Annotated in this window: 55 protein-coding genes, 3 tRNA genes and 1 other RNA gene (1 of these 59 only partly in view); 33 read left to right on the top strand and 26 right to left on the bottom strand. The window is 37.0% G+C overall.

Translation table 11 applies throughout. The features are described from left to right. The first annotated feature begins 206 nt into the window (after window positions 1–206). On the top strand, window positions 207–2039 hold the full coding sequence (locus tag C9E89_RS03465) for a phosphoenolpyruvate carboxykinase (GTP) (protein WP_107007036.1): 1833 nt from the start codon (window positions 207–209) through the stop codon (window positions 2037–2039). A 139-nt stretch (window positions 2040–2178) separates the two neighbouring features. Continuing rightward, on the top strand, window positions 2179–2880 hold the full coding sequence (locus tag C9E89_RS03460; RefSeq protein ID WP_107007035.1) for a hypothetical protein: 702 nt from the start codon (window positions 2179–2181) through the stop codon (window positions 2878–2880). A gap of 52 nt (window positions 2881–2932) precedes the next feature. Here the strand turns inward: C9E89_RS03460 and glpD are convergent, their stop codons facing one another. Further along, on the bottom strand, window positions 2933–4453 hold the full coding sequence (glpD, locus tag C9E89_RS03455) for a glycerol-3-phosphate dehydrogenase (protein ID WP_107007034.1): 1521 nt from the start codon (window positions 4451–4453) through the stop codon (window positions 2933–2935). 332 nt (window positions 4454–4785) lie between these two features. Between glpD and C9E89_RS03450 the strand changes: the two genes are divergently transcribed. Next, window positions 4786–5214, top strand: a complete 429-nt coding sequence (locus C9E89_RS03450; RefSeq protein WP_107007033.1) for a hypothetical protein — start codon at window positions 4786–4788, stop codon at window positions 5212–5214. A 36-nt stretch (window positions 5215–5250) separates the two neighbouring features. Here C9E89_RS03450 and C9E89_RS03445 read toward each other — a convergent pair whose 3' ends face one another. Together C9E89_RS03445 and folD are read right to left on the bottom strand one after the other, a co-directional pair. Beyond that, window positions 5251–5919: a class I SAM-dependent methyltransferase gene (locus C9E89_RS03445; RefSeq protein ID WP_107007032.1), complete on the bottom strand. Its 669-nt coding sequence runs from the start codon at window positions 5917–5919 to the stop codon at window positions 5251–5253. Window positions 5920–6214: 295 nt separating this feature from the next. Continuing rightward, window positions 6215–7063: a bifunctional methylenetetrahydrofolate dehydrogenase/methenyltetrahydrofolate cyclohydrolase FolD gene (gene folD / locus C9E89_RS03440; protein ID WP_107007031.1), complete on the bottom strand. Its 849-nt coding sequence runs from the start codon at window positions 7061–7063 to the stop codon at window positions 6215–6217. A 151-nt stretch (window positions 7064–7214) separates the two neighbouring features. Between folD and C9E89_RS03435 the strand changes: the two genes are divergently transcribed. From C9E89_RS03435 to C9E89_RS03420, 4 genes are all read left to right on the top strand, one after another. Further along, window positions 7215–7288: transfer RNA gene (locus tag C9E89_RS03435), tRNA-Cys, on the top strand. 9 nt (window positions 7289–7297) lie between these two features. Next, window positions 7298–7383, top strand: a tRNA-Leu gene (locus C9E89_RS03430). A gap of 309 nt (window positions 7384–7692) precedes the next feature. Further along, a complete protein-coding gene (locus C9E89_RS03425) occupies window positions 7693–8424 on the top strand; it encodes a hypothetical protein (RefSeq protein WP_107007030.1) in 732 nt (243 codons plus the stop codon). Window positions 8425–8627: 203 nt separating this feature from the next. After that, window positions 8628–8713 (top strand) — tRNA-Leu (locus tag C9E89_RS03420). A gap of 352 nt (window positions 8714–9065) precedes the next feature. On the opposite strand, the gene C9E89_RS03415 is transcribed toward C9E89_RS03420, so the two are convergent. The 5 genes from C9E89_RS03415 to rlmE form a co-directional block, all read right to left on the bottom strand. Beyond that, window positions 9066–9380: a DUF5713 family protein gene (locus C9E89_RS03415; protein WP_107007029.1), complete on the bottom strand. Its 315-nt coding sequence runs from the start codon at window positions 9378–9380 to the stop codon at window positions 9066–9068. 80 nt (window positions 9381–9460) lie between these two features. Further along, the gene (locus tag C9E89_RS03410; RefSeq protein WP_107007028.1) at window positions 9461–11056 is read right to left on the bottom strand and encodes a vWA domain-containing protein; all 1596 of its coding nucleotides are present in this window, start codon (window positions 11054–11056) and stop codon (window positions 9461–9463) included. Window positions 11057–11335: 279 nt separating this feature from the next. Beyond that, window positions 11336–12193 carry a dihydropteroate synthase gene (gene folP, locus C9E89_RS03405; protein ID WP_107007027.1) on the bottom strand — a complete coding sequence of 286 codons (858 nt, stop codon included), beginning with the start codon at window positions 12191–12193 and terminating at the stop codon, window positions 11336–11338. Between the two features lie 140 nt (window positions 12194–12333). Beyond that, complete coding sequence (ftsH, locus tag C9E89_RS03400; protein WP_107007026.1) at window positions 12334–14223, bottom strand: ATP-dependent zinc metalloprotease FtsH; 1890 nt, start codon at window positions 14221–14223, stop codon at window positions 12334–12336. Window positions 14224–14536: 313 nt separating this feature from the next. Then, the gene (rlmE, locus tag C9E89_RS03395) at window positions 14537–15187 is read right to left on the bottom strand and encodes a 23S rRNA (uridine(2552)-2'-O)-methyltransferase RlmE (RefSeq protein ID WP_107007025.1); all 651 of its coding nucleotides are present in this window, start codon (window positions 15185–15187) and stop codon (window positions 14537–14539) included. Window positions 15188–15386: 199 nt separating this feature from the next. Between rlmE and yhbY the strand changes: the two genes are divergently transcribed. The 7 genes from yhbY (at window position 15387) to C9E89_RS03355 (ending at window position 23825) form a co-directional block, all read left to right on the top strand. Continuing rightward, a complete protein-coding gene (gene yhbY, locus C9E89_RS03390) occupies window positions 15387–15710 on the top strand; it encodes a ribosome assembly RNA-binding protein YhbY (RefSeq protein ID WP_107007024.1) in 324 nt (107 codons plus the stop codon). Window positions 15711–15722: 12 nt separating this feature from the next. Continuing rightward, window positions 15723–16262 carry a DOMON-like domain-containing protein gene (locus C9E89_RS03385; RefSeq protein ID WP_107007023.1) on the top strand — a complete coding sequence of 180 codons (540 nt, stop codon included), beginning with the start codon at window positions 15723–15725 and terminating at the stop codon, window positions 16260–16262. Window positions 16263–17062: 800 nt separating this feature from the next. Next, window positions 17063–18205, top strand: a complete 1143-nt coding sequence (carA, locus tag C9E89_RS03375) for a glutamine-hydrolyzing carbamoyl-phosphate synthase small subunit (protein ID WP_107007021.1) — start codon at window positions 17063–17065, stop codon at window positions 18203–18205. Window positions 18206–18218: 13 nt separating this feature from the next. After that, window positions 18219–21452 carry a carbamoyl-phosphate synthase large subunit gene (gene carB, locus C9E89_RS03370; RefSeq protein ID WP_107007020.1) on the top strand — a complete coding sequence of 1078 codons (3234 nt, stop codon included), beginning with the start codon at window positions 18219–18221 and terminating at the stop codon, window positions 21450–21452. A 96-nt stretch (window positions 21453–21548) separates the two neighbouring features. Continuing rightward, window positions 21549–22025 (top strand): transcription elongation factor GreA, encoded by a 477-nt coding sequence (gene greA, locus C9E89_RS03365; RefSeq protein ID WP_107007019.1) that lies wholly within the window; start codon window positions 21549–21551, stop codon window positions 22023–22025. A 169-nt stretch (window positions 22026–22194) separates the two neighbouring features. Next, window positions 22195–23079: a class I SAM-dependent methyltransferase gene (locus C9E89_RS03360; protein WP_107007018.1), complete on the top strand. Its 885-nt coding sequence runs from the start codon at window positions 22195–22197 to the stop codon at window positions 23077–23079. A 122-nt stretch (window positions 23080–23201) separates the two neighbouring features. Continuing rightward, a complete protein-coding gene (locus tag C9E89_RS03355; protein ID WP_107007017.1) occupies window positions 23202–23825 on the top strand; it encodes a CatB-related O-acetyltransferase in 624 nt (207 codons plus the stop codon). A gap of 190 nt (window positions 23826–24015) precedes the next feature. Here the strand turns inward: C9E89_RS03355 and C9E89_RS03350 are convergent, their stop codons facing one another. The 3 genes from C9E89_RS03350 to ubiH form a co-directional block, all read right to left on the bottom strand. Then, the gene (locus tag C9E89_RS03350; RefSeq protein WP_107007016.1) at window positions 24016–24261 is read right to left on the bottom strand and encodes a hypothetical protein; all 246 of its coding nucleotides are present in this window, start codon (window positions 24259–24261) and stop codon (window positions 24016–24018) included. A gap of 171 nt (window positions 24262–24432) precedes the next feature. Then, complete coding sequence (locus C9E89_RS03345; RefSeq protein ID WP_107007015.1) at window positions 24433–25677, bottom strand: FAD-dependent monooxygenase; 1245 nt, start codon at window positions 25675–25677, stop codon at window positions 24433–24435. Next, on the bottom strand, window positions 25674–26885 hold the full coding sequence (gene ubiH / locus C9E89_RS03340; protein ID WP_107007014.1) for a 2-octaprenyl-6-methoxyphenyl hydroxylase: 1212 nt from the start codon (window positions 26883–26885) through the stop codon (window positions 25674–25676). The genes C9E89_RS03345 and ubiH overlap by 4 nt, the downstream gene beginning before the upstream one ends. A gap of 169 nt (window positions 26886–27054) precedes the next feature. Between ubiH and C9E89_RS03335 the strand changes: the two genes are divergently transcribed. Continuing rightward, the gene (locus tag C9E89_RS03335; RefSeq protein WP_107007013.1) at window positions 27055–27561 is read left to right on the top strand and encodes a metal-dependent hydrolase; all 507 of its coding nucleotides are present in this window, start codon (window positions 27055–27057) and stop codon (window positions 27559–27561) included. Further along, entirely contained in the window at window positions 27558–28124 is a 567-nt protein-coding gene (locus tag C9E89_RS03330) for a hypothetical protein (RefSeq protein WP_107007012.1), read from the top strand. Before C9E89_RS03335 ends, C9E89_RS03330 begins: the two co-directional genes overlap by 4 nt. Before the next feature lie 271 nt (window positions 28125–28395). Here the strand turns inward: C9E89_RS03330 and C9E89_RS03325 are convergent, their stop codons facing one another. Continuing rightward, a complete protein-coding gene (locus C9E89_RS03325) occupies window positions 28396–29760 on the bottom strand; it encodes a spinster family MFS transporter (RefSeq protein ID WP_213069625.1) in 1365 nt (454 codons plus the stop codon). Between the two features lie 279 nt (window positions 29761–30039). On the opposite strand from C9E89_RS03325, the gene C9E89_RS03320 reads away from it, so the two are divergent. Beyond that, on the top strand, window positions 30040–30363 hold the full coding sequence (locus C9E89_RS03320) for a GNAT family N-acetyltransferase (protein WP_228198972.1): 324 nt from the start codon (window positions 30040–30042) through the stop codon (window positions 30361–30363). A gap of 235 nt (window positions 30364–30598) precedes the next feature. Here C9E89_RS03320 and pepP read toward each other — a convergent pair whose 3' ends face one another. Both pepP and C9E89_RS03310 read right to left on the bottom strand, forming a co-directional pair. After that, window positions 30599–31921 carry a Xaa-Pro aminopeptidase gene (gene pepP / locus C9E89_RS03315; protein WP_107007011.1) on the bottom strand — a complete coding sequence of 441 codons (1323 nt, stop codon included), beginning with the start codon at window positions 31919–31921 and terminating at the stop codon, window positions 30599–30601. 115 nt (window positions 31922–32036) lie between these two features. Beyond that, complete coding sequence (locus tag C9E89_RS03310; protein ID WP_107007010.1) at window positions 32037–32669, bottom strand: UPF0149 family protein; 633 nt, start codon at window positions 32667–32669, stop codon at window positions 32037–32039. A gap of 64 nt (window positions 32670–32733) precedes the next feature. Here C9E89_RS03310 and C9E89_RS03305 point away from each other — a divergent pair, with 64 nt between their 5' ends. From C9E89_RS03305 to ssrS, 3 genes are all read left to right on the top strand, one after another. Next, window positions 32734–33285 (top strand): hypothetical protein, encoded by a 552-nt coding sequence (locus C9E89_RS03305; RefSeq protein ID WP_107007009.1) that lies wholly within the window; start codon window positions 32734–32736, stop codon window positions 33283–33285. Window positions 33286–33287: 2 nt separating this feature from the next. Next, window positions 33288–33572, top strand: a complete 285-nt coding sequence (locus C9E89_RS03300; RefSeq protein ID WP_107007008.1) for a cell division protein ZapA — start codon at window positions 33288–33290, stop codon at window positions 33570–33572. A 100-nt stretch (window positions 33573–33672) separates the two neighbouring features. Further along, window positions 33673–33854: non-coding RNA, 6S RNA (gene ssrS, locus C9E89_RS03295), on the top strand. Window positions 33855–34009: 155 nt separating this feature from the next. Here the strand turns inward: ssrS and C9E89_RS03290 are convergent. Together C9E89_RS03290 and C9E89_RS03285 are read right to left on the bottom strand one after the other, a co-directional pair. After that, window positions 34010–34987: a hypothetical protein gene (locus C9E89_RS03290; RefSeq protein ID WP_107007007.1), complete on the bottom strand. Its 978-nt coding sequence runs from the start codon at window positions 34985–34987 to the stop codon at window positions 34010–34012. A gap of 138 nt (window positions 34988–35125) precedes the next feature. Further along, complete coding sequence (locus C9E89_RS03285) at window positions 35126–36310, bottom strand: putative solute-binding protein (RefSeq protein ID WP_378227096.1); 1185 nt, start codon at window positions 36308–36310, stop codon at window positions 35126–35128. A gap of 439 nt (window positions 36311–36749) precedes the next feature. On the opposite strand from C9E89_RS03285, the gene C9E89_RS03280 reads away from it, so the two are divergent. Both C9E89_RS03280 and lon read left to right on the top strand, forming a co-directional pair. Further along, entirely contained in the window at window positions 36750–37349 is a 600-nt protein-coding gene (locus tag C9E89_RS03280) for a 5-formyltetrahydrofolate cyclo-ligase (protein WP_107007006.1), read from the top strand. A 136-nt stretch (window positions 37350–37485) separates the two neighbouring features. Continuing rightward, the gene (lon, locus tag C9E89_RS03275) at window positions 37486–39915 is read left to right on the top strand and encodes an endopeptidase La (RefSeq protein ID WP_107007005.1); all 2430 of its coding nucleotides are present in this window, start codon (window positions 37486–37488) and stop codon (window positions 39913–39915) included. Between the two features lie 470 nt (window positions 39916–40385). Here the strand turns inward: lon and C9E89_RS03270 are convergent, their stop codons facing one another. Next, on the bottom strand, window positions 40386–41342 hold the full coding sequence (locus C9E89_RS03270; RefSeq protein ID WP_107007004.1) for a M28 family peptidase: 957 nt from the start codon (window positions 41340–41342) through the stop codon (window positions 40386–40388). Window positions 41343–41500: 158 nt separating this feature from the next. On the opposite strand from C9E89_RS03270, the gene rlmH reads away from it, so the two are divergent. From rlmH to C9E89_RS03245, 5 genes are all read left to right on the top strand, one after another. Then, a complete protein-coding gene (rlmH, locus tag C9E89_RS03265) occupies window positions 41501–41983 on the top strand; it encodes a 23S rRNA (pseudouridine(1915)-N(3))-methyltransferase RlmH (protein WP_107007003.1) in 483 nt (160 codons plus the stop codon). 158 nt (window positions 41984–42141) lie between these two features. Further along, window positions 42142–42918: a DODA-type extradiol aromatic ring-opening family dioxygenase gene (locus C9E89_RS03260; protein WP_107007002.1), complete on the top strand. Its 777-nt coding sequence runs from the start codon at window positions 42142–42144 to the stop codon at window positions 42916–42918. A 235-nt stretch (window positions 42919–43153) separates the two neighbouring features. Then, window positions 43154–43930, top strand: coding sequence for an META and DUF4377 domain-containing protein (locus C9E89_RS03255; protein WP_107007001.1), 777 nt, complete (start codon window positions 43154–43156; stop codon window positions 43928–43930). 114 nt (window positions 43931–44044) lie between these two features. Then, window positions 44045–44464, top strand: coding sequence for an META domain-containing protein (locus tag C9E89_RS03250; protein ID WP_107007000.1), 420 nt, complete (start codon window positions 44045–44047; stop codon window positions 44462–44464). After that, window positions 44464–45297 (top strand): hypothetical protein, encoded by an 834-nt coding sequence (locus C9E89_RS03245; protein WP_107006999.1) that lies wholly within the window; start codon window positions 44464–44466, stop codon window positions 45295–45297. Before C9E89_RS03250 ends, C9E89_RS03245 begins: the two co-directional genes overlap by 1 nt. A gap of 63 nt (window positions 45298–45360) precedes the next feature. On the opposite strand, the gene gdhA is transcribed toward C9E89_RS03245, so the two are convergent. After that, window positions 45361–46704: an NADP-specific glutamate dehydrogenase gene (gene gdhA / locus C9E89_RS03240; RefSeq protein WP_107006998.1), complete on the bottom strand. Its 1344-nt coding sequence runs from the start codon at window positions 46702–46704 to the stop codon at window positions 45361–45363. Between the two features lie 329 nt (window positions 46705–47033). On the opposite strand from gdhA, the gene C9E89_RS03235 reads away from it, so the two are divergent. The 3 genes from C9E89_RS03235 to C9E89_RS03225 all read left to right on the top strand — a co-directional run bounded on the left by C9E89_RS03235 (window position 47034) and on the right by C9E89_RS03225 (window position 49139). Continuing rightward, a complete protein-coding gene (locus C9E89_RS03235; protein WP_107006997.1) occupies window positions 47034–47825 on the top strand; it encodes an RnfABCDGE type electron transport complex subunit B in 792 nt (263 codons plus the stop codon). Window positions 47826–47854: 29 nt separating this feature from the next. Continuing rightward, a complete protein-coding gene (nth, locus tag C9E89_RS03230; RefSeq protein ID WP_171405067.1) occupies window positions 47855–48532 on the top strand; it encodes an endonuclease III in 678 nt (225 codons plus the stop codon). Between the two features lie 142 nt (window positions 48533–48674). Next, complete coding sequence (locus C9E89_RS03225) at window positions 48675–49139, top strand: GNAT family N-acetyltransferase (RefSeq protein WP_228198971.1); 465 nt, start codon at window positions 48675–48677, stop codon at window positions 49137–49139. Window position 49140: 1 nt separating this feature from the next. On the opposite strand, the gene C9E89_RS03220 is transcribed toward C9E89_RS03225, so the two are convergent. From C9E89_RS03220 to C9E89_RS03200, 5 genes are all read right to left on the bottom strand, one after another. Continuing rightward, complete coding sequence (locus C9E89_RS03220; RefSeq protein WP_228198970.1) at window positions 49141–49503, bottom strand: hypothetical protein; 363 nt, start codon at window positions 49501–49503, stop codon at window positions 49141–49143. Window positions 49504–49518: 15 nt separating this feature from the next. Continuing rightward, a complete protein-coding gene (locus tag C9E89_RS03215; RefSeq protein WP_107007114.1) occupies window positions 49519–49737 on the bottom strand; it encodes a hypothetical protein in 219 nt (72 codons plus the stop codon). A 91-nt stretch (window positions 49738–49828) separates the two neighbouring features. Further along, window positions 49829–50482: an adenylate kinase gene (gene adk / locus C9E89_RS03210; RefSeq protein WP_107006995.1), complete on the bottom strand. Its 654-nt coding sequence runs from the start codon at window positions 50480–50482 to the stop codon at window positions 49829–49831. Window positions 50483–50553: 71 nt separating this feature from the next. After that, the gene (locus tag C9E89_RS03205) at window positions 50554–51870 is read right to left on the bottom strand and encodes a hypothetical protein (RefSeq protein ID WP_107006994.1); all 1317 of its coding nucleotides are present in this window, start codon (window positions 51868–51870) and stop codon (window positions 50554–50556) included. A gap of 58 nt (window positions 51871–51928) precedes the next feature. After that, window positions 51929–52447, bottom strand: coding sequence for a hypothetical protein (locus C9E89_RS03200; protein WP_107006993.1), 519 nt, complete (start codon window positions 52445–52447; stop codon window positions 51929–51931). A gap of 292 nt (window positions 52448–52739) precedes the next feature. On the opposite strand from C9E89_RS03200, the gene mrdA reads away from it, so the two are divergent. Both mrdA and rsmD read left to right on the top strand, forming a co-directional pair. Beyond that, complete coding sequence (gene mrdA / locus C9E89_RS03195; protein WP_107006992.1) at window positions 52740–54782, top strand: penicillin-binding protein 2; 2043 nt, start codon at window positions 52740–52742, stop codon at window positions 54780–54782. Beyond that, a complete protein-coding gene (gene rsmD / locus C9E89_RS03190; protein WP_107006991.1) occupies window positions 54775–55329 on the top strand; it encodes a 16S rRNA (guanine(966)-N(2))-methyltransferase RsmD in 555 nt (184 codons plus the stop codon). Before mrdA ends, rsmD begins: the two co-directional genes overlap by 8 nt. Before the next feature lie 47 nt (window positions 55330–55376). Here rsmD and C9E89_RS03185 read toward each other — a convergent pair whose 3' ends face one another. Next, on the bottom strand, window positions 55377–55595 hold the full coding sequence (locus C9E89_RS03185; RefSeq protein WP_107006990.1) for a hypothetical protein: 219 nt from the start codon (window positions 55593–55595) through the stop codon (window positions 55377–55379). 215 nt (window positions 55596–55810) lie between these two features. Between C9E89_RS03185 and C9E89_RS03180 the strand changes: the two genes are divergently transcribed. Then, on the top strand, window positions 55811–56572 hold the full coding sequence (locus C9E89_RS03180; protein WP_107006989.1) for a 3-oxoacyl-ACP reductase: 762 nt from the start codon (window positions 55811–55813) through the stop codon (window positions 56570–56572). Between the two features lie 266 nt (window positions 56573–56838). Here the strand turns inward: C9E89_RS03180 and C9E89_RS03175 are convergent, their stop codons facing one another. Both C9E89_RS03175 and sucD read right to left on the bottom strand, forming a co-directional pair. Further along, on the bottom strand, window positions 56839–57354 hold the full coding sequence (locus C9E89_RS03175; RefSeq protein WP_107006988.1) for a hypothetical protein: 516 nt from the start codon (window positions 57352–57354) through the stop codon (window positions 56839–56841). Window positions 57355–57498: 144 nt separating this feature from the next. Beyond that, window positions 57499–57671, bottom strand: partial view of a succinate--CoA ligase subunit alpha gene (gene sucD, locus C9E89_RS03170; protein WP_107006987.1) — the final stretch only. The gene runs 718 nt beyond the window's last position; 173 of the gene's 891 nt are visible here — the last part of the coding sequence; its start codon lies off the right edge, out of view; its stop codon occupies window positions 57499–57501.

Genomic DNA, 57671 nt, shown 5'->3' with positions numbered 1-57671 from the left:
CCATACTTATGGCTTATACGGCTTATTTATCAACAACTTACAAGATGAAGTAAATAAAGTATCTTTTACGCCTTTAGTCTTATTTTTTTCATGAATATATGCTTTAATACAGCCACTTTTTTTCATACTTAAATCTAGATGGAATATCCGTCCATTTAGATTGTTTTTTGTACACAAAATTGTACACATTTAAGATAGGCCTCACCATGACCCAAGTGAACGCACCAGAATTCGTTCGTCATCCCAAGCTCATCGCATGGGTTGAAGAAATTGCTAAATTAACTAAACCTGCAAAAATTGAATGGTGTGACGGAAGCGAAGAAGAGAATCAACGTTATATCGACTTGATGATCGCTAACGGCACTATGCAAGCTTTGAACCAAGAAAAACATCCTGGTTCTTATTTAGCGAATTCTGATCCGTCCGACGTAGCGCGTGTTGAAGGTCGTACATACATCTGCTCTGAAAAACAAGAAGATGCTGGTGCGACTAACAACTGGGAAGCTCCTGCAGAAATGCGTGTTCGTCTTAACGGTTTGTTTGATGGCGCAATGGAAGGTCGTACTATGTACGTTGTTCCTTTCTCTATGGGTCCTTTAGGTTCTCATATTGCGCATATCGGTATTGAATTAACTGACTCTCCTTATGTAGCAGTAAGTATGCGTAAAATGGCTCGTATGGGCAAAGCTGTTTACGATGTACTTGGTACAGATGGCGAATATATCCCTTGCGTACATACGGTTGGTGCGCCACTTACTGAAGGTCAAAAAGATGTTGCTTGGCCTTGCAACCCAGAAAAATATATCGTGCATTATCCAGAAACTCGTGAAATCTGGTCTTTCGGTTCAGGTTACGGCGGTAACGCATTGCTAGGTAAAAAATGCTTAGCGTTACGTATTGCATCATCTATGGGGCGTCAACAAGGTTGGTTAGCTGAACACATGTTAATCTTGGGTGTTACAAACCCTCAAGGTGAAAAACATTACATCGCAGCTGCATTCCCTTCTGCTTGTGGTAAAACCAACTTTGCAATGTTGATTCCACCAGCAGGCTATGAAGGTTGGAAAATTGAAACTGTAGGTGATGATATTGCTTGGATCAAACCAGGTGAAGACGGTCGCTTATATGCAATCAACCCTGAAGCTGGTTTCTTCGGTGTAGCGCCTGGTACAAATACCAAAACTAACCCGAACTGTATGGCAACACTTCATAAAGATGTGATCTATACCAACGTTGCTGTAAATGACAACGGTGAAGTATGGTGGGAAGGTCTTTCTAAAGAAGCACCTGCTAACCTTACTAACTGGAAAGGTCAACCACATACTGGTGAAGAAAAAGCGGCTCATCCGAATGCGCGTTTCACAGTTTCAGCAGGTCAATGTCCTTCTATTGATGCTGATTGGGAAAATCCAGCAGGTGTACCTATTTCTGCGTTCATCTTCGGTGGTCGCCGTGCCGACACTGTGCCTTTAATCTCAGAAGCTTTTGACTGGGTTGATGGCGTTTATAAAGCTGCAACGATGGGTTCTGAAACAACTGCTGCTGCTGTTGGTCAACAAGGTATTGTTCGTCGTGATCCATTTGCGATGCTTCCATTTGCTGGCTACAACATGGCTGACTATTTCTCTCATTGGTTAGAGCTTGGTGAACAAGTTGCTGCTAAAGCTGAAGCTGCGGGCAACAAACTTCCAGGGATCTACAATGTAAACTGGTTCCGTCGTGATGCTGAAGGCAACTTTGTATGGCCTGGTTTCGGTCAAAACATGCGTGTTCTTGAGTGGATCATTGACCGTTGTGAAGGTCGTGCAACGGCTGTAGATACTCCAATTGGTCGCGTTCCAACTTTTGAACAGTTAAACTGGACTGGTTCTGACTTCACTAAAGAACAATTTGATCTTGTAACTTCACAAGACAAAGATCAGTGGATCAAAGAACTTGAAAGCCACACTGAATTGTTCAACAAACTTGGTGAACGTTTACCAAAAGCGCTTAAAACTCGCCAAGACGAACTTTTAGAAGCGGTTAAGAAATCTGCTTAATATGAAGCAATAAAAATAGGTCACTTCGGTGACCTTTTTTTTACTAAAAATCCTCTATTTACTTACATAATTATGATGGAGAAATGCCTCATTTTTCCGTATAAAAGCCCCTACATCAACAACAACATCCATCATTACAATGTTAGAAGAAATTACCACAATACAACCCTATTTAACTTTACTGCCAGACAATGAAGCTGTTTTTGCACCTAAAAGTGCATTTTTAGCCAAGCACTTACTTCCCCTGATTTCAATTGATTTATCTGTGGTCAACCCAAAATGGCAAGGCAAAATTCATTTGATTAATCCAATAGAACCTTATGAATGCTATATAGGTAGTGAAACCACAGAATTTGCAGATGAATTTGCCAATGAAAATTGGTTTATTTTACAATTAAATGATGAAAATCAGTATGAATGGCTCGGCAATCCCAACTACTTCCAACTTGAAAATCCTGATTGTGATGAAGAGTTAAAGCAACATAGCCAAGAAATGCATCAAGATTATTTAGAGCTTAAAGCACGCTTTAAAGAAACAGGGAAAATTATTACACGATGTCAACTTAAATATCCTGATGATGACCCAGTAATTTTACTTGAACAGCTTGGAGGCGAAGTCTCAAGAAGCAATTGGCATACACCAATCAATGAGTATTTCAATGTCACTCATATTAATGAAAAAACAGATGAAGAAATTGAAATTCATGATTATCAAGGGCGACGTTATTATTTTGTCGCATCAGTACCAGGATGGAGATACTGTATACATGGTGCAGATGACATTTTAATATTCTATCAACCTGAAACCAAACGGGTTTTATTTACCTTTGATTGGACTTAATTCATTCTCATTTATTTAAAAAAGAGGTCAGCAAATTACTGACCTTTTCATATTATGCGACATCTTTTTGCAATCTTCTTTCATGCAAGTCAAGTAAATATTCATCCAAAGCTTGCATCTCACTGTCACCAAATTGCAAATACAGCTTTGTTCTACGTTTTAAAATATCTTCACTTGTGACCGCCCATTCATATTCAACCAAATAGTCAACTTCTTGCGCATACAAGCCATGCCCAAAGTCTTGTCCTAGTTCATGAACTGAAGTCACATGATTCAAAAACCTCCAAACTCGTGTGCCATAAGCATGCGCCCATCGACTTGTTGTTTCAGCATCAATACCGATAATTTTATTTTCAATCTCAGTACTTAACACATCAATTGAGATTAAATTTTCAGCACCCGATAATAATGCTTTTTCTGTCCATGATTTCCCCAAGTCTGGAAAAAACTTTTTTAAATGCTCCATCGCAGATTCAGCCAACTTACGGTACGTCGTTAATTTACCACCAAAGACCGATAGTAATGGTGCTTCATTTTCATGCTCTTGTGATAATGACAAAGTATAGTCACGTGTAATTGCAGTAGGATTATCCGACTCATCATCACATAATGGGCGTACACCTGAAAATGTTTGAATAATATCACTTTGCGTTAACTGCATTTTAAAATGATCATTAGAAACATCTAATAAATAGTCAATTTCTTGTTGAGTAATTTCCACCTGATTTGGATCACCCGTGTATTCACGATCTGTTGTACCCAGCAAGGTATATTTTCCTAAATAAGGAATCGCAAATACAATACGTTGATCATCATTTTGCATAATAAATGCCTTATCACCCTGATAAATTTTAGGCACAATAATATGACTGCCTTGAATCAAGCGAATGCCATATTGTGATTTTAAATTTAAATCCTGTTGAATAAACTTGGCTACCCAAGGTCCTGTTGCATTGACCAATACTTTAGCTTGTATTTGGTAAATACCCTGTATATTTTCTAATTCAACAATCCAAACACCATCTTTACGCTGTGCTGATTTACAACGTGTTTGTGTAACAATTTTTGCTCCCTGTTCTCGTGCTTGAATGGCATTTAAAACCACAAGCCGTGAATCATCTACAGCACAGTCTGAATATTCAAAACCACGTGTTATTTCATTTTTTAGTGGGCTATTTTCAGGCTTAAATTGCACGACCTGAGAACCTTCTAGCTTTTCTCTTTTCCCTAAATGATCATAAAAAAATAAACCTGTTCGAATCAACCATGCAGGACGTAAATGAGGTTGATGCGGCATGATAAATCGCATTGGACGGATAATATGAGGTGCTTTAGCTAATAAAACCTCACGCTCTGCCAATGCTTCACGCACCAACCGAAACTCTTTATATTCAAGATAACGCAAACCACCATGAATAAGCTTACTACTCGCCGAAGAAGTATGACCTGCTAAATCGTCTTTTTCACATAAAAAAACTGATAAGCCACGCCCTGCCGCATCATTTGCAATACCAACACCATTAATCCCACCACCAATGACACACAAATCATAAACCGTTAAATTATCTTGCATATAATTCTCCCAAGATGCACATGATGGTTGAGTTGCTGTTCGTAAAATTTAAATTCACATATTTTTAAAGCTCATTTTTACTTTTAATTTAGTTTAAAAATGCTGCATTTTTATAAAAAATGCAAATTTGTTTTAATCCATATCAAATATTTTTATAACATCATCATTTAAAATCAGTGAAATATGCATGATTTATAATTTATTTTCTAAAATAGAAAAAAGAATGAAAAATTTAAAAAAAAATTAACTCAATTGAACAAGCAAATCAGTCATCGTTTAATTGATAGAGCTATGGCATACTTAAAACAACAACAGTGTGGAATTAACTAAACATGAAAAAAATTGGATTATTGGGTTTAGGATTTGTTATTTTAGGGTTAGCAGCTTGTCAAACCACACCACGCCAATTTAATGGTGTAACAGGTTACCAAATCGAAAACCAAAGTGAAAATTCCGCAACTCTTGCATACACATTAGCAGGGCGAGCAAATCAACAAATTGATGCCGACAAATTACAACGTGCTTGTCAAAAAGTTTTAGGCTTAAATAAAACCTATAAAATTTCAGTTTTAAGCACCAATGAAATCGCCAATCCTGCCACTGAATCTGAAGAAAAATATGGTGTTCAATTAGGACATTCACGTACATCTTTAGGCTTATCTAACACACAAAGTGTGAATAGCAGTGAAAATTATGCGACACGTCAAGCACTTGAAACACGTCCAAGCACTTTACATGTCGTACGTTATACCTGTTCTTAATTGTTTATTGAACGTTTGATATAAAATAAGGCGCGATTACAGCGTCTTATAAAAACTTACATTACGAAATTCTTTAGCTTCGTCTAAGTCTGGCCAAGTCGTTGCGCTACGCTCATCTAACTTTTGATAATGAACATGACTAAAGTTTTTCACTCGACTATCCGCCACCCACACTTCTGGGGCAAATTTTAAAAATTCATCTAAGAAAAAGCGATTACATTGATCATATAAGACATCCGCTGCGAGTAAAACATCAACCTGCTCAGCCTTGTATAAATCATCTAAATACTCAAGTTCAACATCATTCAATAATGCATTTTCACGACATGCATCTAGACTGACTTGGTCGATATCACAACAAATGACCCGTTTTGCACCTGCCATTTTTGCTGCAATCGCCACTACACCAGAGCCTGCACCAAAATCAAGCACCACTTTATCTTTCACATGATGAGGTTCTGCCAGCAGCCATTGTGCCATCGCTAAGCCAGAAGCCCAACAAAAAATCCAATAGGGTGTGTCATTCCAAATACGACGAATCACTTCATCATCCAAACGGTCTGTTGGGAAAACAGGTGGAATGAGCCATAAAGAAATTGGTGTTTCAGGCAACTGCTGTGCAAGCAGTTCACAGTTTGGAATTACTTCATGCAAAGCATCGAGTAAGTGTTGTGGGGCTTTTTGAAATTGAAATGTACAGCTCATAAGATTTCTTTTAATTCATTTTAATCTTGAAAATCCCCTCTTCTACTAGGAGAGGGTTAGGGAGAGGTCTTAATTTAATTAATGCCCTCATCCCAACCTTCTCCCTAAGGGAGAAGGAGCATCTCATTATTGTTCACAATGAAATTCCCTCTCCTCTTAGGAGAGAGCTAGGGTAAGGTCTTAATCTCCCCCTAACCTCTCTTTAAAAAGAGGGGAAACTGTTGCAAATTGAAGATTTGCAACTCCTCCCTTTATCAAAGGTGAGAAGCATTGCTTCGCAAGGGGAGGGATTCTATTAACCCAATGCTTTTTCAGCAGCTTCCACAGTTTGACGAATTAAAGTAGTAATAGTCATTGGACCTACACCACCCGGAACTGGTGTATAAGCAGAAGCTACATCTTCAATCCCAACAAGTTGGATATCACCAACACCACCACCTTCACGTGGATGGAAACCAGCATCAACGACAACTGCATCTTGTTTGATCCAATCTTTTTGAATCAATTCAGCCTTACCCACAGCACCCACAATAATGTCAGCTTGCTTGACAAACTCAGCAAGATTTTGAGTACGTGAATGACAAATGGTGACTGTTGCATTTGCTTCAAGTAACATCGCTGCCATTGGTTTACCCAAAATCGCAGAACGACCTACCACAACTGCGTGTTTACCCGCAATTTCAATGTTATTTTCTTTGAGAATGGTCATGATGCCCGCAGGAGTCGCTGAACCATAAGCAGCTTCACCCATTGCCATACGACCAAAACCAAGACAAGTCACACCATCAACATCTTTTTCTAAAGAAATGGCATCAAAACAAGCACGCTCATCAATTTGCGCAGGGACTGGATGCTGCAAAAGAATACCGTGTACATCAGGATTAGCATTTAATTTTTCAATTTCAGCCAATAATTGCTCAGTTGTGGTTTCTGTACCCAATTCAACTTTAAGAGAGTCCATACCTACACGACGGCAAGCATTACCTTTCATACGAACATAAGTTGCTGAAGCACCATCATCACCAACCAAAATCGTCGCAAGAATTGGGGTACGACCTGTTTTTGCTTTCAACGCTTCAACGCGAGTTAACAAGTCAGTTTCAATTTGTTTTGCCAATGCACGACCATCTAAAACTAATGCCACGGCACATCTCCAAGGTAGATATGAATCAATTTTGCAAATAATACATGATTATTTAGACAATTTTATTCTATATGCTGATTTTATGTGCATACGAATAAATATAGTATTGTTTTTTTTTCAAAGGTTGCTAATATGTGCATCACCAAGACACGGTGGGATGGCAGAATGGTGATGCAGCGGACTGCAACTCCGTAAATGCCGGTTCGATTCCGGCTCCTACCTCCAATCTTGTAAGCCCGAGTGGTGAAATCGGTAGACACAGGGGATTTAAAATCCCCCGCCCACAAAGCGTGCCAGTTCGAGTCTGGCCTCGGGCACCATTTTAATACTTCTTGAAATGGTGCAATAAAGAACCCTGCAATATGCAGGTTTTTTTATGCCTAAAATTCCTCAACTTCTATAACCTTCACCCAAATTATAACAAAACACCTACTAAATCATTGAAATACAATTATTATATAGCCATCTTAAAGCCACTATATTTATTTTCTGTATAATCATTTTTTAAAATCAGTAATTATCGACAATCTCTTGCCCTCATTTCTATTCAACACGTACAATATTCACCGACCAATCTTTCTAATTTGATAAGAAGCTATTTCTACCCGATTTAACTTCTCATGAGCAATATGAGCAAAACCCAACAGACCGCACTCTATTTACAGCAATTAGAAAAAAAGTATCCTCAAGCTTTTAAACGCAACTATTTATTTTATAGTCAGATTAAAACCAGAGGGATTTTGGATGAATTACGCGAACTCATTCCTTGGGTTCTTGCTGCCATGATTTTTATCAGTATTGATTTTGCATTAGGTAATTTCATCGAAACTCATTTTCATCAATTTGATGCAACACAATCTAAAGGTATTGCGATTCTGGTCATCATGCTATTTTTTATGTTGATTGTTCCTTTAATCATTAAACAAATGAAACATAGCTCAACCCATTTATACCAACAGTTTAAAAATGTACCGCTGAAACTCGCGATTGTCATTATTATACAAACCATTAATATTGCTTTTATACAAAGTATGTTTTTACAAGGCGTTCTATTTTTCTTTGCACTTAGCTTTGGCTTTGTTAAATTTTACAAAGAAAATATGTTCAAAGCACATACCAGCACCATTGAATACTATTATTTGCAACAAGTTCGTCGTGCTTGCTTTTGGTCATATAAACAAGCCCTAAAGACCAAATCAAAATTAAAGCTTGCTAAAAAAGGCTCACCAGAAGCCAAAAAATCACAAGCCCAACTGAGCGAATATCTTGAATTACATATCAGCCTATTAAAATATGAAAATGAATTGTGTAAAAACTATAAATTCATTGATTTAGATGCTTATATGGATAGCTTAATGTAAACAAAACTCACCTATACATCAAAATACGCCATCTAATGCAGCAATAAAAAATGAATAATCCCATATAACAATAAGCGAATTTTTAAAAAATTAAGCAAAAATGCTGTTTTTTAAATCAGATACTTTCGAATTGATTGAAAATAAAGCAAATAATCATAAATATACTTGCCAAGTTTTATTTTGTTCTTTATTATTGCGCTCATGCCCGAGTGGTGAAATCGGTAGACACAGGGGATTTAAAATCCCCCGCCCACAAAGCGTGCCAGTTCGAGTCTGGCCTCGGGCACCATTTTAATACTTCTTAAAATGGTGCAATAAAGAATCCTGCAATATGCAGGTTTTTTTATGCCTGAAATTTTATCATTTATTTCTGGTGTATTTCAATTATTCCCATTTTCGCTATTTAACATCTTCACTCTATTCAATTTTAATCAAAATGAATAAGGCAAGATATTCTCATCAAAGAAAAGCTGAATTGAATGAATAAGAAAAAATGATCAACACAACAATATAAAGCAGTTCAGTGTAACTGTGATTTTATGAATGGTATTTAAGAGAAGTTTTAGTGTAAAAGACCACTTTCATAGAGCTGAAAATGAGTTTAAATCAATCAGTAAAATTTAAAAAAAATAAAGAGCGGATTACCACTCTCTATTTGAAATTAATTCTTCCATTTCAACATCCATATAACCTTGATCTTGCGCCACCATCATCATTGCTTCCGCAATATAATCTGCCGCAGTATCATCTAAAGATGAATCAAGATCTTCAAACTGTGGTTTCATTTTATTAATTTCCACTACAGTTTTATGTGCCACATGATAAAGTTCATCATCACTTAGGCTTGATTTTGCAATTTTTTTTGCAAAACCTTCAATGACCTGTTTGACCTCAGCAACCAAAATATCTGGATAATATTCATCGTCAAACATAGGGAGAAGTAAATCGTTAAACATATGAACCTAATATTTAGCATTCGTTAAGCGCATCTATATAACATAATGCATACAAAACAACAAACTTCTCCCTGCATAAATTAAGATGCTCGATTCACTTGTTGCACTGTAGGTTTATCAGAACTTAAGCTTTTTGCCTTTTTCAACAAGCCAATAAATTCATCTTTCAAACCAAATTCATCAGGTTGCTGAGCTGACTGTGCCAGTTGCAAAATATCATTCCAACCCATTGAGCCACCATATTTACTGCCAGTGAGTTGCTGTCCATAACTTGCAACGGCAAGCGCAAAACGCGTATCACCACTCGCCTGAGTTAATGGCTTAGATGATGCAGAAATAGGTTGAGTTAATAAAATACTTTTTGCTTGATTTGGTAATTTATAACGTAAATTTAAATAAGCATACTCCGTCTTACTTCCCTGTGCTTTTGCCTCATTTTGATAACGAGAATCAGCCAACCAACCTTTTTGACCTGTTGGAATAATTTCATACAAAGCAGTCACTGTATGTCCAGCTCCGATATCACCTGCATCAACCTGATCATTATTAAAATCCTCTTGCTTCAACATACGATTTTCATAACCAATCAAGCGATATTCTTTTACTGTGGCAGGATTAAACTCAACTTGAATTTTTACATCTTGAGCCACTGTTGCCAGTGTTGAACTGAGCTGTTGTTTTAATACCTTCTTCGCTTCATTTTCATTATCAATATAGCTATAGTTCCCATCACCAGCATCCGCTAATTGCTCCATAAGCTGCTCATCATAATTACCACGACCAAAACCTAAAGTCGTAAATGAAATACCTGTTTTGCGCTTCTCAGCAATCATATTTTTTAAGGTATCAAAATCTGTAATCCCCACATTAAAATCACCATCTGTAGCAATTAAAATACGGTTAATCCCATTTTGAATAAAAGATTTTTGCGCCTCTTTATATGCCATTTGAATCGCACTTTCGCCCGAGGTAGAACCACTTGCCGAAAGGTCATTTATGGCATTTAAAATTTTGCTTTTTTCATTTCCCGAAGTTGGCTCTAGTACAACCTCCTCATGTCCAGAATACGTAATTAAAGTCACTTTATCCTGAGGACGAAGCTGCTCAGTTAAAATTGTTAAGGTTTTTTTAACTAAAGGTAACTTTTTCTCTTCGTCCATACTGCCTGAAACATCAACTAAAAATACCAAGTTTGCAGGGGGAAGCTGTTTTTGATCAATATTTTTAGCCTGAATCCCGATACGAATCACTTTTGCATTGGCTTGCCAAGGTGAATCTACGGTTTCAGTATTGACCAAAAATGGATGTTGACCTGTAGGCTGTGGATAATGATAATTAAAATAATTGATCATCTCCTCTACACGCACTGCATCTACAGGCGGCAAGGTTTTGTCTTGTGTCAGGAAACGTCGTACATTGGCATAACTTCCAGTATCTACATCAGCACTAAATGTTGACACAGGCTCTTTTGCAACAATTTTTACTGTATTTTGTTCATTTTTTTGGTAGTTTTCAGTATTTCCCTCAGAACCATAGGCTTCTGCTTCTACAACCGCATCTGCTGCGACGACTTCTGTAGCTGCCATATCACTTGCTGGTGCTTCGGTTTTTTTAGAACACCCTGACAGTAGTACAGTCATCATTGATGCTACTAAAATTGTGTATTTCATTTTCATCACTCAATCCTCAATTCAAATTTTGTAATTTTTCTGATTTATATCGATATACTTCATTTGTTATATTATAACATTAATGTATTTTAGCAATATGAGACTTGAATTTGGTTGACATGATTTTATAGTCATTTTGTAATTTTAAAATTAACCATAAATATCAAATACTTAAATAAATAAAACACAAATTATCAAACCTAAAAATCCCAAAATAAAAAACACAACAAGAACTGTGTTCTCATTGTGTGAAATTTTATAACTATTTTAAGCAAAATTTAAAAATTAAGTTGCAGCTGCTAAAGTTGCTTGCCATACCAATATCGCTTCATGCATCGCTTTTACATCATGTGCACGCACCATACATGCGCCCTGCTGAATACTCATCAGATGTGCAGTAACACTCCCAACCGCACGATTTTGCGCATCTGCTCCACCTAATGCCTCACCAATAAAACGCTTACGTGAAAGTGCAGAAAGTATTGGATACCCCATTTCATTTAACTTATACAGTTCATTCAATAGTTTTAAGTTTTGCTGAGCATTTTTTGCAAAACCAAAGCCTGGATCAATCATAATATTTTCAGGTTTCACACCTGCATCTAAAGCATCCGCTACACGTTGTTTTAACTCATAGATGACATCGGTTGTCACATCTTGATATTGATCCAAATTATTCATCGTGGTCGGCTCACCACGCATATGCATAATGATCACAGGAATGTCCAAATCAGCCGCGACTTGTAAAGCATGAGGTCGTGTTAATGCACGTACATCATTCCAAATATGCGCACCTGCTTGAACGGCTGCTTTAATCACTTCAGGTTCAGAAGTATCAATTGAAATAACAACATCTAATTTTGCCAATGCTTGCACAACAGGAATGACTCGCTGTAACTCTTCCTCAATAGAAACAGGAGAAGCACCCGGTCTTGTTGATTCTCCACCAACATCAATTACAGTTGCTCCATCCATAATCATTTGTTGAGCAAATGCAATCGCCTGTTCAACTTCATTATGCATTCCTCCATCACTAAACGAATCTGGTGTGACATTTAAAATCCCCATGACATGTGGTTTAGATAAATCTAATGTCAAAGTACCACAATTTAAAACTCGTTGAGTTAAGGGTATCAACTGCATAAGAACACTCCATTTTTACATTGCTATATTCTAACAAGTTCACTCCTTAAAATACTGAAATGTTTTACACCCTATAAATAATTTAAATAGAATAAAAAAAGAGCCTCTAAATAGAGACTCTTTTAACCATCATCAACATATTAATTTGCTGGTAATGGTGGAGGTGTTGATGGACCATTATTTGGAGTTACATCAATGACTGGATTTTCAGCAATATAAACTTTTGGTGGTTGTGGTTCACGACCTTCCATAATGTCACGGATTTGATCACGATCAATCGTTTCCCATTCCATCAAAGCTTTTACCATTGCGTGTGCGATATCTTTATTATTTTCAAGAATCTCACGTGCAACTCGATACTGTTCATCCAAAATACGACGTACTTCCTGATCAACCATTTGTTGTGTTGCTTCAGAAATTGTACGACTACCTACATTACCAAAGAAGCCATTTTGATTTTCATCTTCATAAACCATTACGCCCATTTTCTCAGACATACCGTACTTCGTAACCATTGCACGTGCCATTTTCGTTGCACGTTCAAAGTCATTTGAAGCACCAGTCGACATTTGGTTAATAAATACTTCTTCAGCAATACGACCACCAAAAAGAATTGAAAGTTCATTCAACATCTTATCTTTATAATGGCTAGTTTGATCATGTTCAGGTAACTGCCAAGTTACTCCCAAAGCCCAACCACGCGGCATAATCGTTACTTTATGCACAGGGTCTGTACCTGGAAGAATTTCAGCAACAATCGCATGACCTGCTTCATGGTAAGCAGTTGCACGACGTTCTTCTTCACGAATCACCATAGACTTACGTTCAGGACCCATGTAGATTTTATCTTTAGCATCTTCAAAGTCATGCATATCGACAGTGTTCTTGTTACGACGCGCAGCGAATAACGCTGCTTCGTTCACAAGGTTTGCCAATTGTGCGCCTGAGAAGCCAGGCGTACCACGTGCTAGAACTTTAACATCCACACCTGTTACAGAAGGCAATTTCTTCAAGTGAACATTTAAAATTTGCTCACGACCTTTGATGTCTGGAAGACCTACCATCACTTGACGGTCAAAACGACCTGGACGTAGTAAAGCTTTATCGAGTACATCTGCACGGTTTGTCGCAGCAATAACGATAATACCTTCATTGCCTTCGAAACCATCCATTTCTACAAGCATTTGGTTCAACGTTTGCTCACGTTCATCGTGACCACCACCTGTACCTGAACCACGGTGACGACCAACTGCATCAATCTCATCAATAAAGATGATACATGGTGCATGGCGTTTTGCTTGTTCGAACATGTCGCGCACACGTGATGCACCCACACCCACAAACATTTCAACGAAATCAGAACCTGAGATACTAAAGAATGGTACTTTTGCCTCACCTGCAATCGCTTTTGCAAGTAAAGTTTTACCTGTACCCGGAGGACCAACCATCAACACGCCTTTAGGAATTGTTGCACCTAAGCGTTTGAATTTTGCTGGATCCTTTAAGAAATCAACAATTTCAACAACTTCTTGTTTTGCTTCGTCACAACCTGCAACATCTGTAAATGTTACTTTGATTTGGTCTTCTGAAAGCATTTTTGCTTTTGACTTACCAAAACTCATTGGACCATTTTTACCGCCTGCGCCACCACCCATGTTGCGCATAAAGAACATGAATAACAAAATGATTAAAAGCACAGGGAAGCTTGCGATAAGAAGCTGCATCAATAAACCTTGACGCTGAGGTGCAGTACCTTCAACAACAACGTTATTTTTGATTAGAGTAGGCATCAATTCAGGATCTTGAACCGCAGGACGGATACTTTCAAAATCTGAACCATTGGTTTTTTCGCCACTTATTCTTTCACCATCAATAGTGACTTGTTTAATCTGACCTGCATTAACCGCTGTAACAAACTCAGAATAGTTCATTGCTGCAGGCTTATTGCGGTCACTAATGTTACTGAAAATTAAAATCAGCACACCAAGTATCACAAGCCACAAGACGGCGTTTTTGAAGAGATCGCTCAAAGCTTTATTCCCATATCAATCTAATTTGACCATGCCCATAGAGGGTGATCCTAACAAAAAAGCGAGTAATGAATTTCGCAATAAATTTTAAAAACGTACAAAATGCACAATTTTTAACAACTTGGCAAGAAGACTTATTGACAATTCATACATGAATTACACGATTCATTTCAATTTTTTTCAAGAATGCCTTTCAGGTGCATAATGTTATCTCATTATTCAACCGATACAGCTTTCATGAAACAATTTCAAACATAACACATGCATAAGAAAATGCTTTAGAAAAATTCACATTCTCTTTTATCAAAAATTCTTACTGCGAAGCCTTTTTACGACCTTGTCCAATTAAAAAAACTTCTTTTGAACGTGCTCGTGATGCAGCGGGTTTCGCTGTTTTCAACACATCAAAACTACTGACGACTTGTTTACGAAATTCATCAAAACCGTCCCCTTGGAAAACCTTAACTACAAATTGCCCTTTAGGTCCTAAAACCTTATTCGCAAAATCAAGTGCAAGCTCACACAAGTAAATTTGACGAGGTTGATCTACTGCCTTATTACCTGATGTATTGGGGGCCATATCTGAAATTACAACGTCTACAGTACGTCCATTTAAAATATTTAACAATTTTTCAAAAACTTCTTCTTCACGAAAGTCACCTTGCAAAAAGGTAACATCAGGTAAAGCATCCATTTCTAAAATATCTGAAGCAATGACTAAACCTTTATCACCAACGAGTTTTCCTGCAATTTGTGACCAACTTCCTGGTGCAGCACCAAGATCGACTACAGTCATACCCGGTTTAATCATTTTATATTTTTCTTGAATTTCAAGTAGCTTATACGCAGCACGAGCACGATAGCCTTCTTTTTGTGCTTTTTTCACAAAAGGATCATCTAAATGCTCTCTCATCCACGCACGACTACTTTTAGATAACTTTTGGTTGGTAATGCGTGTAGCCATAACTCTCTTAATACAAATTAATAATCCGCTCTTGATTGTACGTGAAAAATATTCGTATTGCAGTATGCAACAGCATTTAAATCATCTGTTGTTCGTGTGTTTTTTTAAATCAGCATAATCGATTATTTCTACAGAATTTACAGCGCAGTGATATGGCTTTTGTTATACTAGGCCGTTTTTAAAATTAGGTTATGCTTATATGGCAACTCTCTCTATCCAAGAACGTAAACGTTTACGTCAAATCGGACATGCATTAAACCCTGTCGTAATGCTGGGCGATAAAGGCTTGACTGATAGTGTCGTTGAAGAATTAAACCGTGCTTTACACGATCATGAGCTTATTAAGATCAAAATTGCAGGTGAAGATCGCGAAGCTCGTGCTGCGCTCATCACTGAAATTGCAAATACTGCTGAAGCTGAAGTCGTACAAACCATTGGTAAAATTGCTTTGCTTTATAAAAAAGCTGCAAAACAAAATCCTAAACTGTCGAACTTAGTTCGTCACGCTCATCTTTCAAATTAAGATTATTGTTTCATGGCAAGTTATGAACTCAATGCTTTTGATCGTCGTTTTCAAAGCATTTCTCTCGTTGGTGCGATTGAACAAGTCAGTCCCTATACACTCAATGTGGGTTATTGGTTAAGAGATCCTAATCAACTCATTTTGTATCCTGACTTGGTTGCATCTCATCCACGTTTAGATTTTCTTTGGGAAAAAACTTGCTTTGAAATTTTTATAGGCGTACAGGGCGAAGACTATTATCGTGAGATTAACCTTTCCCCTTCGCAAGCATGGCAAGCTTATCAGTTTGAAGAATATCGCTATCCTGAAACTATGCCACCACAAGTTGCGTATGATATTGAACTTAATCAATTAAAACGCACGCATTATGGCTTAAATGTTAGCCTCGATTTAACTGAATTTATGTTAGCCCATAAGTTAAAGTGGTCTGATCTTTTTATTGGTCTAACAGCAGTTTTAGAAACATCACAAGCACAGCAGTTTTATGCTATGCAGCATAGTGGGCAAAATGCAGACTTTCACAATAAACGTGATTGGCTACATATCTTTTAAGCCACATTGTCTTAATGAAATGTAAAAGTAACAAAAGCAAAAGGTTCCCCCCTTTTGCTTTATCTTTTTACAGCCAACTACCAACATCACTAGGAGATAAAACAATAAAAATAAATTGCTGATTAGAACAATCATATAAAGTATGCCCCTCCCATAACCAGAAACAAAATCCAATATAAATTTCATATAAAATTCACCCAGACTCTGTGTCAAAACTCCAAACATATACAAAGCCTAAAAGAGCGTTATGCCACCTCATTTTCCATTTTCTAATGTTTTGAATAATTCGTTTTAAAATTTATTTTTAAACTGATGATTATTTCCAACCCACTTAAACTGACTAATAAATAATACAAATGAACATTTTTTATGAAATGGTACACAAATAAAACGCCTGCTCATGTTTTATTTTTAAGCTATTTTTTTATAACTCAAAACAATGGGAAAATATTTTTTACCAATCGTTAAATTTATTACGTTTTACTATTTTTAATAAAAACCTTGCTAACAAGCTAAACTATAACAATAAATTTTAAATTTTGATTTATCGAATAAATATTACATTTTAGCGATTAGATATTCATTTTTTATAAAACAGAAACTCACTCTAAATACAAGGTGTTTATCTGACATATTGTTAATTTTTTACATGGACTTCAAAGGTAATGATGCGTATAATGCAGTGTTAAGTTATAAGCGAGCAGACACAGGGAGGGTAGGATTTAATTAACCTTCCTTTTTTTTCGTCTACTCGCTTTTTTACAGCCCTATTTTTGTGGTTTTAGTTCAGGAGCTTTGGTTTGAGCACCCCCGCCATTTTAGCCCTTGCTGACGGTACTATCTTTAAAGGTACATCGATCGGCGCTACGGGAAGTACGACTGGTGAAGTCGTTTTTAACACTGCCATGACTGGTTATCAAGAAATCTTGACCGATCCAAGTTATGCCCAGCAACTTGTAACTTTAACTTATCCTCATATCGGTAATACTGGTTGTAATGACGAAGACGCTGAGTCTGGTCGCATTCACAAAGTCTGGGCGAATGGTTTAATCATTCGTGACTTGCCTTTATTACATAGCAACTTCCGATCAACGCAATCTTTAGGCGACTATTTAAAAGAACATAATGTCGTTGCAATTGCAGATATCGACACACGCAAATTAACACGTATTTTACGTGATAAAGGCGCACAAAATGGTTGTATTCTTGCTGGTGAAAATATCACTGAAGAAGAAGCGATTGCAAAAGCACGTGCATTTGGTGGTTTAAATGGTTTAGATCTTGCCAAAGAATGTTGCGACCCTGAAGGTTTTGAATGGACTGAAGGCTCTTGGGTTTTAGGTCAAGGTTTCTCTCAGCCTGAAGCTAAATTCCATGTTGTTGCATACGATTACGGTGTCAAAACCAACATCTTACGTATGCTTGCAGATCGCGGTTGTAAATTAACTGTTGTTCCTGCACAGACACCTGCTGAAAAAGTCCTTGCTTTGAATCCAGATGGCATATTCTTGTCAAATGGTCCTGGCGACCCAGCAGCATGTGACTATGCCATTGAAGCAGTAAAAACAATTGTGGAAGATGCGCGTAATGTGCCTGTATTTGGGATCTGCTTAGGTCACCAAATTCTTGCTCTTGCATCTGGTGCTAAAACTGTGAAAATGCCTCACGGTCACCACGGTGCTAACCATCCTGTACAAAATCTTGAAGATGGTACAGTGATGATTACTTCTCAAAACCATGGCTTCGCAGTAGATGCAGAAACTTTACCTGCAACGCTAAAAGCAACGCACAAATCATTGTTCGATCAAACCCTGCAAGGGATTCATCGTACAGACAAGCCAGCGTTTAGCTTCCAAGGTCACCCTGAAGCAAGCCCTGGTCCACATGACTGTGCACCATTGTTCGATCATTTCATCGAACTTATTGAAGCATCTAAGAAGTAATTAAGGAGCGATCATGGCTAAACGTACAGACATTAAAAGCATCCTGATTATTGGTGCGGGTCCAATTGTCATCGGTCAAGCATGTGAGTTTGACTACTCAGGTGCACAAGCATGTAAAGCGCTTCGTGAAGAAGGTTATCGTGTTATTTTGGTCAACTCTAACCCAGCGACCATTATGACTGACCCTGCTATGGCAGATGCAACGTATATCGAACCGATTACTTGGCAAACTGTTGCAGCAATCATTGAGAAAGAACGCCCAGATGCAGTTCTTCCTACAATGGGTGGTCAAACTGCTTTGAACTGTGCTCTTGCACTTGATGAGCATGGCATTCTCAAAAAATTCAATGTTGAATTGATTGGTGCGACCAAAGAAGCGATCGAAAAAGCGGAAGACCGTAAACTTTTCGATATCGCAATGCGTAAAATTGGTCTTGAATGTCCAAAAGCTGACATTGCTGAGTCAATGGAAGAAGCTTTAGCGATCCAAGCACGTTTTGGTTTCCCTGTGATTATCCGTCCTTCATTCACTATGGGTGGTTCTGGCGGCGGTATTGCATATAACAAAGAAGAATTCATTGAAATCTGTGAACGCGGTTTCGATCTTTCTCCAACTAAACAATTATTGATTGATGAATCTTTAATTGGTTGGAAAGAATACGAAATGGAAGTTGTTCGTGATAAAAACGACAACTGTATCATCGTATGTGCGATTGAAAACTTCGACCCAATGGGTGTACACACAGGTGACTCAATCACTGTTGCGCCTGCACAAACATTGACAGACAAAGAATATCAATTGATGCGTAATGCATCTTTAGCTGTTCTTCGTGAAATTGGTGTTGAAACGGGTGGTTCAAACGTTCAGTTCGGTATTAACCCGAAAGATGGTCGTATGGTCATCATCGAGATGAACCCACGTGTTTCTCGTTCTTCTGCGCTTGCGTCTAAAGCAACAGGTTTCCCGATTGCAAAAATCGCAGCAAAACTTGCTGTAGGTTATACGCTTGATGAATTGAAAAATGACATCACTGGCGGTACAACACCTGCATCATTCGAACCTGCAATTGACTACGTTGTCACTAAAGTTCCACGTTTCAACTTCGAAAAATTCCCACAAGCTGACGCAACTTTGACGACACAGATGAAATCTGTTGGTGAAGTCATGGCGATTGGTCGTAACTTCCAAGAGTCTGTAAATAAAGCACTCCGTGGTCTTGAAGTGGGTGCTTGTGGTTTTGATGAAAAAATCGCGCTAGGTACTGAAGGCGCACGTGAAAAGATTTTAGTTGAGCTTAAAGTTCCAGGTCCTGAGCGTATTTGGTATGTAGCTGACGCGTTCCGTCACGGCTTCACTTTAGATGACGTTTTTGAAGCAACGAAGATTGACCGCTGGTTCTTGATCCAAATCGAAGATATCGTTAAAACTGAAAATGAAATCAAAACTTTAGGTTTTGGTGATTTGAATGCCGATAACATCCGTGCATTCAAACGTAAAGGTTTATCTGACCTTCGCATTGCGAACTTGATGGGCATTTCACAAAAACAATTCCGTAAACACCGTTGGAACTTGGGCGTAACCCCTGTTTACAAACGTGTAGATACATGTGCTGCTGAGTTTGAATCAGATACAGCGTATATGTATTCAACTTACGATGAAGAGTGTGAATCGAACCCATCGACTAAAGATAAGATCATGGTGATCGGTGGCGGTCCTAACCGTATTGGTCAAGGGATCGAGTTCGATTACTGCTGTGTACACGCGGCGCTTGCAATGCGTGAAGACGGTTACGAAACCATCATGGTGAACTGTAACCCTGAAACAGTTTCTACCGATTATGATACATCTGATCGTTTGTACTTCGAACCAATTACGCTTGAAGATGTACTTGAAATCGTACGTACTGAAAAGCCTAAAGGTATTATTGTACAGTACGGTGGTCAAACTCCGCTTAAATTGGCTCGTGCTTTAGAAGAAGCAGGTGCGCCAATTATCGGTACATCTCCAGATGCAATCGACCGTGCAGAAGACCGTGAACGTTTCCAACAAATGATTCAACGTCTACAACTTCGTCAACCAAACAACAGCATTGTAAAATCTGCTGAAGAAGGTATGGCTGAAGCTGCGAAAGTTGGCTATCCATTAGTAGTACGTCCTTCGTATGTACTCGGTGGTCGTGCGATGGAAATCGTATACAACGATGACGAACTTAAACGCTACTTACGTGATGCGGTTCAAGCATCAAATGAAGCGCCTGTTCTTCTTGACCATTTCTTAGATGATGCAATCGAAGTTGACGTAGACTGCGTATCTGACGGTAAAGACGTTGTGATCGGCGGTATCATGCAGCATATCGAACAAGCAGGTATTCACTCAGGTGACTCAGCATGTTCTATTCCTCCTTATTCTCTTTCTCAAGAGATTCAGGATGAAATGCGTCGTCAAACAGTTGCAATGGCAAAAGAACTTGGCGTTGTTGGTCTGATGAACGTTCAGTATGCTGTAAAAGGTAATGACGTTTATATTTTAGAAGTAAATCCACGTGCATCACGTACTGTGCCATTCGTTTCTAAATGTATCGGTGACTCTTTAGCAAAAGTTGCTGCGCGTTGTATGGCGGGTCAATCTTTAGAATCTCAAGGATTCACTAAAGAAATCATCCCGACTCATTTTGCAGTAAAAGAAGCTGTATTCCCATTCAACAAGTTCCCTGGTGTAGATCCAATTCTTGGACCTGAGATGAAATCTACAGGTGAAGTGATGGGTGTAGGTAAAACTTTTGGTGAAGCATTCTATAAAGCTGTTTTAGGTGCAAATGAACGTTTACCTGGTCTTCCTACCGAAGGCGAAGTAAAACACGCATTTATTTCTGTACGTGATTCTGACAAGCCTCGTGCTGTTGGTATTGCAAAACAGTTAACTGATCTTGGCTTCAAAGTTATCGCTACTGGCGGAACTTATGATGTAATTAAAGATGCAGGTATTGAATGTGAACGCGTGAACAAAGTCACAGAAGGTCGTCCTAATATCGTTGACCGCTTGAAAAATGGCGAAGTTCAGCTCATTATCAATACAACTGAAGGTAAACAAGCTCAGCAAGATTCGTTCTCGATTCGTCGTTCAGCACTTCAAGGTAAAGTGTATTACACTACAACCTTAAATGGCGCTGATGCTGTTTGCCAAGCTTTAGCAATTAAATTGCCAATGGATGTATACCGTTTGCAAGATTTACAAACTGTAGGTTAATTCGTTTACCGAGAAGTCCCGTCACCTCTCGGTGGCGGGCTTTTTTCATTTCTAAACCTATGTTTTTTTCATACACTCACAAATTGAGGGACAACAATGCAACGTTATCCTATGACACCTGAAGGCAAGGTAGCCTTAGAAAAAGAACTTCAGCAGTTAAAATCTGTTGATCGTCCACGTATTATTGCAGCGATTGCGGAAGCACGTGAACATGGGGATTTAAAAGAAAATGCAGAATACCATGCAGCACGTGAACAGCAAGGTTTCTGTGAGGGACGTATTCAAGATATCGAAGGTAAACTCGGTGCTTGTCAAGTGATTGATGTTAAAGAACTTGAACAAACAGGTCGTGTTGTTTTTGGTGTGACGGTGACCATCGAAAACTTAGATACTGAAGAACAAAAAACCTACCAAATCGTAGGTGATGATGAAGCTGATTTTAAAATTAATAAAATTTCTGTGAATTCACCTATCGCGCGTGGTCTTTTGGGTAAAAATGAAGGTGATGAAGCTAAAATCATCACGCCACAAGGCGAAGTTGAATATGAAGTTGTCAGTGTTGAATATCTTTAATTCATATTAAAGCACAATATTTGATAGAATTTAGGGCTGATCATTCAGCCCTTTTTTATGCTTGCTCGAAAATGACCATATTAGCTACGTACTTCAAAGCAAAACGCCATTGTTAATTTTCACTATTCTTTTTAAAGTGTTATAAAATAAAAAATCAAGTGGAAATATTATGAAAGCAGGACGAGTGAGTCGTACCGCTGAAGCCGCAGCTGCCTTACGCGCCAACCATCATCTAAATGCCGATAACCCAGTATTTTCAGACCCATATGCTTTTGATATGACCAATGCACGTTGGCGTTTACTGTTAAATAATTCGTTAGTTCGTAAAACCTTAAATTCAAGTTTTATGAACAAAACTTTTGGGAAACTGACTGGGCAAGTGGTAGGTCGTTCACGCTATAGTGAAGATTTATTACAGCAAGCAATTGAAAATAATGATATTCAACAATATGTATTAGTTGGCGCAGGCTTAGATTCCTTTGTTTTACGTTTAGCTGATCAATATCCACAACTAAAAATTTTTGAAGTGGATCATCCTGATACGCAAAAAACTAAGATTGAAAAACTAAAGAAAATTTCTAAATCGAATCAATTGCCTGCTAATGTCGAATTTGTCAGCATAGACTTTGAAAAAGAAAAATTATCGGATGCTTTAAAGCGTAGTGGATTTGATTCTGATCATGCTGCATTTTTTTCTTGGTTAGGCACAACACATTATTTAACACCTGAAACAACTTTAGCCACATTGCAAAATATTGCCTCAATTGCAGCGCAAAATAGTGAGGTGGTGATGGACTATTCTGTGGACTATAAAACCTTGAAAGGTTTTGAGCGCTTAGGATCACATTTTGTAATTCAATTTACACGTTTTATGAAAGAACCGTTGATGGGCGCATTTATTCCTCAAGAGTTACATAATGCTGTGCAAAAAATGGGTTATGCAGTTATAGAAGATTTATCTGGCATTGATATTACTGAGCGTTATTTTCATCATCGTCCTGATCATATTCGCCACACACATGCGTCACATTTAATTCATTTAAAACTTGTGTAAATTTCCACATCCTCTAAATCACTGAAATAGCCTAGTTTTAGATAATACTTAGGCTATTTTACTTAATTTTTGATTCTTGCTCATATAGAATAGCCAAATATGCTTTCTGCTTTGTACTCTCTATGACTGACGCCATCAACTCACCTGTTAAACATTGGTGTGAATTTGAATTTATTTCTAAAACTGTGAAAAACCCCAATATTCATATTAAAGGAAATTATTCTTATTATTCAGCCTATTGGGATCAGGGTTTTGAGCGTTGTGTGGTGCGTTATTTACATGATAAACCTTCAACGCCAGAAAAGCCGATTGATCAGTTATATATTGGTAATTTTGTCTGTTTTGGTGCTGAATGTGTGATCATGATGGGGGGTAATCAGTTGCATCGTCCTGATTGGATTTCGACCTTTCCTTTTGATACCCGTAGTTTTTTACCTGCGGGTGATACAGTCATTGCCGATGGCTGTTGGATTGGTAGTCGTGCCATGATTATGCAAGGGGTAAAAATCGGTGAAGGTGCTGTGGTGGCAACGGGTGCTGTGGTCACGCAAGATGTACCACCCTATGCAATTGTTGGTGGTGTCCCTGCAAAAATTATAAAATATCGTTTTTCAGAAGAAGATATAACAAAACTGCTTTCTCTCAAATTGTATGAAATAGATGAAAAGCAGTTTCTAAAAATGCGAGAGACGTTGCAAAATCATAACTTAGATCAACTGAGTTCATTGATCGAAACACTGAAATAAAAATTAACTACTCACGTATCATCTTGCTAACCATCCTTCTTTTGAGAATCAGTAGTTTTGGAACAACTTATTCATCACCTCTATCTTATTGCAGATGAGTATCCATCATTGACATTCATCGTCAATAAAAAAAGCCCAAACTATTTTAAGCATCTACCTAAAATATTTGGGCTTTTTTGACAAAGTTTACTTAGTCTTTAGACTCATCAGGTGGAACTTCAGTAATTTTCCCACCACGTGCTAAAAATGCAGCAACTTCATCTTCCAATGCTTGGCGTTGTTTCAGCTTCGCAGTCACCGTTAGAGTTTCTGCTTCCGCTAAGTCAGTGTCAGTCACACTAGAATCAGCAGCATTTGCACCTTTCTCGGCTGCTTTTGCTTCATCGTCATCAACTACATTGTCATCATTTTCATCATAATCATTTGTATCCGTCATTTAAGCTCTCCCCATGAATGACTCAGATCATTACCAAAATAAGGTTTATTTACGAAGAAATGTACCAATCTCTTAAGCATTCGCCTAGTACTAAATACATTAAAAACGCATATTTTTTAACCAAATTAGTAATTTTATTTAAATGATTGCCTAAAAAATATCAAATCCTATTTAAATTGCATAACGTGTATTTTGTAAATTTGATAAACCATTTGCCTGCATCATAAAACGTTCTTTTAAAAATGCGGAATGTTCAACCTGTTTTAAACCAAAGTTTCTAGCCCAAACAAAAGGAAATAATTCAGCCGACTCTAACCAACCAATGATTGACATACTATGCATCATGGCATCATTTTGTCCTTTGCGTAGATGTTCATAACGCTTTAAAGTTTGCTCATGTGCCCATACGCCACGCTTTAGATCATGTAATAACACATCACATAAAATAGCAGCATCTAAACAACCAATATTTACCCCTTGTCCTGCCAAAGGATGAATCACATGTGCAGCATCACCAATCAGTGCTAAACCTTCTTTAACATAACGCTGTGCAGCACGAGCCTTGAGTGGAAATTTTGCACGTGGCGTTGCTTCTAAAATTTCTCCCAACATATGATGACTTTCTTGGGTTAAAAGCTGACAAAACTCAGCATCATTTAAAGTAGCATATTCATCTGCATAATCATCAGGTAATGTCCAAACAATTGAAATCCAATGTTCTGCTTGTTCAGGTACTAAACTTGCCATGGGTAAAAATGCTAAAGGTCCTGTCGGATGAAAAATTTGTCGTGCAACATATTGATGAGGTTGTGTGCTACGAATCGCACAGGTTAACCCTGCTTGCTTGTAGTCCAAAATATCTAAATCAATAAATGCTTGCTCTCGTACAAATGAATTTGCCCCATCTGCACCAATCACTAATTTGGTTTTCAAGCTTGAGCCATCTGCAAGTTGAATGATCCAATATCCAACAGCTTGCTCTACACGAGTCACTTTAACTTGGGTACGATAGTCTTTTAATTTTTCCAGCATCGTTTGTTGAATAGCAAGATTTAAAATACTCGGTTCTACCATGGAACCTAGACTTTGTTCATCTGTGGGAAAATGTGTAGAAGCTTGACCAAAATTAATTTCGCCATAGCCATTTTTATTCCAAACTTGCATACCTGTATAAGGCATTTGACGTGCAATTTTGTCCCATATATTCACTTTTTTAAGCAAATGAATAGTGGCTTGACTGAGTGCTAAAACACGTGGATTTGCGACAGCTAAAGTTTTGCTTTCATCTAAAATAGGTGCAGCATCCAAAACAGTCGCTTGTACGCCACCTTCGGCAAGTAATAAAGCAGTTAAACCACCCACTAACCCACCACCCACAATCACCACGTCTAATATATTCTGTGTAGTTTGACTCATGCTTTTAGCCCCATTGCATAATTGGCAACTAAAGGTTTAATCCCAGGAATAAGATCAAAAGCCACCAAACCTGTATTACGTAGCAGTTTTAACATTGGATTTTGATTACTAAAACCACGTACAACTGAATCACAAAATTTAATCACACGCTTTTGATCTGACAAACGCGCTTGCTCATAAGCTTTGAGTATTTCAGGCTCACCAATATCGTTTTTATGAACCACTTGTTGATGAAGATAGCGAACTAAAACATCAGCATCACGCATACATAAATTAAAACCTTGCCCTGCCACAGGATGAATAGTATGAGCAGCATTACCCATTAAAATGACACGGCCTACAGCTTGTTGATGTGCTAATACTTGTGATAACGGAAAACTAAAACGCTTTCCTGTTTTAATAAATTTCCCTGCACGATCTCCATAGGTTTTTTGCAAAGCATCAAGGAAATGTTGATCATTTTCTTCACCCAACCATTCATGCTCAGTTCCTTTGGTCACAGGCCAAACAACTGAACGGCGATATTCACCAGGTAAAGGTAATAGTGCCAAAGGTCCTAAATGACTAAAGCGTTCAAAACCTACTTGATGATGTGGTTTAGATGTCTGTACAGTGGTCACAATAGCAACTTGCTCATAATCATGTACGTCTACACCAATACCTAAAGCCTGACGACAAAATGAATCTCGACCATCCGCAGCAATGACTAATTTGGCTTTGAGTGCATGAATGTACTCTCCTCCACGTGTTGCTTCTATTTGTACTTCATCTTGATTTTGAGTCAGTGACGTGACTTGCACACCATCAATGAGTTCAATCAAGGGTTGTTGACGTACTTGAGTTAATAACACACGTCCTAACCATGCATTTTCAATCACCTGACCAAAGCTTTCGACTTTTTCTTCATCTGCTTTTAAACGTGCCTTACCAAAACTACCTTGCTCAGTAATATGCACTTCTAAAATTGGGGTAGCATGTTGTTGTAATGCATCCCAGAGTCCAAGCTTCTGATAAATCTGCACTGTACGACGAGATAATGCTGTATTACGAGCATCAAAGCTTGAGTGATAAGGTGCAAGGGTTGCATCATCATAATTTGGATATTTGATTGCCTCGAGCAATTTAACTGCGATATTTGCTTTTGCCAACATCAGAGCCAAACTTAGCCCAACCATCCCACCACCCACAATAATGACTTCTTGCTGCATGTTTTAACCCTTTCTATATGCAATTCAGCATGCTGAATACTGCTTATCTTGATTGATTTTATATTACATGAAGCGCAATGATTTTTATATTGGATTAGTATCTTGTTCGGTGTGATTTGGCAGCGTTATGTTAATCTAGGCAAAATTCGTTTTATAAAAATATGAAAAAATGTTTATTGCACATATACCTTCTGGCTATATTTTAGCGGATCTATTAGACAAAAAATTAAAACCCAATCTTCTCAGTCGTAAAGCGTTTTATAGCACGATTATGCTCGGTGCTATTTTTCCAGATATTGACCTATTTTACTTTTATTTCCTTGATCAACGCTCAGTACACCATCATCAGTATTTTTTACATTGGTTTTCTGTCTGGATCCCACTTTTTCTGTTGGCATTTGCTGCATGGAAAATCTTTAAACAGCATACTAAGTTTGCATTCATCGCTATGTTATTTTCAGGTGCTGCACTTTTACATATTTGTTTAGATACTTTTGTGGGTGATGTTTGGTTATTTGCACCCTTTATAAATCGATCCTATGTATTTTTTGAAGTTACAGCACGTTATCAACCTTGGTGGTTAAATTTTATTTTTCATTGGTCATTTTTGGTAGAGTTAGTCATCTGTGCTTATGCATTTATTTTATATATTCGTAAAAATAAGGCATTGAAATGATTGTTGCAGGCGGTGGTGCTGGTAGCTTATTTCTCATTATTTTCTTGTTGATTTTAATGTCACTCGGTTCAGCAAGTTTTTATTTTCTTTGGCGATGTCGATATACACGTCAAGGATTACTTATTCCACCTTTAAAAAAATGGCAACTCTTTTTACTGTATAGCCCAATCGTTTTATGTGTTTTATTTGCAGCTTTGATTTTTTGGGCAGCTCAAGCGAATGAAAAATATGTGAAATTTGAACATGAAAAAGATAAAAATCGCTATTTCACCCTCGAAAAAGATACACCTTTTGGTGAAATTATTCTGCCCAAAGGGACACATATCAGCAAATATATTCCTGCGGGTTTTGATCATAATGCACCACGCGACTTAAATGATGTAGATGGGATTCAATTTCCATATCCAGTACAAATCAATGGCATGTCTGTTCTCGAAATCTCACCAACAATAGGTTTTTTACGTTTAGCTAAAGATTATCATTTCATTCATCAAGCTAAGAAAATGACTTGCCCTAAAACACACTATCTTGTCGTTGATCTCAATAATTATCAGCTAGAGTAGCATATCGTGATAAAAATCTACCCATCCCACCACTTACATTTAAACCAAGTCTATGGACATTTCAAGATTGCATGTCAAAAATCGACTTCCCATCGTCATTACCGCATTGGAAAGATGGAAAGCTCATAAGTGCAAGGTAAAAAACTGATTTTTATGCTATTTATACATCAACTTATCATTTAAACAGATACAACTCAAATAGACTTTTACTCCACATGATTCATTTATTTATCAATCAAATTTCGTCGTAAAAGTCTATTGAAAGCGTTAATTAATTTGTACTGTTGCCCTCTTCAACCTTCATACTTTCAATGAAGTGCTTACATCCCGATTTTAATAAAACAATTGTCAATAAAGCAGCGACTCCACCAACAATCGCAATTGAATAACCAACTTTATTAATATCTGCAAAAACATGATCTGTGATCATTGCAACTAAAGTTGTGCCTATACCTAAACCGATCAAGCTACTGATTAACAAAAATATTGCAGAAATTTGAGCACGTAATTGGTTTGGTGCAAGTATTTGCATCGCCGCAGTTGAAGTTGGCATCGGAAAAGAAGCAAAAAACATAGCTATACTTAAAATAACTAAAGATACAGTCAGATTGTCTACCATGGTATAACTCATAATCGGCAAGAGAATGCCTAACCCACCTAGAAAACCTGTGTACATTGCCGCATCTTTACGTCCTTTCATGGTTAAATAATCCGTTAACCATCCTGCAAAAAACACGCCTGAAGTATTGGCAATCAACAGAATTGTTCCTAACATATACCCTGTTTCTACAGGTGATAAATGGTAATTTCTCATATAAAAAGCAGGTGACCAACTCATCATACAAAATAAAGCCATCGCATAAAATGTAAAACCCATATAGTGACATGTAAAAGTTTTACGATGCTTAGCTAAAAACTTAAATGAATCCGTAAATTTGACTTTTTCTACTTGCCCTAACGCATTGACACGCTGCCCTTTACGAATAGGATCTCGTACTGTAAGTAAAAAAATGATACCGATCAAAATACCCGGCAAACCAACCAAAATAAAAGCCACTTGCCAAGCTTTCATTAAACCAAACAAAGGAACCTGTATATGCGTTGCATCTTTTAAAAGACTAATCACATAGCCACCGACTAAAAAAGCAGTTCCCCCTCCAATGAATGAGCCAATTGAGTAAATACCAACAGCTTTTCCTAACTTTTCTTTAGAAAACAGATCACTAAATATAGAGTATGCTGCGGGTGATAAAGCTGCTTCGCCTATCCCAATGCCCATTCTTGATAAAAATAATTGCAGAAAATTTTTACTCAACCCACAAGCAGCCGTAGCAAAACTCCAAAAAATAATTCCGATTGCAATAATTTTTGGTCTTGAGAAACGATCTGCAAGATATGCTATTGGTAATCCCATAATTGCGTAAAAAAGAGAAAAAGCTAAACCATGTAATAAGCTAAATTGAGTATCTGTCAGATTTAAATCATTTTTAATGGGTTCAATCATCAAAACTAAAATTTGACGATCTATATATGAAAATATATAGGCTAACATGCATAAAAAAACAACATACCAAGCATATTTAGAACTGTGCTGCTTTTGTGGTATCTCACCATCATTCGCATTTTCGTGTCTCATCATTTATTTCCTTATAATTCGAGATTACGTTATCAATCCACACTTTGGACTTTTTAAGTGATGAAAAAATCATTTTCCTAACGAAATGTATTGTTGTTGGATCATCATATTCGTTTTTGATTTTATCAGCACACTGATAATATTTCTTTTTATTTTAAGGAGCAAGTACCTTCAGAGAAAATTTTTATTCTGCGTATTGCACAAAATTAGATCAAAAATGTCATATCATTAATTTAAAAATTTAAAACAACTTAAAATCTTCAATGACAAAGAATCACAATGATTATTGATATTTCTATAAATGATGAAATTCATAAAGAAGAAGTTTTAGAATTATATGTTGCTCATCTTTGGTCTTCTGCTGAAAAACCTGATCAGTTAATGTTAGCTTTACAAAACTCTCATAGCCTTGTCACTGCAAGATTTCAAGGCAAATTAGTCGGTCTTGCTAATGCAATTTCTGGTGGCTATTTAGTCGTGTACTTTCCACATATGTTGGTACATCCAGATTTTCAACGTTTAGGTATAGGCAAAAAAAATGATGAGAAAATTATTAGATCGCTATCAAAATTTTCATCAAAAAATGCTGACAGCGGATGCTAATGCCATTTCTTTTTATGAATCTCTTGGCTTTAGTCGTGCTGGAAAAACTCAACCTATGTGGATTTATGCTGGAACAGAACATTAAAAATAGAAAAATGAATCAAAGCGCAAACAATAATAAGTACATAAAAAACCCTCCTGTACTCAGGAGGGTAAAATCTTCAAAATGTGTCATCTTTCAATATAACTTTTTAAGTGAAATTTTTAATATCTCACTGATTTTACTGCACCACGCTTAGTTTGACTCTGCCATGAGTGCTTCAATATCTGCAACAGATTTCACGACATTTTTAGTCAAAACCAATGGACCATTTTGTGTTGCAACGACATCATCTTCAATACGAATACCGATACCACGCCATTTTTTATCTACGGTTTGATCATCAGGTGCAATATACAAACCAGGCTCCACAGTCACCACCATACCTTCTTCATAGCAGCGCCATTCGCCTTGATCTTTATATGACCCTACATCATGCACGTCCATGCCTAACCAATGTCCTGTACCATGCATATAAAATTGGCGATAACGTTCAGTTTCAATAATCTCTTCCAAATCGCCCTGCATAATCCCTAAATCAAGTAAACCTTGAACTAAGATTCTTACCGCAACATGATGTGGTTCTTTATAAGAGTTGCCAATACGTACAGCATCAATCGCAGCAATTTGTGAGTCTAATACAATCTGATATAACGCTTTTTGTTCAGGACTAAATTGACCATTTACAGGAAAAGTACGGGTAATGTCAGAAGCATAAAGCTCATATTCACAAGCTGCATCAATAAGAACTAAATCACCATTTTTCAATGGTTTATTATTTTCTACATAATGCAAAATACAGCCATTTTCACCACCACCTACGATACTATTATATGATGGCACACAACCATTTTTTCCAAAAATATAATTCAGTTCAGCCTCTAGAGCATATTCCATCATATTTGGTCGAACTGTTTGCATGGCACGGGTATGTGCTTCAGCACTAATCTCTGAAGCAATTTGCATAAGCTGAATTTCTTTGGCTGACTTATGCAAACGCATTTCATCTACAATCTGGTCAAGTTGAATGATCTGAGCAGGAACAGCCGCACCACGACGTGACTCACCTGTTGCTTTAGCAATCCACTGACTGACTCGCGCATCAAATTCAGCACGTTGCCCGATACGATAAAAAAGTTTTTCTTTATTGAGTAATTTTTCAATAATCTCTTCATCTAACAGATCAATGGCATAAGCTTCATCAGCATCATAATCGTCTATTGCACCATCAATTCCTGCACGATAACCATTCCAAATTTCCATTTCACGATTACGTTCACGACAAAAAAGACTATAGCTATAGTCTTCACATGTTGCATCTGTTTCAATAATTGCCACAGCTTCAGGCTCAGCAAAACCTGTTAAATAGAAAAAACTACTATCAGCACGAAATTTATAATCAGCATCTCGATTTCGCATCACTTCTGGACTGGTTGCAATAATCGCAATGCTATTAGGACCCATTTGTTCTGCGAGGCGGTCACGACGTTCCCGAAAATCTACTTGCGTTAATTTCATTCTTTATTCAGCTTATCATTCAGTGGTAAAAATTAGTTTGGTCTTATTCAATCAAAAATAAAGGCTTTTTTATGTTCAATATCATCTAAAAAAACCTTTATTTTGATGGGTAAATTTAACTAGGGCGATGTGGTGTAAACATCTCTACCACATTATTACTATCAGAAGCATCGATGACTTGCTTCATTTTACTGTGAAAATTTTGTAATAAAGAGCTTTCTAAAACTGGAATTTTCTTTCGTCCCATTGACAATGATACAGGAATTAAACGTACAAACTCATATAACTCTTGATAGCTTGCATCACCTTCTTCATCATCATCTGACTCATCAAATTCAACAGAAGCAACATCTTGTAAACTTTCAATCAATTCTTGTTCATCTGCTCGAATATGACCTGAAGCTAAACCAAAACCGAGCACTACACCAGCACACCAATCTGATAATGCTAAAACGCGTTCAGCAAGGCTATGCTCGTCATCTGGTAATAATGGTAAATAATCCAGTTCATCTTCTGATAAAGCATGTGCAATGTCTTCGGCTTCTTCAGCTAACATTGCGAGTGCATCTTCGTTTACTTTTGGTACATCAATGGTTGATAAAATTTGTAACCATTCATCACGAGATGGCACTTCAGTAACACAAATTATACCTGTAAGTAAGCCATGTAACTCACTTGGGCTTGAAATTTCTTCAATTTGACCAAAGTTTTGATCCCAATCTGACCAACCTGAAATATCGTCTTGCATTCGCTTTTCCAATCTCTATACTTCTGTATATATTACCTTTGATTGCAGATCTGTGCGACCCGTTATGCTAGAACAATTACAGCGTCTACAAACGCATATTGGTGTTTTAAAAACACGTATTGAAAAAACTGAGAAAGAAAATGTAGCACTGTTAAAAGAGAAAGCTAACAGTGAAGAGCAGACACATACTCAGATTTTGCATAAAAATGGCATTATCACTCAAAAGCAAGATGAAATCGAAAGCTTGACTGAACAACTGTCTCAATTGCAAAAACAGTTTAATCAACTCAATACTGATGCAAAATCTTTGGCTGAACGTTATGGTCGCCTAGAAAAAAGTTGTACTGATCTAAAAACACGTTTTCAAGAGATTTTGACTGAACGTAATGAATTACGTGTAATGAAAGAAAAGCTTCAGGCTGAACAGCGCCAATCTCATCAAGAGATTAAAGAATTAAATAATGAACGTGAACGCTTAATTCAGAAAAATGATCATGCGAAAACTAAAGTTGAAGCCATTATTCAACGTTTAGCGATTTTAGGTACAGAACAAGATCATCATGCGCAAGAAATTCAACAACTTGCTCATCCTGCTGAAACAAATGAGGAAGTTTAATCATGTCTGATGTTGTTATTGTTGAATTACGTTTAATTGAACAAATTTTTCGTTTAAGTACAACACCTGATAAACAAGCCGATTTAGAGCGTGCAGGAAACTTGCTCAATGAGAAATTTCAAGAATTTCGTCGTAAAGCACCAAACATGGAACATAACAAGCTTATGATCATGGTTGCTTTAGAATTAATGCAAGAGGTTTTAAGCCTTAACAAGTCCTTACAAGAATATACACATTGTGAACGGCTCCTTGAGGAAATTTTAAAAGATGTTGAAAAAGCAGTATAAACTGCTTTTTGTTTGCGCATTTGATGCAATCTAATTTATAAAAATACACATTTATTGAGAATGAGTATTTGCCACAGCATTCAGAATATGTATACTTAATATAACTCTGAGGTGTTCGCCAGTACGTCTATTCCCCTGCCGATACTTAAACTTACGGATGCGTTCTGTGTATTTTGAGTGTATGCCTACCCCGAGTAGGAAACCCAGTAAGTACGCGTCGTGTCCACCTTGAACTCATCGGGTTCAGGGTAACGACCATGCAGCGGCATCTTCGGAGAACTTAATTTTTTATAATAAGCTTTAACCATCTCATCTTTTTATTCTTTTAATATTTTTGTCTAATCTTTTGATTTAAACCCTTCTTCTCTTTTTTGTAAATTTGATAGAAAAGCATAGTTCATGCTTTTCTATTTGAGTTCGTCTAGTGAATGATCAAATTATGCTTTACTTTTACAAATGTAATCTGCAATTTTTCCAGCCGCATCATCAAAAATATAAATTAAATTTGGGTCTGTAGAACAAACAGACGATTTAAATAAACCTTTTAAAGTCATCCAAATACTTGTTTTTTCTGATTCGACCACAGCATTTGTTTGTACTGTACGCGTTTGTTTCATTGCATATTCAGTAAAAATTGTATGCCAATTTTGACCGAACTTTTTAATATCTGCCTCACTTGCACCATTTAAGTCAATAATTTGATTAATTTCGACAGAGTTTGGATTATAAATAGCAATAAATGGTCCATTTGAACGAAGAAGTTTAGGATTGAGTTGAGTGAGTTCCTCTGCTGCGAGTTTATAATCATAAACTGCTAAAATTTCTTCACAGTCATCATTATTTTGTTGCAACTCAACTGTTACAGGCACTTTAGTCACAACTTGAGCTGTTTCAGCAACACCTTGATTTTCCGTCGCTTCTTCTACTGTTTCTAATTTTACAAAGCTATTACATAATGCGGTATTGGCTTTTTTTGCATTGGTTCCTTGACTCAATAAAATCACTGCCGATGGACGTGTACTTGCATGTACAGGCATCAAATCTGCAACACCCATAGTAAATTGGCGAGACATTGTATCTTGAGCATGAATAGGTGGCATCGCCATTACAGGCGGCATGGTCATTGCAACAGGAGGAGTTAAGTCATCTAGCACACAACTTTGACCATTTTCGAAAGTTGCTTTTAGTTGTCCCTGTTGCTCAAGATCATCATTTAAACCGTCTATATTGACATTTTTTGCTGTTTTACCTGATGCCAGAAAGGCTTGGCAACGCTCAGATGTCAATGTGATCTGTTGATTTTGATAACTAAATTTAAATTCACCTTGATGATTTTCCATTTTACCTGTGATCTGTGCAGAAGCAGCAAAAGACATTCCACACAAAAATAAGGTCGCACATAGTTTGTTCAGCATACATTTAACTCAATAAATAAAAACTGCTGAAATGTATCAAACAATGCTGAATAAAATTATTTAAAATCAATTATATGCTTATATATAAAACAAAAACTGTTGCTTTAAGCAACAGTTAGTATTTCCAATACACTTTATTTACTCATCGGTTAAAGCACATTCAAAACTACTCGGATTTTGCCCACAACGTACTTTCTTTAATATTTTCATCATCGCAGGGTCATAATAGCCTTCTTTGGTCATTTGAACACGCGCCTCACGCATAATCTTGATATAACCAGGCTTATCTGCTTCACGGATTTCCATCCAATATTTTTCTGGTATTTCTTTTTCAATTTTATCAACAAATGCAAAAGCAGGATCTAGTTGTTTAGAGATCATTTCACGTGCAATTGACCCCATGCCTATTGGAAACTTGTTACGGTGCATAATCAAAGTACCTGTAACCTGAATAAGCGGAAATTTAATAATTCCACCTACTGTTTTTCCTGTTTTATCATTCATTCCTTTTTGTAATTCTAAGGGCTTAAATAACAAAGCAGGTCCAGCCATAATATCGACCTCTTTATTATTAAACTTGCCACCTACAGTGAGTAAATCAACAGAAATCGGCTGTGCCCCAACGTTTTGCACCAATTTTTTTTGCGTACCATCAAAGTTCATAACAGCAACTTTTTTCCCTGCTGCTTTTGCCAAAGTATCTATACGACGGTCATTGACCATAATATAAGCCGCACCTAAAGGTACAATACCGACCACCTCATAGTCTTTATTCACCATTTTAGAGTCATATTCAGGTCGCGCCAATAACTGAATTACAGCAGATAATTGCTTATAGCTTTGTACCGCACCAATGGCATCAATACTGCCCACAAATGGATTAAACTGACGTGCACGTAAATTACTAATTCCTGCACCATCACAACGTTTACTTCTAAAATCTTCTGTTAAAACACGCTCATCGGTATAAACACGTAAATTTAATTCCGTGGAGGCTTTTTTCTTTAATTTTGGATAATCCATATCTATGCGCATTTGCAGTTTAGAAGGTCGAGTGATTTTTAAATCAACACCAAAATCTTTTGCAATCTGCGCAATACGAGGTAATTCACTAATATAGGTTGTTGCTTGTTCAAAAGCTTCACCATTGGCGCCATCAGGTGAATAAACACATAATGTCACTTGTTTAGGAATTTGCGCCCAAACTTTTGGATCATTCATTAATTGTTTAATTTTTTGTTGTGAATGTGCAGACAAAGTCAAATCCAGTTTAGGTGCAGCATAAGCCATATTTGAAACTGACCAAGGGAGTAAAATTGCCATTGCCAATAAACTGCTTTTAAACGCAGGTGCAATATACTTTTTCAAGTCATTTTTTTTGATCATATTCATGTTATTTTCCATTTTTATATCATGTGATGGTCTATGACCTTCTATCCTTATGCCTTAAGTTAAAAGAACTTGTTTTAGATTAAATTGACTGCTTAAAGCCAAATGTCGTCAAAAAAGTTAAAATTTACAAATCGTTCTACTTTTTATTTTTTATATATAAATATGAATCACTTAATACAAAGCTATTCGCTCACCGTTTATCTGATTTTTCATTAAAAATGTTTCTGTTTCTTAAGCTGATCTTTATTTTTAAATAAAATGTATGAATAGAACTCATCATTTTTTATTTCAATGATATTTGATTGGTAATATCACGCATTGCCTTGTTAATATTAAGATTGATTTTTCAGTTTTTAAATACCTTAACCTTATGTCTAATCAAACTTTACAACTACGTAAACAACTCAGATCACAACGACGAAAATTAACAGCATTTCAACAACAACAACATGCTCAAGCTGTATTACAACATTTAAGACATTATCCGCGATTTTTTTCAGCAAAAAATATTGGTATTTATTTAGATGGGTTTGGTGAATTGCGCACTCAACATTTGATAGAACTTTGTTTTAAACATCAAAAAAATGTGTATTTACCAATGATTTGCAATATGAATCAAAGCTTACGTTGGGTCAAAATTTCACATCAACAATACAGAAATAAACGTTTTGTTCTGCATAAATTAGGTATGTTTGAACCTATGGCGAGTCGCGGTTTGCATGTTTCTTGTTTAGATCTATTACTAATGCCACTCTTGGCATGTGATCTTACTGGAGCACGCATGGGAATGGGTGGTGGTTTTTATGATAGAACCTTAACATCAGCGCCTTATAAACCCTATCGTTTAGGATTAGCACATGATTTTCAGTTTTTTGATGAAAAATTTGTTCGAAATCCTTGGGATCAAGCACTTCATGGCTTGGTGACACCAAGGAAATTAATGCACTTTCAACGTCAAATTAGCCAATAGTCATTTTTATGATTTATTTATTATCAAATACTTGACATTTTTTATGCAAATTATTTATTACAGCCCTTGTAATTTTTGAAATACACATCACTATAAAAAACATGACAAATTATTTTGTCACTCATTAGGAGTGCCCATGTCTGAGATTATTATGAATCAAGAAAACTTAGAGCCACAGGTTCCAAGTGTATTACCACTTTTAGCGCTACGTGATGTTGTGGTGTATCCACACATGCAAATTGCGTTATTTGTAGGTCGTGAAAAATCGATCAATGCAGTTGATGTGGCTCGTAACAGTGACAATTTAGTATTTGTGGTTGCGCAAAAAGATTCGCTTACAGAAGAAATTGATCACGACAACTTATATCAATACGGTACTGTCGCGAAGATCGTGCAAGTTGTGAATCACGAAAATGACGAAAACTGCATAAAAGTATTAATTGAAGGCTTACATCGTTCTAAGTTAGTACAAATTATTGACAACGATGAATATTTATCAGCTGAACATGCTTTAAGCCCAATGACTGTATCGGTTGATCAGGATACACAAGCAACACGTGTAGAAGAGTTACGTGCTTTATTTGCTCAATATGCAGAAGCAAAATTACGTAATGCACGTGAACTGATCGCAGCAGCGAATAAAATTGATGATTTATTACAATTATTATTCTTTGTTGCAACACGTGTGCCTTTGAATATTGATGTTAAACAAAAATTCTTAGAACACGATGAGTTTGAAGCACATTTACAAGAACTCATGACGTATTTATTGCAACAATCTGAAGAACAACAGATTGAGCAAACTTTACATGACTCTGTAAAACGTAATATGGAAAAAAATCAGCGCGAATACTTCCTCAATGAAAAGATGAAAGTCATTCAGCGTGAACTTTCTGACATGAATGGTGGTGCTGAAGATGATATCGCTGAAATTGAAAAGCGTTTAGCTGAAGCTGACTTACCTGAGCATGTGCGTAAAAAAGCTGAAGGTGAATTCCGTAAGCTCAAAGCGATGCAACCTGCTTCAAGTGAAGCGGCTGTGGTTCGTAACTATATCGAGGCAATTTTAGATACGCCTTGGAATAAAGCGAGCAAAGTCAGCATTAACTTGGCAAAAGCACAAGAAATTTTAGATACCGATCATTATGGTTTAGATGATGTCAAAGATCGTATCGTCGAGTATCTTGCTGTGCAATCACGTGTGAAAAAACTCAAAGGTCCGATTCTTTGTTTGGTTGGTCCTCCAGGTGTAGGTAAAACTTCACTCGGTGAATCTGTTGCAAAAGCGACAGGTCGTGAATTTGTCCGTATGGCTTTAGGTGGTGTACGTGATGAAGCGGAAATCCGTGGTCACCGTCGTACCTATATTGGTGCAATGCCAGGTAAAATTGTGCAGTCATTGACGAAAGTCGGTGTAAAGAACCCATTGTTCTTACTCGATGAAATTGACAAAATGGCGCAGGACTACCGTGGTGATCCTGCTTCTGCTTTGCTTGAAGTGCTTGATCCATCACAAAACAGCAAGTTTAACGATCATTATTTAGATCTTGATCTGGACTTGTCTGAAGTCATGTTTATCTGTACTGCAAATAGCATGAACATTCCAGAAGCCTTACTTGACCGTATGGAAGTGATTCGTCTACCCGGTTATACCGAAGATGAAAAAATTAACATTGCAGACCGCTACCTTGTTCCGAAAGCAATTAAGAACAATGGTTTACGTGCCAAAGAATTGACTGTTCATGAAGAAGCAATTCGCGATATCGTGCAACGTTATACCCGTGAAGCAGGTGTTCGTAGTCTAGAACGTGAAGTGTCTAAGATTGCACGTAAAGTCGTGAAAGAAGCGGTCAGCAAAAAGGCGAAAAACCTTCAAATTGATGTCACTTCTGCAAATCTTCCAGACTACTTAGGTCCACATAAGTTTGACTTTGGTATGGCTGAAGAAGAAGCACAAGTTGGTCGTGTGAATGGTTTGGCTTGGACGTCTGTCGGTGGTGAATTGCTCACCATTGAAGTTGCAGCAGTCAAAGGTAAAGGTAAATTCATCACCACTGGTTCACTCGGTGATGTGATGAAAGAGTCGATTACTGCGGCAATGACAGTGGTTCGTACCCGTGCTGATGAATTGGGTATTGAAGCATCTCGTTTTGAAGAAACTGATGTTCACGTTCACTTACCTGAAGGTGCAACACCAAAAGATGGTCCTTCTGCGGGTCTTGCACTGACTACGGCACTTGTTTCAGCATTTACAGGCATTGCGATTCGTCCAGATATTGCAATGACAGGTGAAACCAGTCTAGGTGGTCGTGCGATGCGTATTGGTGGCTTAAAAGAGAAACTTTTGGCTGCACATCGTGGTGGTGTGAAACTGGTGTTCATTCCTCAGGACAACGTACGTGATTTGGCAGAAATTCCAGAAAACGTCAAAGAAGGCTTAGAAATTAAAGCTGTGAAAAGTATCGATGAGATTCTGCCACTTGCTTTGGTTGAACAACCAACACCATTGGTTAAAGCACCGATTGTTAAAGCAGTTGATGATGGTAAAAAAGCGGCTCGCCACTAAAATATATTGAGTGATCTCGCATAAGAAAGAGCGCTTCGGCGCTCTTTCTTTTTTATGATATAGAGATAAAATGATTGAACCAAAAAATTCATTTATACATGTTCTCTTACAATATAAAGATTTTAATTTATTAAATTTATAGCACAATAATAGTGATTATATTTTAAACAAAAACCATTGAAATCAAATATAATTTATAGGAGATAAAATCTTATATATAAAAATATACATTGCAATGAGTCATATACCAAGTTGGTTTATATAGTTTATCTTAATTCTATATTTATTTTAATTGAGTACCTTGAAAAAATAAAAATAGACTCAATATTTATAGTAATCACTAAACTTTTTATAGTTTCCAGTTGATTAACTTCAATCTGAATCTCCAGACAGAGCGAAGTTAAAACACAGTCTAAGTTTTAAGACTGTGTTTTTTTATGTCACTTAAAATATAGCCACTTTCATCTTGATTATTCTTTTTCTAGCAAACTATACACCACACCATTAATAACATCCGTCATTTTATTTACATTCAATTTTTCAACCGTATCATCTTTGGTATGATAATGTTTATTTCTAAAAAATGCCGTATCTGTGATCATAATTGCAGGTATTTCAACATTCCAATAATTCATATGATCTGAAAAATCAATTCCTTTGACAAAGGATGGTGCAACCAAACGTTGACAATCTAAACGCTTTAAATCTTTCATTGAATCACAATATTTTTCACCTAAATGACGTGAACTAAAGTTACTCACTGCTCCAATAAAATTGCCATGTTTAGGATAAAACAAGCCTAAACCTGAGGGGTATTCTTGTATTTCTTTATGGTCAAAATAGCCAATCATTTCTAAAATATAAACGGCTTGAATTTGAGATTTTTCATTTAAAATAGATTGAGCATGTACATAGCTTCCCATATGCTCAGTACGAAAATAGGGTGGCTCTTCTAAGGTATAAAAAACAAAATCAACATTATGTTTTAAACGTGTTTTATTTGCCGCCAAAATTCGTGCAGTTTCAATCACACCTGCCACACCTGAAGCGTTGTCATCTGCACCTTTGAAATTTCCATAAACATCGTAATGCGCACCAATAATGACTTTTTTAGAGTTTCCTGTTTGTAAATGACATACCACATTACGGTAAGTTTTGCCTTCCACCTGATAAGGTTGATATTCGCAAGGAATTGAAAATTGCTCAATTTGCTTTTTTAAGTAAGCTGCAACACGATCTAATTCTTTGGTATTTTCATAATTTCTAAAAGCATAAGGGGCAATAATATAATCTAAATAACCATTTAAACGGTATGCATCCGCTTGACGATGAATACTCGTATCTGCATAAATATTACAAGCAAAACCACAAATAACGCTCACACTTGCTAATTTTTTAAATCCTTGAAAGAGATTTTTAATGTACATTTCCTCGCCTTTTTATGCATTTTTTTAAATTTTAAAATTGTATTGGATGACGATTTACATCATCTGTGAATTTTTTACACCATCTATGAATTTTCTCGTCCTGAGCATCAACAATATAACGTTATAATATTGAGATTGCCACGTTAGATCATGTTTATATGAAAATCCGTATTCTGACCATCGGTCAAAAAATGCCTGCTTGGGTACTGACAGGTTTTGAAGATTATTTCAAACGTATTCAACCCTTTGTACAAACTCAAATCATTGAACTGCCTATGGCAAAACGTGGAAAAAATGATTCTGAAGCTGATATTTTAAAATACCGCCAAATTGAAGGTGACAGCATACTTGCGCAGTTAAAGCACAATGAAGTTCTCATTGCCCTTGAAGTGGGTGGTCGTGAGTTCAGTACCGAGAAACTCGCAGAAACCATGAAAGGTTGGATGCTTGAAGGCTATGATGTTGCTTTAGCCATTGGTGGACCAGATGGGCATTCTGAAGCTGTGCGCAAAGCTGCTGCATGGCATTGGTCACTGTCTAAACTCACCCTGCCACATCCATTGGTACGTGTCATGTTGATTGAACAATTGTATCGTGCGATGAGTATTAACCATAATCATCCCTACCACCGTGCAGGTTAAAACACTATTTTTAACATTAGTTTGCAGCGTTGCATCAATGCAACATTCTGTTGAAATTACAGGGCTTATGTCTTGAAAAAAACTCAGGCATCATTGGAACATTCATACAGTTCTGGTGAATGCTCTATCTTTTTGTTCTTCTGTTTAGGCGTATTGTTATGAATTTACAAACACTTCCGGGTTTATTTATTTCACATGGTTCTCCCATGCTTGCGCTTGATCCTGAACAAGTTGGTCCAGCACTGCAACGTTTGAGTTTGAATCTTCCTCAGCCTCAAGCCATCATCATCATGTCAGCGCATTGGGAAAGTGAAGCGCTTGAGGTGAGCACTGCTGTACGTCCTGAAACATGGCATGACTTTCGTGGTTTTCCACAAGAACTTTACGAAATTCGTTATCCTGCTGCGGGTCATCCTGAATTAGCAGAAGAAATTTTGCATCTTTTAGCAGAAGCACATATTCCTGCGCATGCCAATAGCACACGTCCTCGTGATCACGGTGTGTGGATGCCTCTCTTACATATGTATCCTGAAGCCAATATTCCTGTGGTCGAAATTTCTTTGCCTATGAATATGAGTGCAGAGCAAATTTATCAGATTGGACAAGTGCTTGCACCATTACGTGAAAAGCAAATTTTATTGATTGGTTCAGGAAGTATTACTCATAATTTAAGAGAGCTGTCTTGGAATGGTGACAATAGCAATGTACCAACATGGGCATCGACTTTTAGAAATTATGTCGTCAGTAAATTAACCCATAGTGATTATGGTGCTGTGTTAGATTGGCAACAAATTCCTTTTGTGCAAAAAAATCATCCAACACTTGAGCATTTTGCCCCACTGTTTTTTGCTATGGGTACAGGTACACGATTTAGTGTAGTACATAGCAGTTTCTCAATGGGTGCTTTAGGTATGGATCTTTACCGTTTCGATTAAAATGCCGATTTATTTAATTGAGAATAAGTGATCACTGGATTGCTTATTCTCAAGCTTTATTTTATTTTCTTTTTCTATTTTTAACTATAATTACTTAAAAATAACATTTTGTTCAGTTTCATTTAACTTTCTACCTGATTCGTTACATTTTTAAACCGAATGATTCAATTCTATCCATATCTTTTAAATCTACCTGTTTTATCCTATACACAATTTATTGATACTGTGAATAAACATGAAATTCAAATATTTAGCTTTAGCAATTTTGCCATTGGCTGTGGCTGCTTGTCAGTCTAGTGACATTCAAAAAGTTGGAGATTTAGCAGTGTCAGTGTTACAACAACAAAATGCAGATAAAATTTTACCGACTTATCAATGGTCAGCAGATACTGGTGCAGCTAAACCATTAGTACTGAATTTTGCTCAAGATGGCAGCTTAGGTATTTCTACGAGCTGTAACGGTATGTCTACAAGCTGGAAAATTGAAAATAACCAAATTGTTAGCACCAATGTAGCATCTACATTGATGGCATGTTCAGGTGATGCAGCAAAACAAGAAGGTCTTGCAGCAAGCTTGTTTGAACAAGGTAAAACTGCTTTTGTATTAAATACAAGTAATCCACAAAACCCAACGTTGACCCTGACATCTGCTAAAGGTGAAAAAGTGGTATTTACAGGTCAATTAACACCTGAAACAAAATACCAATCTCAAGGTGAAACCATTTTCCTTGAAATTTCACCTGAAACCAAAGAATGTACTGCGGGTGTAATGAAGAAACAATGCTTACAAGTTCGTGAAATCAAATATGCGGACAATGGCGTTAAAACACAAGTAGATAAAGACTGGACGTTGTTCTACGACAATATTGATGGTTTCACTCATACAACTGATGAGCGTCAAGTTGTGCGTATTAAGCGTTATGAAATTAAAAATCCTGCGGCTGATCAGTCTAAATATGCTTATGTACAAGACATGATCATTGAGCGTGAAGCGGTTAAAGGTTCTCTTTAATTTTTATACATCAAAATAGTTTTTTTAAAACCGATGTTTAGGCATCGGTTTTTTTAATCCTTTTCAATAATTCCAATATGTGTGATTAGAACATGAAAACTAAAATAATGATGCTTGTCCTATTCTGTACGTCTTGTACTGAAAAACCGCTATCTACACAAGAAACTCAAAAAACTGCTCAGTCAATATACATGGGCATATACACCACCCAATATTGACATTCCGATTGAACTGACGTTTAGTAACGATCATCTCAGTGCATATACGTCCTGTAACACTATGGGCGAGTCTTATAAAATTATTGAACAGAAAATGATAGCCCCTATCATTTTTGGCGATGCCCAAGCATGTGCACCCAACATCATGCAACAGGAACACTTTATTCGTATGTTTTTTCTGCAAGCTGTACCCTTTCAAATTAAATATGCTTCAAGCAAACACCCGAAACTTATTTTCCAAAAAGACCAACAAGATCATATATTTATAGGTACAAAAATTTCGAGTAAAACAAACATCCTCATGGAGAATAACTAATGAAAATCATGCCATTATTGTTTTTCTGTGCATTATTATCTGTTTCAGCTTGTCAAAACTCCCCCTCTAAAAATCAAACACTAAGCCCTACTGCTCCGTTATCCGCACAACAATTCACTGATGCCTTAACACAACATACATGGAGCTATACTCCACCAAACAGCTCAGTGCCTATTCTTGTTAATATTTCAACTCAAGGTACTCAAATTTATAGCGGCTGTAATCAAATCTCAAAAGCACATGTACTCGATGGCAATCACCTCCAAAGCAAAGGTACTCAGATTCAAACTTTGATGGGCTGTGGCACACTAGAGTCCCAAGAAAATTTAGCGACTCAAATTTTTACAGATGTACATTTAGATATTCAAACGCATGCCAAAGATCAAAAAAAGCTGAATGTTTCGTTAAAAAATGGCGCTATATATACCTTTCAGGCACTTCCCTATATTTCTGATCTATCCTATTATGATGCTGAACTATTGAAAAAATTTACATGGCAACATCAAACTGATGAACAAAGCCTTGACCAAATTCAACCCTTACTTATCAATTTCACAGCCGATCGTATGCTGTTTTATGCAGGCTGTAATGGTCAAAGTCAAAAATATATCCTTGAAAATAAGACGCTCATTCCAAAAAGTGACTTTAGAAGCCAAGTGAAATTTTGTGGCAATACACAACATGAACAACATATTGCTCACATCATGTCCAAGCCTATGAATATCAGGTTTAACTTTTCAACGGCTTTACCAACTTTAATTTTAGAATCAAAATATCAACCCAATATGATTTTTCAAGCCATTCCGCGAAAACAAGACCTGAAATCAACTTGATTCAATGCCATAAAAAAACCGATGCAAAAGCATCGGTTTTTAGATTTATTCGAGGTTTAAACCTTAGAATACACCTTGTGTGATCATCGCATCAGCCACTTTTACGAAGCCTGCAATATTTGCACCATTTACATAGTTCACAGTACCATCTTCTTCAGTACCGTATTTCACACAGTTACGGTGAATTTCTTTCATGATCGCATGTAAACGCTCATCTACTTCTTCAAATGTCCAACCCAAACGGATTGAGTTTTGTGACATTTCAAGACCAGAAGTTGCAACACCACCCGCATTTGATGCTTTACCTGGTGCATAAAGAATTTTCGCTTCAACGAATTTCTCTACAGCTTCAAGTGTAGAAGGCATGTTTGCACCTTCAGCGACACAGATCACGCCATTAGCAAGAAGTGCAACTGCATCGTCTTCATCCAATTCATTTTGTGTTGCACATGGTAGTGCGATATCACATTTGATTGACCAAGGACGTTGACCTTCAAGGTATTCAAAACCGTGTTTAGACGCAAACTCTGAAATACGACCACGTTTTACATTTTTAAGTTCCATCACTTCACGTAAAAGCTCAGTAGTGAAACCATTTTTAACGTATACCGTACCGTTAGAGTCTGAAAGTGAAACCACTTTCGCGCCTAAGTACATCGCTTTTTCAGCAGCAAACTGAGCAACGTTGCCAGAACCTGAGATTGCTACAACTTTATCTTTAAAGCTTTCACCACGAGTTTTAAGCATTTCTTCAGCAAAATAAACTGTACCAAAGCCAGTTGCTTCTGGACGTGCCAAAGAGCCACCAAAAGACAAACCTTTGCCTGTAAATACACATGAAGTGTCATTGCTGAGCTTCTTCATCATACCTGCCATGTAACCGACTTCACGACCACCTACACCGATATCACCCGCTGGAATATCTGTATTTGAACCAAGGTGACGATAAAGTTCGATCATTAATGCTTGGCAGAAACGCATGATTTCGCCTTCTGACTTACCTTTAGGGTTAAAGTCAGAACCCCCTTTACCACCGCCCATTGGCAATGTAGTCAAAGCATTTTTAAAAGTTTGTTCGAAACCTAAAAATTTTAAAATTGAAAGGTTTACAGATGGGTGGAAGCGCATACCACCTTTGAATGGTCCAATTGCAGAGTTATATTGAACACGGAAAGCACGGTTTACTTGTGTTTGACCTTGGTCATCTAACCAAGATACACGGAATTGAATCGCACGTTCTGGCTCTACAAGACGTTCAAGCAAACCATAATCTGCATATTGTGGATTTTTCTCAATAAATGGCCATAAGCTGGTCATTACTTCTTCTACAGCTTGCAGAAATTCAGGTTGGTTTGGATCACGTGCTTTAACGTAATCTAGGAAGTCATTCAGGCTAGTATATTTCAACGCTCAATCCTCAGCATAAGGGGTGAATCAAAATTGGTCAAATTTTTCAAAAGAATGATATATTTTGGCGCAAAGTATTTAATCTCTTTTGTTAACAATCTACAACACTTTTTCTAATGTTTTTTTAAATAATTATTAAATTCAACATGATATTTACTAATAAATAAAAAAAATTATGCCCATTCAGTCGCATTTTTCATATATTCACTGTGGCATTTTTGCTCATATTTAGCGCATTTTTCGTCCTATTTTGGATCAACCACAAAACCCTAGGAATATGTTAAAATTTATTCGTATTTTATTTTCCTGACCCCGCAAGTTTTTATCGCATGAATTCGCAAATTTCTCTCATCCAACAAATCGATGCCCTACTTCCACAAACTCAATGTGGATTATGTGGTCATCGTGATGGTTGTCTGCCTTACGCTCAATCTATTGCTCAAGGGGAAGCTGCGAATAAATGTGTACCTGGTGGGCAACCTGTTGCCGATGCTTTGGCACAACTTCTCAATCGTGAACAATTGGTTGCTGAAGAAAGTGTTTGGGCAATTCAAAGTGATGGTCGCCCTCAACGTATGAAAGCGATTATTCGTGAAGATGAATGTATTGGCTGTACCAAATGTATTAGTGCTTGCCCCGTCGATGCGATCATTGGCTCTGGAAAGCTGATGCACACGATTTTGACAGACTTATGTACAGGCTGTGAACTATGCATTCCTCCATGTCCTGTAGACTGTATTGACCTTGTTGAAGACACTCAAGCAATTCCTGATGAGCTTCACCGTATCGCTGAGCAAGATGATTTACGCCAACGTTATTATTCACATATTCAACGTGAAGAAAAACGCCGTATTCATCGTAAAGGACCTGTTGTTCGTGCTGAAATCGATACTCAACTTTTTGCACAATTTTCGACACAAATCCAAGAGCTTCCATCAATTCAACTCAGTGATAAAAGCCCAGAGAGCACACCTACAATAGATGCTAAAACAACGATTGAACTTGCTAAACTTCGTACACAAATTAAGAAGTTAGAAAAACAACTGTCTGTGCGTATGGATGAGAAAAAACAAATTCAACTCAATGAATTACAGCAACAATTAAGTGCTTTACAAAGCTAAAAGAGGAGAAAATTGTGACTGTTAAAAATATGACTAAAAAGCAAATTCAGACTTTTTTTGAAATTTTGCGTGAACAACGTCCTCATCCTGAAACAGAGCTAAATTATTCAAATGCTTTTGAGCTTTTAGTTGCAGTCACTCTATCTGCTCAAGCCACAGATGTCAGTGTCAATAAAGCCACAGACAAACTCTTCCCCATCGCCAACACACCAGAGCAAATTTATGCACTCGGTGTAGATGGTTTAAAAGAATATATAAAAACCATTGGTTTATATAACTCTAAAGCTGAAAATGTCATCAAAGCCTGTAAAATTTTGATTGAGAAACATAATAGCCAAGTCCCTGACAATAGAGCTGATTTAGAGACTTTACCTGGTGTAGGACGTAAAACTGCCAATGTTGTGTTAAATACTGCATTTGGACAGCCTACAATGGCTGTAGATACTCATATTTTCCGTTTGGGGAACCGTACTGGCTTAGCCGTAGGTAAAAATGTATTAGAAGTTGAACACCGCCTCATAAAAGTTATTCCTAAAGAGTTTATTTTAGACTCGCATCACTGGTTAATTTTGCATGGGCGTTATACCTGTATTGCACGTAAACCGAAGTGTGGCGAATGTGTTGTTTCTCATGTTTGTAATTGGAGTGATAAATATGAGTTTGGTGCAGCAAAAGAAATCAAAATGAAGCCCTTAGACAAAGCCTAATCATGATTTTAGGCTATTGATTTTCGAGTTTTAACATTAAATTATTTCAATATTTGGAGCTTTTAAATTGAAATAAAAGTTGTGTGATACTTATAATTCAGATCAAACAATCATTTTAAAAACCATCAAAATGTCTAAAATAATGATTCGACAACTGAACGCTAATGATGTTGATGACTTTAGAACAATCAGACTTTCAGCACTCAAAAATTCGCCTGAAATGTTTGGCTCATCTTATGCAGTTGAAACTACAAAACCATTGAATGTTTTCGCAGAGGTGATTTCAAAGTATACAATTTTTGCTGCTTATTCTCAGCAAAAGATTATTGGTGTATTGATTCTTGATCTAGAAAATGGCTCAAAAAATAAGCCTCAAGCACAGCTATATGGCTTTTTTGTTGAACCCACTTTTCGTGGACAAGACATTGCAACACAACTTTTACAAGCAGTCATTCAGTATGGTCAGCCATATGTAGAACAAATCATACTTTCAGTACTTGCCAATAATATTGCAGCGATTAATTTATATCAAAAACTTGGTTTTAAAATTAATGTTTCTAGTGAAATGAATGATGAAAATGAAGTCAAAATGATTTTCTTTTATTAATTTACTTTACAACAACCAAGTCATATTCCTTACGAAAATAAATATTTCCACCATAAGCATTACGGGTTGCACCTTCCAAAACGATTCGATACTGACCTGAGTGCGTGGGTGTACCTTTGATTTCGATGGTATGCTCACTATAAGGAAGTTGCCCTACCCCTGTATACATTTTCAACCCAGAATTTATAGGGATAGAAGTATCAACAAATAAACCATCGATCAAGGTAACTTTTTCAATCTCAATTTTCGCATTGTAATATTGTCCCACGACCGCATTGGGCAAAACTTTCGGCGTAATCTGAATCTCTTGAGTACATGCCATTAAAAACAAGCTAAACAATAAATATAAAGCTTTTATTTTCATGAAACTCCAGATGTATTATTTATTTTTATTTTCCAAATCTTTTTTCATTTTTTCTAATCTTTTCCATTCCTCAGCAAGCTGTGGATGAACTTTATAATCCGCAGTTTTTCTCATTTCTCTACGTTCTTGCAACTCTTCTTTTTGTGCTTTACGTAATAATTTAAAACTGATCACCAATAAGCCCAGTAAAACAAGAACACTTAAAACAACCAAGGCAATTAATGCAATTTTAATCAAGATTTTATTCCTCAGCCATAAAAAAAGAGCCCTAATATGAATGAGGACTCTTTTTTTGTCAAAGTTTTAACAACTTTGCGCAATGGTTTTATTTATCTAAGATTGCGAATAAATCTTTTTGAACAACTTCGATATCACGTAAACCATCTAACTTATCATAAGTTGGTGCATTTTCACCTGAGGCAGCACGACCTTGATAAAAACCAACTAATTGTTCAGTTTCAGTATGATAAGAACCTAAACGTTTACGAATCGTTTCTTCTTGATCATCTGGACGTTGAATAAGATCTTCACCAGTTTCATCATCTTTACCTTCCACTTTTGGTGGGTTGTAAATCGTATGATAAACACGACCAGAAGCCGCATGCTGGCGACGACCAGAAAGACGTTTTACAATCTCTTCATCTGGTACATCAATTTCAATCACGTGATTGATAGCAATCCCTTCTTTTTCCAAAGCTTCAGCTTGAGGAATCGTACGTGGGAAACCATCAAAGATACAACCATTGACACAATCAGGCTGTGCAATGCGTTCTTTTACTAAACCAATAATCAATTCATCTGATACTAAACCACCAGATTCCATAACATTTTTAGCCTTAAGACCTAATTCAGTACCTTCACGAATCGCAGCACGGAGCATATCACCGGTTGAAATTTGTGGGATATTGTAGCGCTTACAGATCAACTGAGCTTGAGTACCTTTGCCTGCTCCAGGTGGTCCGAGTAGGATAATGCGCATAAAAAACATCCTCTTTTAAAACAATATGTATGATACCTACGATGATCCCTCTGGGATGCACGGGTATCTATTTATAAGAAAGCAACAAACAAATGGATTAGACCTGCTAAAAATCCTGTGACTCCTCCCAAAACAATCAAAAGCCATTCGTCTTCTCTAAAGGCAGGACGTAATAGATTTTGAAATTCTGTTGGTGTCAGTTCACGGATACGCTCTCTAAACATTTGAAAGATTTTCTGTGCACGGCTCGCATTAAAGGCTGGGTCGCTTACAGGCACCATCGTAATTTCAATGGAACGATCAATCAAGTCTGTTTTAAGTTTAGCATATTCCGAAGGACCTATAGAAAGTTGTAAAGCTGTTCGTATCAATGGCGTTTCCATGATGCTATTCACATGGCGCTTAATAATACGACGTGTTTTTTCCTTTCTTGGTCCATACATCATTTCGGTCATGATGGATTTTAAAGTAATTAGGTCTTCTGTGACTACACTTGCAAAGACATCTGATACCTCATCCTGACGTTTCATGAATGCACCTTGCACATTATATGTACCGATACGCGGAATTACAGGTTTAATCCAAGGAAATTTCTTGTCTTTTGTACGCTCAAAAAATTGTGGGTAGCGAACATAATGTGGATAAACAGGGTTAAATACCATCCAAATTGCAATCCAGTTGGTTAAAAAGCCCCAAATTGCTGCAAATACAGGCACAGTACGATGGTCAGGAATCAGAATATAGACTGCCATTTGGAAGATACCAAAGAGCATTCCTATTAATGCACTGATATGCCAAATAAAATTAATTTCTTTTTGTCCAACCTTTAAGAACATGCGTACCATTAAACGGCGGTCACCTTCCATTTGTCGTACAACCATTTCTTTCATATTAACCAATGATTCAACATTCATGGTTAACTCAGTCACGAGACCTTTTAAGATATTTGGCATTTGTTGATGCGCTTGGGCATAAATACGACGCTTAATAGAATAAGGTAGGTTTTCCCACAAGACAGCATTACGATCTAACATGACTTCATCGATCAAATGTTCAAGCTCAAAACCGACTTGCTCACCAATGATACGTGCCATATCTTCTGGCTCCATAGCATTCAGGAACTCATTGAGTGAACCTAGCTTGGACAAAGTATTATCTGTAATAATGCCTGAGATACGTCCTGCTTTGCGTGGCACAATTCCTTGCCAGCCTACAGGCAGTGGACCAATATGAAATCCCCAAAACTTAATTGGATAAAACACCATTTTCAGTGCCATCCATACATGTATCCACGTCACAAAAGCTGTCACCGGCACAATACTTAATATTGCAAGATGATCAGGTCGACTAAAAAAAGCTTGCCACAAATCGTTAACGTATTCCAACATGCATGACTCTCATATTTATTTCTATTTGCGGTCTAAAGAAAATGGATAAACATAAAAATTAAAGCCCCACACTCAATGTGTAAGCAAATTGAATTTGTGGTCGAGTTTCTTCAATCATATTGCCATTTCGATCATGTAATTCACTGCCCGCACCCATTCCAACACTGAATGTACTAATGCGCTCTTTGTTGAGTAAAACATATGACAAGTCTACACCTGCCCCATATTGAACTTTATCACCATTATCTACTTTTTTACTTTTGAGTGAACCACCATAAACGCCAACATAGAAGCCATTTTTGTCAGTTCCATTTAAAACAACAGGATAGCGAAAGCCGACTTGCCCACCAAACTCATGATCACCATTTACAAATGCGCCCAATTTAGCATAAGCAATGCCATAGGGGTTGACCCATTCACCATTAAAGTGTGCTAATTTTTGTGTTAGACCTGCACCAGCATTAAGAGTTGAGGTATCGCTTGATTTTAATTTGGCTTCTGGTAAATAGTCTTGCCAATCGGCATATGCACTATTCCCTAATCCAAAAAGTAATATTAAGGGAAAGATTTTTTTCATTATTTTCTCCATTGTCCCTAATTTTGGGTCAAACATAATCTTCCATATTTTTCCGACTTTAACAGAATTATCACGCAACTCATATACAAAACCCTAGAAATTTAGTGTCTATAAGGTCAAAGCATAAATCGTTAAGGCAATCATCTGTATTTTTATAAGCCTATTTATAAATATGCCATTTTTACAGATTTTTATAGAGATTCAAAACGAATATTTCTAATTTTGCTGCAATTCTAAGGTAAAATGGCTGCCCGCAGTATCCATTCATTTAACACAGTAAGTCGAACTTAATATGAAACAACAGTTTCCTTTAAAAAATGTTCAGCAAGAAAAGCGTATCTTTCGCAGTCGCATTTTTTTTGCTATTGGCATTGTTTCATTTTTTTTGCTCTTACTGGTGGCTCGTTACGCCTATTTACAAATTTTTCATTATGAAGAGTTTAGCCAAGCTTCAGATAAAAATCGAATTCGCCTACAGCCTATAGCGCCTCCTCGTGGCTATATTTATGATCGTAACGGTATTTTACTTGCCGATAATTACCCTGTCTTTACAGCAACGTTAAGTAAAGCTGATATTGAAGATATTGATGATACGGTTAAACGTCTCACACCTATTTTAAATTTAACAGAAGAAGATATTGATCGTTTTTCAAGTCGTATTAAAACATCCAAGAAAACTGAACGTGTCACACTCAAATTAAACTTAACTGAAGTGGATATTGCCCGTTTTAGTGAAGTGAAGTTTCAATTTCCCGGTGTTGATATTGAAACCCAAATGACACGTTACTACCCACATGGTGAATTATTTGCGCATGTTATTGGTTATGTTGGGCGTATTAATGATAAAGAGCTTAAAGCGATTGATAAAGATGCCTATGCAGGCACAAATTTAATTGGGAAAATTGGCGTTGAAAAATCTTATGAAGATTTATTGCATGGCGCGCCCGGTTATGAATCCATTGAAGCGGATGCACATGGTAATGTATTACGTCATTTAGGTCGTAAAGAATCAACACGTGGTAATGATTTATTTTTGTCTTTAGATTATGGCTTGCAAAGTGTTGCTTCTGAACAGTTAGCAGGACGACGTGGTGCGATTGTTGCGATTGACCCACGTACAGGAGAAATTTTAGCCTTAGTCTCAAGCCCAAGTTTTAATCCTAACCTATTTGTTACAGGGATTGGGCATGCTGACTATAGTGCTTTACGTGACAATTTAGACCAACCTTTATATAACCGAGCAGTTCAAGGAAGTTACCCTCCTGGTTCCACAATTAAACCAATGGAAGCGCTTGGTGGCATTCATTTTGGTACAGTTGACTGGGGAACCACGATTTCTGACCCCGGATATTTCCATTTACCTGGTGACTCACACAAATTCCGTGATTGGAAAAAAACTGGTCATGGCAGTGTAAATATGCACAAATCTATCGTGGTTTCTTGTGATACTTATTTCTATATTCTTGCCCATCAAATGGGTATAGAAAGAATGAATGAGTGGATGCGTCAGTTTGGTTTTGGTGAAAAAACTGGTGTAGATTTACCAAGTGAAAGTACAGGTTTATACCCAAGTCCTGAATGGAAAATGCGGACTCGCAAAAGTAAATGGCTCAAAGGTGAAACCATTTCGGTCAGTATTGGTCAAGGTGCATTTACCGCAACGCCATTACAATTAGCCATGGCAACAGCAATTACTGCAAATCATGGTGCGCATGTTATTCCACATGTATTACGTGAATCTAAAGGCGCTAAAAAACACCAAGTACTCAATGCTCCTACTGGAAAAATTAATTTCAATGGAACAGATAATGACTGGATCAAAATGCGTGAAGCGATGGTCGATGTGATTCAAAGCGGTACAGGTCGTGGTATTCGTACACCAATGTATCAAATCGCAGGTAAAACAGGGACAGCGCAGGTAAAAAGTATTGCACAAGGTAAACGCTATAATGAATCTATTTTAACAGAGCGCCAACTTGACCACGGTCTATTCGTTGGCTTTGCACCTGCTGAAAACCCTGAAATTGCGATTGCTGTCATTTGGGAAAATGGTCGTCATGGTGGTTCGGCTGCCAAAATTGCACGTCCTATTTTTGATTATTGGTTACTGAAACGTGAAAAAAATCCGATTCTTCCAACGAATCATCAAATCAGTGGCGGTTTAATGACAGCAGGCATTAAACCTGGTGAGCTTCCAAGTGGTGAAGCTAATTTAGCAGCTGATCCTAATGCTGTACTAAAACCAAATGCAACAAAACCAAATACCACTACACCAACACCCCAGCCTACAGCTCCTGTAGCAGCTATTCCACATGAGACTGAATTAAGTGACTAAAGCAAAAAATCAATTACGGATTATTGGTGGAGAATGGAAACGTCGTGTATTGCCATTTGCAGATATTGAAGGTTTACGTCCTACTCCTGACCGAGTGCGTGAAACCTTATTTAACTGGTTAATGTGGGATGTACAAAATAGTCATGTTTTAGATTTATGTACAGGTTCTGGGGCTTTAGCTTTTGAGGCGTTATCTCGTGGTGCTGCCACAGTCACAATGATTGAACCCAACCAAACCCAAGCCACTGTTCTAAAAGATAATATTAAACTCTTAAAAGCGGAAAATTGTCATCTCAAAGTAATGACTGCACAACAAGCACTTCAACAACTCAAAGACCCATTTGATTTAGTGTTTTTAGATCCGCCGTATAGCCTAAATTTATGGCAAGAGTTAGCTTTAGCAGTCGATCCTCTGATTCAATCTCAAGGTTTTATTTATGTTGAAGCAGATCAAGCATTACAACATTTAGATTTACCCACTCATTGGCAACTGGTCAAACAGACCAAAGCAGGCGTTGTACACGCCGGATTATTTCAAAAAGCGTAAAGTAAAAAGCTCAGTAAAATATACTGAGCTTTTTTTAAAATTAAAAATTAACGGTGTTGATGTGATGGACGATTTTGATTCCAATCTGGTCTGCTTGGGCGGTCATGATTCCAATTTGGACGATTTGGACGGTCTTTATTCCAGTGTGGTCGATCATCACGATCATAACCTGAATGATGACGATTAGGATGATCATCTAATGGTGCAACAATACAACCAGTTAATGAAACACCAAGCAATCCAACCAATAGCACTTGTTTAAGCATAGCATTTACTCACTTGATTTATTTTGTCTATTGATAAGATATCGCTTGGTGATGTAGAGCTACTGGACACTCTGTGTAAGTCTTGTATAAAACTCACACTTATTTAATTCATATTTCTATATTGATTGTTATATTTTTCAAATAGGCTTGCAGAATAGCTTTATTGAACTGATCTACTGTTAAAATATCATTATTTTTTAATTTAGAAGCTAAATATGGATATTCAAGATCAAATTGTACTTGTCACAGGTGGAGCACGTGGTTTAGGCTTAGCCATTACACGAACTTTACTTCATCAAGGAGCACGTGTTGTCGTAAATTATTACACAAGTGAACAAAGTGCCTTACAACTCAGCCAAGAATTTCCAGAACAAGTTTTTAGTTATAAAGCTGATGTCACCAAGCTTGAAGAGGTGAATATCATGTTCCAAAAAGCAAAGCAACATTTTGGGCATGCAATTACATCTGTAGTGAACAATGCTCTACTCAATTTTCAATTTAATGGTGATGCAAGACCAAAAGTTGAAACATTGAACTGGCAAAATATGCAACAACAAATTGAAAGTGCAGTTAAAGCAACATTGAATACCACCCAAGCTGCACTTGAAGATATGAAAAAAGACCATTTTGGTCGAATTATTAATATCGGAACAAATCTCGTGCAAAATCCTGTAGTTCCTTATCATGATTATACAGCCGCAAAAGCGGCACTATTGGCATTTACTCGCACTACAGCACAAGATTTAGGACAATATGGCATTAATGTCAACATGCTTTCTGGTGGCTTACTACGTAAGACCGATGCCAGTTGTGCCACCCCAGATTTTGTATTTGATTTAATCGCACAATCTACACCATTAAAAGAAGTTACAACACCAGAACAATTTGCTGATGCTGTTTTATTATTTTTATCACCGTGGTCAAGAGCGGTTACTGGGCAAAATTTAATTGTAGATGGTGGTTTAGTAAAGGGCTAAATCTGCTCACTTTCTTCTAATCTTGCATCATATATTTCTGTAAAGCTAAATGAAATTTTTCAGTTTATACATTCACCTATTATATTGAAAATATTAGCAAAAATTTATTATTGGACAAAGAAAATCTGTTTATTTTCCTTGTCCAATAGCACAACATTTATGCTGTCTGTCGTGATATTTAAAATAATGTTATGAAATATTCTTCAAAAAAATGAAATGCCATTTAAAAAATGACGCACTCAGAAAATCAAAAAAATAACGAAAAATTACAATGCTTTAGTCCAATAAATACGTACCATTTGCCCACGATCATAAGGAAAACTCGATAAATACTCGTAACCTAATGTATTATTTTTATTGAGTTTAAATTCCATTCCATACCCCATTGAGATATTCAATCCTTGTACTTCTTGATGGATCGACTGCCCTGCGCTAACTCTATTTTTAAAATCATCAGATGTAAAAGCAGTATAATTAAAAAGCTTAAAACGCTCGTCAGCATAAATTTGATTACTCAAAACTGAATAGTTTTTTAACTCCTGTTCGTGTTCTTCCGCGAGTTTTTTTTGCTCCTGATTCAAATCTTCATTTGCAATCTCAATCGCTTTTTCTATATCTATTTGTTGATTTTTATCTTTTTTCAAATGTTTAAAAAAATCATATTTGATGAAAGACGTTTTATTTTTTATTTGATCATTATTTTCTAAATTTACTTGATCTGCTGCGATCGCATAGGTTTCTAGACAAAATAGAAAAATACTGCAATAGATTTTACCCGTCATTATTGTCCCATGACATTTTTAATCCAATTGATTTAAAAAACTATAGCACTATTTTGAACAACAGCTTTGAATATTTTCCAATTTTCTTTCATAAAAAAGAGGAAGTTTACACTTCCTCTTCTGAGTAACTCAGTTTAAATCACTTTAAACTAAGCCTTTACTTTTTAACAATTCAAGCATTGTTGAACCCAACTCAGCTGGGCTACGTGTATATGCCATGCCCGCTTTTTCAAATGCTGCAAATTTTTCTTCGGCTGTTCCTTGACCACCTGAAATAATCGCACCTGCATGTCCCATACGCTTACCTTTTGGCGCAG

The organism is Acinetobacter sichuanensis, assembly GCF_003024515.2.
In the GTDB taxonomy this organism is placed as follows: domain Bacteria; phylum Pseudomonadota; class Gammaproteobacteria; order Pseudomonadales; family Moraxellaceae; genus Acinetobacter; species Acinetobacter sichuanensis.
Note: the sequence above shows the minus strand (reverse complement) of the source record. Positions and strands in the feature narration are given on the sequence as shown.

Bases quoted from the DNA above. Each gene is read 5' to 3' on its own strand.
- C9E89_RS03465 (WP_107007036.1), top strand. From the start codon at position 207: ATGACCCAAGTGAACGCACCAGAATTCGTTCGTCATCCCAAGCTCATC.
- C9E89_RS03460 (WP_107007035.1), top strand. From the start codon at position 2,179: ATGTTAGAAGAAATTACCACAATACAACCCTATTTAACTTTACTGCCA.
- glpD (WP_107007034.1), bottom strand. From the start codon at position 4,453: ATGCAAGATAATTTAACGGTTTATGATTTGTGTGTCATTGGTGGTGGG.
- C9E89_RS03450 (WP_107007033.1), top strand. From the start codon at position 4,786: ATGAAAAAAATTGGATTATTGGGTTTAGGATTTGTTATTTTAGGGTTA.
- C9E89_RS03445 (WP_107007032.1), bottom strand. From the start codon at position 5,919: ATGAGCTGTACATTTCAATTTCAAAAAGCCCCACAACACTTACTCGAT.
- C9E89_RS03425 (WP_107007030.1), top strand. From the start codon at position 7,693: ATGAGCAAAACCCAACAGACCGCACTCTATTTACAGCAATTAGAAAAA.
- C9E89_RS03415 (WP_107007029.1), bottom strand. From the start codon at position 9,380: ATGTTTAACGATTTACTTCTCCCTATGTTTGACGATGAATATTATCCA.
- C9E89_RS03410 (WP_107007028.1), bottom strand. From the start codon at position 11,056: ATGAAAATGAAATACACAATTTTAGTAGCATCAATGATGACTGTACTA.
- folP (WP_107007027.1), bottom strand. From the start codon at position 12,193: ATGCAGTTGATACCCTTAACTCAACGAGTTTTAAATTGTGGTACTTTG.
- rlmE (WP_107007025.1), bottom strand. From the start codon at position 15,187: ATGGCTACACGCATTACCAACCAAAAGTTATCTAAAAGTAGTCGTGCG.
- yhbY (WP_107007024.1), top strand. From the start codon at position 15,387: ATGGCAACTCTCTCTATCCAAGAACGTAAACGTTTACGTCAAATCGGA.
- C9E89_RS03385 (WP_107007023.1), top strand. From the start codon at position 15,723: ATGGCAAGTTATGAACTCAATGCTTTTGATCGTCGTTTTCAAAGCATT.
- carB (WP_107007020.1), top strand. From the start codon at position 18,219: ATGGCTAAACGTACAGACATTAAAAGCATCCTGATTATTGGTGCGGGT.
- greA (WP_107007019.1), top strand. From the start codon at position 21,549: ATGCAACGTTATCCTATGACACCTGAAGGCAAGGTAGCCTTAGAAAAA.
- C9E89_RS03360 (WP_107007018.1), top strand. From the start codon at position 22,195: ATGAAAGCAGGACGAGTGAGTCGTACCGCTGAAGCCGCAGCTGCCTTA.
- C9E89_RS03355 (WP_107007017.1), top strand. From the start codon at position 23,202: ATGACTGACGCCATCAACTCACCTGTTAAACATTGGTGTGAATTTGAA.
- C9E89_RS03350 (WP_107007016.1), bottom strand. From the start codon at position 24,261: ATGACGGATACAAATGATTATGATGAAAATGATGACAATGTAGTTGAT.
- C9E89_RS03345 (WP_107007015.1), bottom strand. From the start codon at position 25,677: ATGAGTCAAACTACACAGAATATATTAGACGTGGTGATTGTGGGTGGT.
- ubiH (WP_107007014.1), bottom strand. From the start codon at position 26,885: ATGCAGCAAGAAGTCATTATTGTGGGTGGTGGGATGGTTGGGCTAAGT.
- C9E89_RS03335 (WP_107007013.1), top strand. From the start codon at position 27,055: ATGTTTATTGCACATATACCTTCTGGCTATATTTTAGCGGATCTATTA.
- C9E89_RS03330 (WP_107007012.1), top strand. From the start codon at position 27,558: ATGATTGTTGCAGGCGGTGGTGCTGGTAGCTTATTTCTCATTATTTTC.
- C9E89_RS03325 (WP_213069625.1), bottom strand. From the start codon at position 29,760: ATGAGACACGAAAATGCGAATGATGGTGAGATACCACAAAAGCAGCAC.
- C9E89_RS03320 (WP_228198972.1), top strand. From the start codon at position 30,040: ATGATTATTGATATTTCTATAAATGATGAAATTCATAAAGAAGAAGTT.
- pepP (WP_107007011.1), bottom strand. From the start codon at position 31,921: ATGAAATTAACGCAAGTAGATTTTCGGGAACGTCGTGACCGCCTCGCA.
- C9E89_RS03310 (WP_107007010.1), bottom strand. From the start codon at position 32,669: ATGCAAGACGATATTTCAGGTTGGTCAGATTGGGATCAAAACTTTGGT.
- C9E89_RS03305 (WP_107007009.1), top strand. From the start codon at position 32,734: ATGCTAGAACAATTACAGCGTCTACAAACGCATATTGGTGTTTTAAAA.
- C9E89_RS03300 (WP_107007008.1), top strand. From the start codon at position 33,288: ATGTCTGATGTTGTTATTGTTGAATTACGTTTAATTGAACAAATTTTT.
- C9E89_RS03290 (WP_107007007.1), bottom strand. From the start codon at position 34,987: ATGCTGAACAAACTATGTGCGACCTTATTTTTGTGTGGAATGTCTTTT.
- C9E89_RS03285 (WP_378227096.1), bottom strand. From the start codon at position 36,310: ATGGCAATTTTACTCCCTTGGTCAGTTTCAAATATGGCTTATGCTGCA.
- C9E89_RS03280 (WP_107007006.1), top strand. From the start codon at position 36,750: ATGTCTAATCAAACTTTACAACTACGTAAACAACTCAGATCACAACGA.
- lon (WP_107007005.1), top strand. From the start codon at position 37,486: ATGTCTGAGATTATTATGAATCAAGAAAACTTAGAGCCACAGGTTCCA.
- C9E89_RS03270 (WP_107007004.1), bottom strand. From the start codon at position 41,342: ATGTACATTAAAAATCTCTTTCAAGGATTTAAAAAATTAGCAAGTGTG.
- rlmH (WP_107007003.1), top strand. From the start codon at position 41,501: ATGAAAATCCGTATTCTGACCATCGGTCAAAAAATGCCTGCTTGGGTA.
- C9E89_RS03260 (WP_107007002.1), top strand. From the start codon at position 42,142: ATGAATTTACAAACACTTCCGGGTTTATTTATTTCACATGGTTCTCCC.
- C9E89_RS03255 (WP_107007001.1), top strand. From the start codon at position 43,154: ATGAAATTCAAATATTTAGCTTTAGCAATTTTGCCATTGGCTGTGGCT.
- C9E89_RS03245 (WP_107006999.1), top strand. From the start codon at position 44,464: ATGAAAATCATGCCATTATTGTTTTTCTGTGCATTATTATCTGTTTCA.
- C9E89_RS03235 (WP_107006997.1), top strand. From the start codon at position 47,034: ATGAATTCGCAAATTTCTCTCATCCAACAAATCGATGCCCTACTTCCA.
- nth (WP_171405067.1), top strand. From the start codon at position 47,855: ATGACTAAAAAGCAAATTCAGACTTTTTTTGAAATTTTGCGTGAACAA.
- C9E89_RS03225 (WP_228198971.1), top strand. From the start codon at position 48,675: ATGATTCGACAACTGAACGCTAATGATGTTGATGACTTTAGAACAATC.
- C9E89_RS03220 (WP_228198970.1), bottom strand. From the start codon at position 49,503: ATGAAAATAAAAGCTTTATATTTATTGTTTAGCTTGTTTTTAATGGCA.
- adk (WP_107006995.1), bottom strand. From the start codon at position 50,482: ATGCGCATTATCCTACTCGGACCACCTGGAGCAGGCAAAGGTACTCAA.
- C9E89_RS03205 (WP_107006994.1), bottom strand. From the start codon at position 51,870: ATGTTGGAATACGTTAACGATTTGTGGCAAGCTTTTTTTAGTCGACCT.
- C9E89_RS03200 (WP_107006993.1), bottom strand. From the start codon at position 52,447: ATGAAAAAAATCTTTCCCTTAATATTACTTTTTGGATTAGGGAATAGT.
- mrdA (WP_107006992.1), top strand. From the start codon at position 52,740: ATGAAACAACAGTTTCCTTTAAAAAATGTTCAGCAAGAAAAGCGTATC.
- C9E89_RS03185 (WP_107006990.1), bottom strand. From the start codon at position 55,595: ATGCTTAAACAAGTGCTATTGGTTGGATTGCTTGGTGTTTCATTAACT.
- C9E89_RS03180 (WP_107006989.1), top strand. From the start codon at position 55,811: ATGGATATTCAAGATCAAATTGTACTTGTCACAGGTGGAGCACGTGGT.
- C9E89_RS03175 (WP_107006988.1), bottom strand. From the start codon at position 57,354: ATGACGGGTAAAATCTATTGCAGTATTTTTCTATTTTGTCTAGAAACC.